40 protein-coding genes, 1 tRNA gene and 3 pseudogenes (1 of these 44 running past the window's edge) are annotated in these 57,671 nt (G+C 70.4%); 19 read left to right on the plus strand and 25 right to left on the minus strand.

Annotated features, from left to right (window positions below; translation table 11 throughout):
* Positions 1 to 295: the end of an LLM class F420-dependent oxidoreductase gene (locus tag OHA98_RS04250; protein WP_266922754.1), read on the plus strand. It extends 551 nt beyond the left edge of the window; 295 of the gene's 846 nt are visible here — the last part of the coding sequence; the start codon falls outside the window, past its left edge; it ends in the stop codon at positions 293 to 295.
* Between the two features lie 215 nt (positions 296 to 510).
* Here OHA98_RS04250 and OHA98_RS04255 read toward each other — a convergent pair whose 3' ends face one another.
* From OHA98_RS04255 to OHA98_RS04265, 3 genes are all read right to left on the minus strand, one after another.
* Complete coding sequence (locus OHA98_RS04255) at positions 511 to 774, minus strand: hypothetical protein (RefSeq protein WP_266922755.1); 264 nt, start codon at positions 772 to 774, stop codon at positions 511 to 513.
* 342 nt (positions 775 to 1,116) lie between these two features.
* Positions 1,117 to 2,313 (minus strand): helix-turn-helix domain-containing protein, encoded by a 1,197-nt coding sequence (locus tag OHA98_RS04260; RefSeq protein WP_266922756.1) that lies wholly within the window; start codon positions 2,311 to 2,313, stop codon positions 1,117 to 1,119.
* 130 nt (positions 2,314 to 2,443) lie between these two features.
* A complete protein-coding gene (locus tag OHA98_RS04265) occupies positions 2,444 to 3,028 on the minus strand; it encodes a TetR family transcriptional regulator (protein ID WP_266922757.1) in 585 nt (194 codons plus the stop codon).
* An 86-nt stretch (positions 3,029 to 3,114) separates the two neighbouring features.
* Here OHA98_RS04265 and OHA98_RS04270 point away from each other — a divergent pair, with 86 nt between their 5' ends.
* Positions 3,115 to 4,347 (plus strand): beta-ketoacyl synthase, encoded by a 1,233-nt coding sequence (locus tag OHA98_RS04270; protein ID WP_266922758.1) that lies wholly within the window; start codon positions 3,115 to 3,117, stop codon positions 4,345 to 4,347.
* An 80-nt stretch (positions 4,348 to 4,427) separates the two neighbouring features.
* Here the strand turns inward: OHA98_RS04270 and OHA98_RS04275 are convergent, their stop codons facing one another.
* Entirely contained in the window at positions 4,428 to 5,552 is a 1,125-nt protein-coding gene (locus OHA98_RS04275; RefSeq protein ID WP_266922759.1) for an Lrp/AsnC family transcriptional regulator, read from the minus strand.
* Positions 5,553 to 5,611: 59 nt separating this feature from the next.
* Here OHA98_RS04275 and OHA98_RS04280 point away from each other — a divergent pair.
* Positions 5,612 to 6,870: pseudogene (locus OHA98_RS04280) on the plus strand (M20 family metallopeptidase).
* A gap of 121 nt (positions 6,871 to 6,991) precedes the next feature.
* Here the strand turns inward: OHA98_RS04280 and OHA98_RS04285 are convergent.
* Entirely contained in the window at positions 6,992 to 7,789 is a 798-nt protein-coding gene (locus tag OHA98_RS04285) for an HAD family hydrolase (RefSeq protein ID WP_266927706.1), read from the minus strand.
* A gap of 173 nt (positions 7,790 to 7,962) precedes the next feature.
* On the opposite strand from OHA98_RS04285, the gene OHA98_RS04290 reads away from it, so the two are divergent.
* From OHA98_RS04290 to OHA98_RS04305, 4 genes are all read left to right on the plus strand, one after another.
* Positions 7,963 to 10,545 carry a bifunctional FO biosynthesis protein CofGH gene (locus OHA98_RS04290; RefSeq protein WP_266922760.1) on the plus strand — a complete coding sequence of 861 codons (2,583 nt, stop codon included), beginning with the start codon at positions 7,963 to 7,965 and terminating at the stop codon, positions 10,543 to 10,545.
* 513 nt (positions 10,546 to 11,058) lie between these two features.
* Positions 11,059 to 11,820 (plus strand): iron-containing redox enzyme family protein, encoded by a 762-nt coding sequence (locus OHA98_RS04295; protein ID WP_266922761.1) that lies wholly within the window; start codon positions 11,059 to 11,061, stop codon positions 11,818 to 11,820.
* A 32-nt stretch (positions 11,821 to 11,852) separates the two neighbouring features.
* Positions 11,853 to 13,133 carry a pyridoxal phosphate-dependent aminotransferase gene (locus tag OHA98_RS04300; protein ID WP_266922762.1) on the plus strand — a complete coding sequence of 427 codons (1,281 nt, stop codon included), beginning with the start codon at positions 11,853 to 11,855 and terminating at the stop codon, positions 13,131 to 13,133.
* A gap of 46 nt (positions 13,134 to 13,179) precedes the next feature.
* The gene (locus tag OHA98_RS04305) at positions 13,180 to 13,956 is read left to right on the plus strand and encodes a YitT family protein (RefSeq protein WP_266922763.1); all 777 of its coding nucleotides are present in this window, start codon (positions 13,180 to 13,182) and stop codon (positions 13,954 to 13,956) included.
* Between the two features lie 24 nt (positions 13,957 to 13,980).
* On the opposite strand, the gene OHA98_RS04310 is transcribed toward OHA98_RS04305, so the two are convergent.
* Positions 13,981 to 14,529: a MerR family transcriptional regulator gene (locus OHA98_RS04310; protein ID WP_266922764.1), complete on the minus strand. Its 549-nt coding sequence runs from the start codon at positions 14,527 to 14,529 to the stop codon at positions 13,981 to 13,983.
* 230 nt (positions 14,530 to 14,759) lie between these two features.
* Between OHA98_RS04310 and OHA98_RS04315 the strand changes: the two genes are divergently transcribed.
* From OHA98_RS04315 to OHA98_RS04325, 3 genes are all read left to right on the plus strand, one after another.
* The gene (locus OHA98_RS04315) at positions 14,760 to 15,989 is read left to right on the plus strand and encodes an MFS transporter (protein ID WP_266922765.1); all 1,230 of its coding nucleotides are present in this window, start codon (positions 14,760 to 14,762) and stop codon (positions 15,987 to 15,989) included.
* Positions 15,990 to 16,170: 181 nt separating this feature from the next.
* The gene (locus tag OHA98_RS04320) at positions 16,171 to 18,585 is read left to right on the plus strand and encodes a tetratricopeptide repeat protein (RefSeq protein WP_266922766.1); all 2,415 of its coding nucleotides are present in this window, start codon (positions 16,171 to 16,173) and stop codon (positions 18,583 to 18,585) included.
* A 267-nt stretch (positions 18,586 to 18,852) separates the two neighbouring features.
* Positions 18,853 to 20,043, plus strand: a complete 1,191-nt coding sequence (locus tag OHA98_RS04325) for an ADP-ribosylglycohydrolase family protein (RefSeq protein ID WP_266922767.1) — start codon at positions 18,853 to 18,855, stop codon at positions 20,041 to 20,043.
* A gap of 170 nt (positions 20,044 to 20,213) precedes the next feature.
* On the opposite strand, the gene OHA98_RS04330 is transcribed toward OHA98_RS04325, so the two are convergent.
* Entirely contained in the window at positions 20,214 to 21,809 is a 1,596-nt protein-coding gene (locus OHA98_RS04330) for a sodium:solute symporter family protein (RefSeq protein ID WP_266922768.1), read from the minus strand.
* 421 nt (positions 21,810 to 22,230) lie between these two features.
* Positions 22,231 to 23,013, minus strand: a complete 783-nt coding sequence (locus OHA98_RS04335; RefSeq protein WP_266922769.1) for an SDR family oxidoreductase — start codon at positions 23,011 to 23,013, stop codon at positions 22,231 to 22,233.
* 84 nt (positions 23,014 to 23,097) lie between these two features.
* On the opposite strand from OHA98_RS04335, the gene OHA98_RS04340 reads away from it, so the two are divergent.
* The gene (locus OHA98_RS04340) at positions 23,098 to 23,937 is read left to right on the plus strand and encodes a hypothetical protein (RefSeq protein ID WP_266922770.1); all 840 of its coding nucleotides are present in this window, start codon (positions 23,098 to 23,100) and stop codon (positions 23,935 to 23,937) included.
* A gap of 116 nt (positions 23,938 to 24,053) precedes the next feature.
* Here the strand turns inward: OHA98_RS04340 and OHA98_RS04345 are convergent, their stop codons facing one another.
* The 3 genes from OHA98_RS04345 to OHA98_RS04355 form a co-directional block, all read right to left on the minus strand.
* Complete coding sequence (locus OHA98_RS04345) at positions 24,054 to 24,260, minus strand: DUF397 domain-containing protein (RefSeq protein ID WP_266922771.1); 207 nt, start codon at positions 24,258 to 24,260, stop codon at positions 24,054 to 24,056.
* A 224-nt stretch (positions 24,261 to 24,484) separates the two neighbouring features.
* Positions 24,485 to 25,342 (minus strand): helix-turn-helix transcriptional regulator, encoded by an 858-nt coding sequence (locus OHA98_RS04350; RefSeq protein WP_266922772.1) that lies wholly within the window; start codon positions 25,340 to 25,342, stop codon positions 24,485 to 24,487.
* A gap of 263 nt (positions 25,343 to 25,605) precedes the next feature.
* Positions 25,606 to 26,325 (minus strand): GPP34 family phosphoprotein, encoded by a 720-nt coding sequence (locus OHA98_RS04355; protein ID WP_073725732.1) that lies wholly within the window; start codon positions 26,323 to 26,325, stop codon positions 25,606 to 25,608.
* A gap of 194 nt (positions 26,326 to 26,519) precedes the next feature.
* Between OHA98_RS04355 and OHA98_RS04360 the strand changes: the two genes are divergently transcribed.
* Together OHA98_RS04360 and OHA98_RS04365 are read left to right on the plus strand one after the other, a co-directional pair.
* Positions 26,520 to 29,033, plus strand: a complete 2,514-nt coding sequence (locus OHA98_RS04360; protein WP_266922773.1) for a hypothetical protein — start codon at positions 26,520 to 26,522, stop codon at positions 29,031 to 29,033.
* 152 nt (positions 29,034 to 29,185) lie between these two features.
* Complete coding sequence (locus OHA98_RS04365) at positions 29,186 to 31,222, plus strand: MFS transporter (RefSeq protein ID WP_266922774.1); 2,037 nt, start codon at positions 29,186 to 29,188, stop codon at positions 31,220 to 31,222.
* A gap of 177 nt (positions 31,223 to 31,399) precedes the next feature.
* On the opposite strand, the gene OHA98_RS04370 is transcribed toward OHA98_RS04365, so the two are convergent.
* Positions 31,400 to 33,067: a chitobiase/beta-hexosaminidase C-terminal domain-containing protein gene (locus tag OHA98_RS04370; protein WP_266922775.1), complete on the minus strand. Its 1,668-nt coding sequence runs from the start codon at positions 33,065 to 33,067 to the stop codon at positions 31,400 to 31,402.
* 420 nt (positions 33,068 to 33,487) lie between these two features.
* On the opposite strand from OHA98_RS04370, the gene OHA98_RS04375 reads away from it, so the two are divergent.
* Positions 33,488 to 34,345, plus strand: a complete 858-nt coding sequence (locus OHA98_RS04375) for an aminoglycoside phosphotransferase family protein (protein ID WP_266922776.1) — start codon at positions 33,488 to 33,490, stop codon at positions 34,343 to 34,345.
* A gap of 31 nt (positions 34,346 to 34,376) precedes the next feature.
* On the opposite strand, the gene OHA98_RS04380 is transcribed toward OHA98_RS04375, so the two are convergent.
* The 5 genes from OHA98_RS04380 to OHA98_RS04400 form a co-directional block, all read right to left on the minus strand.
* On the minus strand, positions 34,377 to 36,530 hold the full coding sequence (locus OHA98_RS04380) for a restriction endonuclease (protein WP_266922777.1): 2,154 nt from the start codon (positions 36,528 to 36,530) through the stop codon (positions 34,377 to 34,379).
* Between the two features lie 284 nt (positions 36,531 to 36,814).
* Positions 36,815 to 38,158 (minus strand): hypothetical protein, encoded by a 1,344-nt coding sequence (locus tag OHA98_RS04385; RefSeq protein WP_266922778.1) that lies wholly within the window; start codon positions 38,156 to 38,158, stop codon positions 36,815 to 36,817.
* A 17-nt stretch (positions 38,159 to 38,175) separates the two neighbouring features.
* On the minus strand, positions 38,176 to 39,081 hold the full coding sequence (locus OHA98_RS04390) for a hypothetical protein (protein ID WP_266922779.1): 906 nt from the start codon (positions 39,079 to 39,081) through the stop codon (positions 38,176 to 38,178).
* Positions 39,078 to 42,854: an AAA domain-containing protein gene (locus tag OHA98_RS04395; protein ID WP_266922780.1), complete on the minus strand. Its 3,777-nt coding sequence runs from the start codon at positions 42,852 to 42,854 to the stop codon at positions 39,078 to 39,080. Before OHA98_RS04395 ends, OHA98_RS04390 begins: the two co-directional genes overlap by 4 nt.
* Positions 42,851 to 43,570: a hypothetical protein gene (locus OHA98_RS04400; RefSeq protein WP_266922781.1), complete on the minus strand. Its 720-nt coding sequence runs from the start codon at positions 43,568 to 43,570 to the stop codon at positions 42,851 to 42,853. The genes OHA98_RS04395 and OHA98_RS04400 overlap by 4 nt, the downstream gene beginning before the upstream one ends.
* A 595-nt stretch (positions 43,571 to 44,165) precedes the next feature.
* Between OHA98_RS04400 and OHA98_RS04405 the strand changes: the two genes are divergently transcribed.
* The 3 genes from OHA98_RS04405 (at position 44,166) to OHA98_RS04415 (ending at position 46,407) form a co-directional block, all read left to right on the plus strand.
* A complete protein-coding gene (locus OHA98_RS04405) occupies positions 44,166 to 44,441 on the plus strand; it encodes a hypothetical protein (protein ID WP_266922782.1) in 276 nt (91 codons plus the stop codon).
* Positions 44,438 to 44,866 (plus strand): type II toxin-antitoxin system VapC family toxin, encoded by a 429-nt coding sequence (locus tag OHA98_RS04410; RefSeq protein ID WP_266922783.1) that lies wholly within the window; start codon positions 44,438 to 44,440, stop codon positions 44,864 to 44,866. Before OHA98_RS04405 ends, OHA98_RS04410 begins: the two co-directional genes overlap by 4 nt.
* A gap of 326 nt (positions 44,867 to 45,192) precedes the next feature.
* Positions 45,193 to 46,407, plus strand: a complete 1,215-nt coding sequence (locus tag OHA98_RS04415) for an IS110 family transposase (protein WP_266922784.1) — start codon at positions 45,193 to 45,195, stop codon at positions 46,405 to 46,407.
* Positions 46,408 to 46,763: 356 nt separating this feature from the next.
* On the opposite strand, the gene OHA98_RS04420 is transcribed toward OHA98_RS04415, so the two are convergent.
* The 4 genes from OHA98_RS04420 to OHA98_RS04435 form a co-directional block, all read right to left on the minus strand.
* A tRNA-Arg gene (locus OHA98_RS04420) sits at positions 46,764 to 46,836 on the minus strand.
* A gap of 177 nt (positions 46,837 to 47,013) precedes the next feature.
* Positions 47,014 to 50,520: an AAA family ATPase gene (locus OHA98_RS04425; protein ID WP_266922785.1), complete on the minus strand. Its 3,507-nt coding sequence runs from the start codon at positions 50,518 to 50,520 to the stop codon at positions 47,014 to 47,016.
* Between the two features lie 146 nt (positions 50,521 to 50,666).
* Positions 50,667 to 52,187: a sialate:H+ symport family MFS transporter gene (locus OHA98_RS04430; protein WP_266922786.1), complete on the minus strand. Its 1,521-nt coding sequence runs from the start codon at positions 52,185 to 52,187 to the stop codon at positions 50,667 to 50,669.
* A gap of 95 nt (positions 52,188 to 52,282) precedes the next feature.
* Positions 52,283 to 52,945 (minus strand): N-acetylmannosamine-6-phosphate 2-epimerase, encoded by a 663-nt coding sequence (locus OHA98_RS04435; RefSeq protein ID WP_266927708.1) that lies wholly within the window; start codon positions 52,943 to 52,945, stop codon positions 52,283 to 52,285.
* Here OHA98_RS04435 and OHA98_RS04440 point away from each other — a divergent pair.
* Entirely contained in the window at positions 52,869 to 53,075 is a 207-nt protein-coding gene (locus OHA98_RS04440; RefSeq protein ID WP_266922787.1) for a hypothetical protein, read from the plus strand. The genes OHA98_RS04435 and OHA98_RS04440 overlap by 77 nt on opposite strands.
* 40 nt (positions 53,076 to 53,115) lie before the next feature.
* Here OHA98_RS04440 and OHA98_RS04445 read toward each other — a convergent pair.
* Positions 53,116 to 54,033 (minus strand): annotated as a pseudogene (locus OHA98_RS04445) (ROK family protein).
* Between the two features lie 58 nt (positions 54,034 to 54,091).
* Complete coding sequence (locus OHA98_RS04450; protein ID WP_266922788.1) at positions 54,092 to 55,051, minus strand: dihydrodipicolinate synthase family protein; 960 nt, start codon at positions 55,049 to 55,051, stop codon at positions 54,092 to 54,094.
* Between the two features lie 153 nt (positions 55,052 to 55,204).
* Between OHA98_RS04450 and OHA98_RS04455 the strand changes: the two genes are divergently transcribed.
* Positions 55,205 to 55,912 carry a FadR/GntR family transcriptional regulator gene (locus OHA98_RS04455; protein ID WP_266922789.1) on the plus strand — a complete coding sequence of 236 codons (708 nt, stop codon included), beginning with the start codon at positions 55,205 to 55,207 and terminating at the stop codon, positions 55,910 to 55,912.
* A gap of 256 nt (positions 55,913 to 56,168) precedes the next feature.
* Here the strand turns inward: OHA98_RS04455 and OHA98_RS04460 are convergent.
* Positions 56,169 to 56,854: pseudogene (locus tag OHA98_RS04460) on the minus strand (NEW3 domain-containing protein); the annotation flags it as partial.
* A gap of 65 nt (positions 56,855 to 56,919) precedes the next feature.
* Entirely contained in the window at positions 56,920 to 57,651 is a 732-nt protein-coding gene (locus tag OHA98_RS04465; RefSeq protein WP_266922790.1) for a FadR/GntR family transcriptional regulator, read from the minus strand.
* Positions 57,652 to 57,671 lie beyond the last annotated feature (20 nt).

The raw sequence follows: 57,671 nt of genomic DNA on the forward strand, positions 1-57,671 counted from the left end.
GATCGGCGGCGCGGCGGGCCCGAAGCTGTTCGCCCAGATCGCGGAGTACGCGGACGGCTGGCTCCCGATCGGCGGGCGCGGCCTGACGGAGTCCGTACCGAAGCTCCGGGAGGCCTGGGACGCCGCGGGCCGCGACCCGAAGCACCTCCAGGTGGTCCCGTACGCGGTCCTGCCGAGCCCGGGCAAGCTGGCCCACTACGCGGAGCTGGGCATCGAGGAGGTCGTCCTCCAACTCCCCCCGGCGGGCGAGCCGGAGGTGCTGCGGGTGCTGGACGCGTACGCGGCGTATCTCTAGGTGCGAGGGGGCCGTCCATGGTGGTGTGGGGCAAGGAGTTCCGGGGTGGGGAATGGATCGCCTCGCTCGCCGTAACCGGCTTCGGGGCAGCGCCCGAGGCTGCGGCGTGCACGTCTGCGGAGTCGGACTTCAATGGTGACGGACTGCGCGACACCGTGATCGGCTCCCGATTTTACTGAAGGGGACGGAACTCCAGTGGTGTAGTACCGCCTCTCCTACGGCATCTGGTCGACCATGTCGTCACAGTCGTCACAGTCGTCGATGCCGTCGGGGTCGTCGTAGACCGGTGTGGGCAGCCGGGCGCCCCGGCTCACCGCGATCCGGTGCACGTTGCCGAGAGCCTCGGTCAACTGGGCGACCAGCAGGTGAAGTTCGCCCGGTGTCCAGGACCGTCCCGCGAGGATCTGATGCGCTTCCCCGGCGAGTTCGTCGGCCAGGCCGAGCTGAGCCGCCTCCACGGTGTCGGCAAGGCGTGACACAGGTCCGGCACCGTCTCCCGCGAGGTAGCAGGGCTTTCCCCCGGTCCCACCCACGGCAGCAGGCGCACCGTATCCGTCAGGTTCACGCCGTCACTCCCGCCCTGTCTGTGGAGAGGGGCGAGTGGTCGGCGCTCCGGAGGCTGCCTGGAACAGGCCTGTGAATCCGTAGCAACGACTCGAAGGGGTGGGCGATACGGTGCGGCATGTTGACGCTCCAATCGGCGTTGGCCACGCCCCCGGACCGTTCGCCCGGTCGCGGGGGTACTGACGGAAGGCCAGCCTGCCGACCGGCAACGCAGGGCAGTTGCACCGGACAGTGCAACTTCGCGGTCTCGCGACGCGCTATATCCCGACCCACTCCGCGTACTGCGCCAGTGAACCGTTCCGTGTCCGTTCGCGTCGCTTGAGTGCCAGCACGGTCTCCCGGACGGTCGGGTGGTAGCGCGTCTGCTGCGGGGCGGTTCGCCGGGCCCGTTGCAGGCAGTCCAGAGCCTGTTCCGAGTGCCCCGTCCAGGCGTGGGCCCGGCCGAGATCCATCCAGTGGTGTCCGGCCCGCGAACGGGTCCAGCCGCGCGGAATCCTTACCTTCTCGGCGAGTTCGACGGCAAGGCCGAACTCGTCCATCTCCGAGGCGATGGCCACGGCGTGGACCCCGACGTTCACCGGCCCCCAGGTCACGCCGAAGTCGGGCAGCTCACCGGTCCTGCGGGCGATGACGCGGGCCTCGGCCAGCCGGGTGTCCGCGTGCTCGCGGTCCTTCATCCGCCCCGCGATCACCGCGACCCGCAGATGCATCACACCGCGCATGGCCTCGATCCCCGCCGGGCGGCGTACGTCCTGGCCGTCGAGATCCCGTAGCGCCCGGTCGATCACTCGTACACCGATGTCGTACCGGCCGGACGACATGGTTGTCTGTGCGCGCAGGTAGGCGTGCATGGCCGCCAGGCCCGGCTCATCAGCACGCGGTGCCGCCCAGGCCAACCGGTCCAGTGCCACCGTGGCGAGGTCGATGTAGCCGAAGTTCCACGCCACGGTGAACACACAGCGGAAGGCGCCGGCCAGACACTCGTACGCCTGCCGTTGTTCTTCCCCAGTGGTTGCGTGAGCGGCCTGTACCGACTCGTCGATCAAGGCGGGAAGGCCGCGCACCATGTCGGTGTACTGGGCCTGGCGCCGCTGCGTGAGGGCCTGCTGGACATCGGCGCGGATGAGAGCGGCCGGACGCGGCGGCGCCTCCCAGTCCAGGGCGACATCCCAGTTCTCCAACCCCTCACGGATCGGCTGTATCAACGCGTCCATCCGGTCACGGCGCAGCTCCTCCGCGTACGGCTGCCCCAGCAGATCGGAGGCGGAGACCCCCAGCGCGCGGGCGCAGGCGGCGACGAGCGCCGGGGAAGCGGGCTTCTGTCCGCACTCGGCCTTCGACAACAGCGACTTGGAGATACTGGCGCGCATGGCCAGGCCCTGCTGTGTCAGGCCGCGCTGCTTGCGGATGCGGGCGATCCGGGCGCCGGTGTGCTCCTCGGTGCTCTGCGGCACGATGAACTCCGTTCTGCGGCAACACTTCAGACGGTACCGCCTGAGGGGAGGCGCCCGATCGGACGAACCGTCGACCCCGGCCGGGCGCTCCGTCGCCCGCCGGGGCGCTGGACCGGACGTCCGGGGCGCGTCACCGAGGCTCCGGCGCGCCGCTCGTCATCCGGCGCGCCAGTTCCACCACATGGGCGCGGGTCGTCGGGGCATCCGCTTCCGGGCCCAGGATCAGGCGGGTGAGCTGGGGGAAGGCGGAGGGGAGCACCGCGATGCCCAGGAGGGCCAGGAAGGTGTGTGCGGTCCGCGGGTCGGCGGGGGCGTTCAGGGTGGTGGCGAGCGTGGTGATCATGTCCCCGTAGCGGGCGCCGCGTTGCTCCTCGGCGGGGAGGGCGCCCGTGCCGTAGTGCAGGGCCTCCCACATCATCAGGCGGAGCATGTGCGGGTGCTGCTGGTGGAGGTCGTAGATCCGGCCCGCGTACTCGGCGGGGTCGCCGGTGGGCGGGCCCAGGAGTGCGGCGTGTTCGGCGAGGGCCTCGGCGACGACCGCCGCGAAGAGCTTCTCCTTGCTGCCGAAGTAACCGTAGATGCGTTCCTTGTTGGCGCCCGCCTGTTCGGCGATCCGGTCGACGCGCGCGCCGCCCATCCCGTGGGCGGCGAATTCTTTCCTGGCCGCGGCCAAAAGGCGGGCGCGGGTTCCTACTGATTCGGCGTGCTGCGACATGGCACAACTCTACATAGCCAACCATCCGGTTGGTTGGCTAGCGTGCCGGTCAAGGATCGGGCCGTCGAACAAGGTGGAGGTGCGCTGTGCCGAGAGGCGACGCGGGGGCATGGGTGACCGGACTCGGGGCGACCACGCCGCTGGGCGGGGACCTCGCCACGACGTGGGCGGCGATGCTGGCCGGGAAGAGCGGGGCAGCGGTCCTGGACGAGGAGTGGGCCGCCGGGCTGCCCGTCCGGCTGGCGGCACCGATGCGGGTGGACCCGGCCGGCGCCATGAGGCGGACCGAGGCCCGGCGGCTGGACCGGTGCGAACAGGCGGCCCTGGTGAGCGCCCGCGAGGCCTGGGCGGACGCGGCGCCGACCGGTGTCGACCCGGAACGGGTGGCCGTCGTCATCGGTACGGGGGTGGGCGGCGTGCTCTCCCTGCTCGGGCAGGACGACATCCTGGAGGCGTCCGGGCCGCGCAAGGTGTCCCCGCACACCGTGCCGATGCTGATGGCCAACGGCCCGGCCGCCTGGGTGAGCATCGACCTGGGCGCCCGGGGCGGCGCCCACACCCCGGTGAGCGCCTGCGCCTCGGGGGCGGAAGCCCTCGCGTACGGGCTCGACCTCATCCGGCTCGGCCGGGCCGACGTGGTCGTGGCCGGAGGGGCCGAGGCGTGTCTGCACGCGCTTCCGCTGGCGGGGTTCGCACAGATGCGGGCGCTGTCGACGGTGAACGGCGACCCGGACCGCGCCTCCCGCCCCTTCGACGCGGACCGCGACGGCTTCGTCCTCGGGGAGGGCGCCGCCGTACTGGTCCTGGAGCGCGCGGAGTTCGCCCGTGCCCGTGGCGCACGGCCCCACGGTGTCCTCGCCGGGGCGGCCGTCACCTCCAGCGCCGGGCACATCACCGCCTCCGACCCGGCCGGGCAGGTACGGGCCATGCGAGGGGCCTGGGAATCGGCGGGCCTGCGACCCACGGACATCGGTCTCGTCCACGCGCATGCCACCTCCACTCCACAGGGCGACCTCGCGGAGGCGGACGCTCTGACCGAGGCCCTGGGGGTACGTGCCCCGGCGGTCACCGCCACCAAGTCGATGACCGGCCATCTCCTCGGCGCCTCGGGCGCGTTGGGTGCCATCGTCACCGTACTCGCACTGCGCGACGGGATCGTGCCCGCCGTCCGGAACCTCGACACGCCCGACCCGGCGATCGGTACGGGCCTCGACCTCGTCACGGGTCCGCCCCGCCGGGGTACCTGGACCGCCGGGCTCGCCAACTCCTTCGGCTTCGGCGGCCACAACGTCTCACTGGCCTTCACCGCCGCACCCTGACCGGGCGGACACGCGCCGAACCCGACCGCGTACCGCCCCGGGACCTGCCGAACCCGACCGCGTACCGCCGGGACCTGCTGTCACCCCCGGCCGCCCCGCAGCCGTTCCAGCAGGTCGTCCTCCGCCCGGTCCGCCACCGGGTCCTCCCAGAACCTCACCGGTACGCCCCTGATGTGGCGGCCCTGCGGGTCCAGGATCCGGCCCGCCAGTTTCAGCGGCCAGAGGGTCACCGCCCGGTCCGCGAACGTGAGTTCGGGGAATCGGGTGCCGAGGCGGGTCTCGAAGGCGGCGATGTCGTGTGCCGAGCGCAGCCAGACCGTGAGCAGCAGGTTGTACGGGCCGGAGAGCGACGCGCACAGGCGGGTCTCGCGCATGCCGATCAGCTGCGAGGCGATCCGGGACGCCTCGCCGGGCGGTGCGATGCCCCACATCGTCACGGAGACCGGCCAGCCGGAGAGGTAGCGGGCCACCTCGCAGCGGTAGACCAGGGCGTCCGTCCGGTGCATACGGTCCAGGCGGCGCCGGACCGTGGTGGCGCTGACCCCCGTACGTTCCGCGAGGCGGGCGGCCGACTGCCGGCAGTCCTCGCTCAGGAGCAGGCAGAGCCGGCTGTCCAGCTCGTCCGGGGACCGCAGGCCGATCCGGGGCGCGGAGTGCGGCCGGTCCCTCGTGAGCGTGTCGCGGCCGTCCGGGTCCAGCCGGTCCAGCCGCCAGCGGCTGCCCTCCGCGTGGACGGCCGTGGCGATCTGTGAACGGGTGGCGGCGACACCGGGCAGGGTGTCGAGGCGGAAGCCGACGTACCGGGCGAGGGCGGACTGGTCGGGGAAGACGGCCGTCAGGACCAGGTCGCGGGAGCCGGTGACATGCTCGACGGTGATCAGGTGCGGGTCGTCCGCGATCTCCACCGCCACGTCGTGCAGCCCGCCCGTCGCACAGTCCACCTCGATGAACGCGATGATCGGCTCCGTCGGGCCCGCCGCCACCGTGTAGCAGCTCAGCCAGGCGTGACCGGCCTCGGTGAGGCGGTGCCAGCGGCGGGCCGCCGTCGAGGCGTCCACCCCGAGCGCCTTGCCGATCTGCGCCCACTCGGCCCTCGGGGAGGTCTGGAGCGCGGTGATCAGGAGATGGTCCAGCTCGTCGAGCGTGGGGGTCCCGGCCGCTCCGGCGGTACCTGCGGCGGCGGATTCGGGCGGCGGCGAGGTCATGTGCGGTGCTTTCCTGCGGACGATCATGGTTGAAGTGGGTCACTCGGCACCATACGGCCATGTCCCTGCTGCACGAGGCCCACGCCCTCGCACCCGAACTCACCGCGCTGCGCCACGCCCTGCACCGCGAACCCGAACTCGGGCTCGACCTGCCGCTCACCCAGGCGAAGGTCCTGGCCGCGCTGGAAGGGCTCGGTCTGGAGATCGGCCTCGGTACGGGGCTCAGCTCCGTCACCGCCGTCCTGCGCGGAGGCCGGCCCGGCCCCGCCGTCCTGCTGCGCGGCGACATGGACGGGCTGCCCGTCCAGGAGGACAGCGGCCTTCCGTACGCCTCCGTCGTCGACGGCCGCATGCACGCCTGCGGGCACGACCTCCACATCGCCGGGCTCGTCGGCGCCGCCCGGCTGCTCGCCGCGCGGAACTGGCCGGGGACATCGTGTTCATGTTCCAGCCGGGCGAGGAAGGTCAGGGCGGCGCCAGGATCATGATCGAGGAGGGAGTGCTCGACGCCGCCGGGGAGCGGGTCGTCGCCGCGTACGCCCTGCACGTCGTGTCCGCCGGAGCCCCCACCGGCCACGCCGCCACCCGGCCGGGCCCCATGCTCGCCGCCTCCGCTTCGGCCCGTGTCACCGTGCGCGGCAGGGGCGGCCACGGCTCCTCGCCGCACTCCGCCGCCGACCCGGTACCCGCGATGTGCGCCATGGTCACGGCGCTCCAGACCCTCGTCACGCGCGAGATCGACATCTTCGACCCGGCCGTCGTCACCGTCGGGCAGCTCCACGCAGGCACCGCGCCCAACGTGATCCCGGAGACGGCGGAGTTCGCCGCCACCGTACGTACCTTCTCCGACGCCGCCCACGCCACCGTCCGTACCGCGTTCGAGCGGACCGTGCACGGGGTCGCGGCCGCCCACGGGGTGACCGCCGAGATCGACTACACCGAGCAGTACCCGCCCACCCTCAACCACGCGGACGAGGCCGCCTTCGCCCTGGAGACCGCCCGCGAACTCCTCGGCGCCGACCGCGTGCTGGAGGCCCCCCAGCCCATGGCCGGGTCCGAGGACTTCTCCTTCGTCCTGCGCGAGGTGCCCGGAGCCTTCGTCGGCCTCGGGGCCTGCCCGCCCGGCACCGACCCGGCCACCGCCCCGATGAACCACTCCGCGCAGGCGGTGTACGACGACGGCGCGCTGCCCTACGCCGCCACCCTGCTCGCCGGGCTGGCCCTGCGCCGGCTCGCCTCTCCGTCCTCGTCACCGTCCCTGCCCCAGTCCCTGCCCCAGTCCCTGCCTCTGTCTCTGTCCTCGTCTCCGTCCCCGTGAGTTCCGGCCCTGTCGGCCGGACGGTGCTGATGCGGGATGCGGGATGCGGGGTGCGGGGTGCGGGGCTGTGCGAGGCGGGGTGCGGGGCTGTGCGAGGCGGGGCCGGTGCGGGCCGGGGGCGCTAGCGGACGGACCGGAGCGTGCGACGGCGTGCGGGCACGCCCGCCGTCTTGTCCGCAGTCCCCGCCCCCGTTCCCGCCCCGGTGTCGGTCCCGGCCTCCGCCGCCCTTCCCGCTCCTGCTCCCGCGCCCGCTCCCGTTTCCGTGCCCGGTCCCGACTTCCTGCCGCTCAGCAGCCCCGGCAGCTCCGTCAGCGCGTTGATCCGGAAGTCCGCCGTCTCCACGACGTCGGGGTGGTCCGCCCACCAGTGCCCGTACGGCCCGCGCCGCAGATGTGCGGCCCGCAGGCCCGAAGACTTGGCGGGGAACAGGTCGTTCGCCGGATGATCACCGACGTACAGCGTCGACCGAGGCTCGGCCTCCGACACCTCCAGCACCCGGGCGAAGAACTCCGGGTCGGGCTTCGACACCGCCCATTCGTCCGAGGTGACGACCAGATCCGCGGGCAGGTCCAGCGCTCGTAGCAACTCCCCGGCCCGCACCGTCCGGTTGCCCGCGACCACCACACGGACGCCGAGCGCGCGGAGCTCGGCCAGGGCGGGCCGTACGTCCGGGTAGAGGTCCGACTCGTCGAGGTGCTCGCCGCGCCCCGCCGCCACCCGCGCGAGGTAGGCCTCGGTGACGTCCATGTCGGGGCGCAGGATGCGCAGCGCGTCGGCACCGTCCCGGCCCTGCATCACGGCGGCGCCCACCAGCGCACTGAGCGTGTGCGGCGGGACGCCGAGCCAGTTGGCCCAGGACGCCCAGTAGCGGTCGTCGCGTACGAGGGTTTCGCCGATGTCGAACACGATCGTTTCCATCACCGTCCCGACCCTACGGGCGCGTCCGCCGCGTGACGGGTCTCATTCGGTGAGTCGGCCCGGACGAGTGAAGGGCCGCCCGCCCGTCCCGCCGCTCGCCCGCCCCGCCGCCCGCCGGGCTGCCCGTAGGAGGCCCTGGTCCGGTACGCGCGCCTCGCTCGTATGCTCGGTTCATGACCGATCCTCAGAGCGGACGCCCCACCACCAACGCCATGCGGCGCGCGCTCAGACGGGCCCGTGACGGTGTCGCCCTCGATGTGACCGAGGCCGCCGTACTGCTCCAGGCGCGCGGCGACGATCTGACGGACCTGACCGCGTCCGCCGCCCGGGTGCGGGACGCCGGCCTCCTGGCCGCGGGCCGGCCGGGCGTCATCACGTACTCGCGCAAGGTCTTCATTCCGCTGACCCGGCTCTGCCGTGACAAGTGCCACTACTGCACCTTCGTCACCGTGCCGGGCAAGCTCCGCCGCGAGGGCCACGGGATGTTCCTCTCGCCCGACGAGGTCCTGGACATCGCCCGCCGAGGGGCGGCCATGGGCTGCAAGGAAGCACTGTTCACGCTCGGCGACCGGCCCGAGGACCGCTGGCCCGAGGCGCGCGAGTGGCTGGAGGCCGAGGGGTACGACGACACCCTCGCGTACGTACGGGCCATGGCGATCCGGGTCCTGGAGGAGACGGGCCTGCTGCCCCACCTCAACCCGGGCGTCATGACCTGGACCGACCTCCAGCGGCTCAAGCCCGTCGCCCCGTCCATGGGCATGATGCTGGAGACGACGGCGACCCGTCTGTGGTCGGAGCCGGGCGGCCCGCACCACGGTTCCCCGGACAAGGAACCGGCCGTACGGCTGCGCGTCCTCGAAGACGCGGGCCGCTCCAACGTGCCCTTCACCACCGGCATCCTCATCGGGATCGGCGAGTCGTACGAGGAGCGCGCGGACTCCCTCTTCGAGCTGCGCAGGACCGCCCGCGCCTACCACGGACTCCAGGAGATCATCGTCCAGAACTTCCGCGCCAAGCCGGACACGGCGATGCGCGGGATGCCTGACGCCGAGCTGGAGGAGCTGGCCGCCGCCATCGCCGTGGCCCGTCACATCCTCGGCCCCTCGGCCCGTATCCAGGCCCCGCCGAATCTGGTGGACGCCGAGTACGCGCTGCTCATCGGCGCGGGGATCGACGACTGGGGCGGCGTCTCACCGCTCACGCCCGACCATGTGAACCCCGAACGCCCCTGGCCGCACATCGACGAACTCACCGCGAGGACGGCCGAGTCGGGCTTCACTCTCCGTGAACGCCTCACCATCTACCCGGAGTTCATCCAGCGCGGCGAACCGTGGCTGGACCCCCGCCTCGTCCCGCACGTGCGAGCCCTGGCCGACCCGGAGACGGGCCTGGCCCGCGAGGGCGCGATCCCCACCGGTCTGCCCTGGCAGGAACCGGACGAGGGCTTCAACGCCTCCGGCCGTACCGACCTGCACCGCACCATCGACACCGAGGGCCGCACCGGCGACCGCCGCGACGACTTCGACGAGGTGTACGGGGACTGGGAGGCGCTCCGCGAGGCCGCCGCCCCCGGGATGGTGCCGTCCCGTATCGACGCCGACGTACGGCAGGCGCTCGGCCAGGCCGCCGACGACCCGACGAAGCTCACCGACGACCAGGCCCTCGCCCTGCTCCACGCGGACGGCCCGGCGCTCGACGAACTGTGCCGGATCGCGGACGCACTGCGCCGGGACGTGGTCGGCGACGACGTCACGTACATCGTCACGCGGAACATCAACTTCACCAACGTCTGCTACACCGGCTGCCGCTTCTGCGCCTTCGCCCAGCGGCGCACCGACGCCGACGCGTACACGCTCTCCCTGGACCAGGTCGCCGACCGGGCGGCCCAGGCGTGGGACGTCGGCGCGGTCGAGGTCTGCATGCAGGGCGGTATCCACCCGGACCTGCCCGGCACGGCGTACTTCGACATCGCGCGCGCGGTACGCGAACGCGTCCCCGGCATCCATGTGCACGCCTTCTCACCCATGGAGGTCGTCAACGGGGCGACCCGCACCGGCATGTCCATCCGCGACTGGCTGATCGCCGCGAAGGAGGCCGGGCTCGGCTCGATCCCCGGCACGGCGGCGGAGATCCTGGACGACGAGGTCCGCTGGATCCTCACCAAGGGCAAGCTGCCCACCTCCACCTGGCTGGAGGTCATCAGGACCGCCCACGAGGTGGGTCTGCGGTCGTCCTCCACGATGATGTACGGCCATGTCGACCAGCCCCGGCACTGGCTCGGGCACCTCAGGACGCTGGCCGGCCTCCAGCAGGAGACGGGCGGTTTCACGGAGTTCGTGACCCTGCCCTTCATCCACACCAACGCCCCGGTCTACCTGGCGGGCATCGCCCGCCCCGGCCCGACCGACCGTGACAACCGGGCGGTCACCGCGATGGCCCGCCTGCTGCTCCACCCGCACATCACCAACATCCAGACCAGCTGGGTGAAGCTGGGCGCGGAGGGGGCGGCGGAGATGCTCCGCTCGGGCGCGAACGACCTGGGCGGCACGCTGATGGAGGAGACCATCTCCCGTATGGCCGGGTCGGGTTACGGCTCGTACCGCTCCGTCCAGGACCTGATCGCGATCGCCGAACTGGCCGGCCGCCCGGCCCGCCCGCGCACGACGCTGTACGGCGAGGTCCCGGCCGAGCGCGTCACCGCCGCCGCCGCGTCGGACGGCCACCTGCCGGAGCTGCTGCCGGTGCTGCCCAGCTGAGGACCCTGCTGTTGACGTGATGCCCCGGGCCCGGTGATGCCCCGGCCTGGTGGTGGCCCTTCCCGGTGGTGCCTCGGCCGGTGGTGCCCCTTCCCGGTGGTGGCCGCGACCGTGTGGCCGCTTGCCACCACCGGGCGTTTCTCCGCGACGTTTCGGTCCGCCTCCGCGTGGTTCGATGCATCGATGCGATTGTGCGGACGATTTCCCGTGCAGGCGCGACTTCGCATCTGGCCGGTTGTGACCTGTTCCCGGTAACGGTCGCTGCGCCACAGTGGTCGCCGTCGGGCCGAAGCGGTCCTCGGTGATTACCGAGGGGAAGTTCCGGCAGCGATCGATCCTGGCTGCCTTCACAGGCGAGCGGCCAAGGCTGCCACCACGACGGCCTTCGACGATGGGCATTGTGCTCATCCGAACGATGGTTCCGGTAAGGCATTCATCCATTGGATCGCGGGTCCGTCCGGGAATCTCGTGGGCTGCGATTCAGAACCTGTGTGCACAGGAGGTAGCCGCGCCATGAAGAACTCCGCCGAAGTGGTAATTCACGACCAGGTCACCGCACTCATCGATGACCTGGACAATCACGACGTCTACGGGAACGACTACTTCGCGTTCCTGGAGAAAGCGCCGTGGACCGCCCGGGACTACGACTTCCACCGCGCCAACTTCTTCCACCGGACCGAGGGCACGGTCAAGGGCATCGCCCATGTGTGCGCGCAGGCGGCGGCCCATGACGACCGCGACACGCTCGTCCTGTTCTCCCACATCCTCAACGAGGAGACCGGGAACGGCGATGCCGCGCACTGCCACGAGCTGCTGATGGAGAACTCCCACAACCTGTACGGCCGGCGCGAGTTCGGCCTGCCGCCGCTGCTCGTGCGGGAGGCGCGCGACAGTGACCTGGTCATCCCCGGGACGGTGGCCTACCGCGAGCGCACCCTGGAGCTGCTGACCAGCAACTATCACCGCATGCTGGGTGTGGCGATGGCCCTGGAGTCGCACGCGGACAAGATGCTGCAGGTCTGCCGTACGGCGTTCCGCAACAGCCGGAAGGAACTGCCCGCCGACGAGTTCGTGAACAGGGTCGAGGTCTACTTCGACGTCCACGTCGGGGACGAGGGCGTTGAGGAACGGCACGCCGCCGACGCGAAGCAGTGCGTCCTGAACAACTGCCGCACCGATGCGGACGTCGCCGAGATCACCTACGGGGCGATGGAGACCCTGAACGTCCAGCTGGACATGTGGAACGCGATGTACAAGGCCGTGGCCACGAATTGAATTCCACCGAGGGAAAGGCGGCCCCTGTCGTCGTGCAGAAGAATCGCGGCATTTCCGATGCCATCCTGCGTATTCCGGAATCGGCGACCCACGGGGCCGCGGCGAAGCTCGCCGCGCTCAATCGTGGGCTCGCGGCCGATGAACAGTTCATCGATCTCAGCATCGGTGCGCTGGACACGCCGACCGATCCCCGGATCGACCGTGGAGTGATCGATTTCATCCAGGCGGACTCCGCCACGATTCACGCGTTCGCGCCGATCAAGGGATTCCCGTTCCTGCTGGAGTCCATAGCCGCACGGGTGGACCGCCTCCACGGAATAACGTACGACCCGGAGAGCGAAATCATGGTCACCCCGGGCGGTGTGAAGGGCTCGATCTCGGTGACCTTCCACGCGCTGCTCAACCCGGGCGACGAGGTCGTCATTCCCGTACCCAACTGGCCGCACTACGCGGATATGGTGCGGCTGCACGAGGCCATTCCGAAAACCGTCCTGGCCACGGCGGAGGACGGGCTGACCCCGTCCGCCCTGGAGGGGGCGATCTCCGGGCGGACCAAGATCGTCGTCCTCGGCGACTGCATCAACCCGACGGGCAAGGTCTACTCGACCGGGGAACTGGACGCGCTGGCCCGGACCGTCGCGCGGCACAACCTGCGGCGCGAGGCCGAGGGGGAGAGCCCGGTCCACGTCCTGTTCGACACCCCCTACGAGGCCCATGTCCTGGGGCCCCGGGCCAGGACGTTCGCCGCCCTCGACGTCCGGATGCCCGACGGCACGACCTGTTCCATGCGGCCGTGGACGGTCTCGGTGACCGGTCCCGGGAAGACGTACGGCATGCACGGCGACCGGATCGGCTATCTCTGCGGTCCGGCGGACATCGTGGACGCCGCCGCACGCGCACAGGTCAACCTCACCTCGTTCGCGTCCTCCTACGGTCAGGTCGCCACGCACATCGCGCTGCGGCCGGAGATGGACGAGGTGGCGACCGCCAGGGCGAAGGCCGCGCGCGCCAACCTCGAAGCGATGCTGGCGGAGCTCGGCGCGATCCCCTCGTTACGGATCAACGAGCCGCAGGGGGGTTACTTCCTCTTCGCCGACCTCTCGGCCTTCGCCGACGCCTACCGGGGGCTGGGCCACAGCACGGCGGAACAGTTCCTGCTGGCCGAGGCGAAGGTCGCCACGATCAGCGGCAACCATTTCGCGGAGGGCGAGCCACTGGACCATTTCGTCCGGATCAACTGCGGCAGGACGGGTACGCTCCCGAGCGAAGTCGGCGGACGGATCAAGCATGCCCTGGGTCGGCTGAAGCCCTGACGTGCGCCGATGCGGGCAGGACGAGATCACACGGTAGGCGACCGGAGTGGAGCAGGAGATCACGGACCGTTACAAGCACAGACTCCGGCGCCGCCAGGAGCAACGCGCCGAGGGGCCGCCGGCGTCCCCGCCCCGCCCGTCCCTGCCACCCCTCACCTACGTACCCCTGGGTGAGCACCCGCTGAGACGGTTTCCCCAACTGCTCCTCGGCCTCGCCCTGTACGGGTTCAGCCTCTCGGCCATGGTCCGCACGTCCCTGGGCGTCAATCCCTGGAGCGTGCTGTACGAAGGGGTCGAGCACCACACGCCCCTGAGCTTCGGCATGATCAGCGCCCTCCTCGGCGTCTTCGTGCTCCTGCTGTGGATTCCCCTCAAGCAGAAGCCGACGTTGGGCACCTTCGCCAACATCGCCGTCGTGGGGGCATCGTCCGACCTCGGCCTTCTGCTCATCCCCGAGAACCTCGGACTGATGACCCGGATCGGCCTGCTCATCGGGTGTGTGGTGCTCAACGGCCTGTCCGTCGCCGTCTACGTCGGCGCGCGCTTCGGCCCCGGCCCCCGGGACGGGCTGATGACGGGTGTGTCCGCCGCGACCGGGCTCTCTCTCCGGCTCGTCCGCACCATGATCGAGCTGACCGTGCTCGGCGTGGGCTGGCTGCTCGGCGGGAGAGCGGGCGTCGGCACGGTGCTGTACGCCGTACTGGTCGGCCCGGTCACTCAGTTCTTCCTGCCCTGGCTCACCTACCGGAAGAGCACCGAGCGCGCCGTGGACGTGGACGAGGCGGGGACGGCGGGTCCGGCGGGTTCTGCGGGGCCGGCCTGAGGAAGGGGTCCGGTGGCGTCGGCGTCAGTGGGCGCCGCCTCCGTCCTGGGTGCCGCTCCTGGTGTGCGCGTCGCTCCCGTCGCCCGTGGCGCGGCGCCCGCTCCGGGTGTCGTCCCCGTCCTGGGTGCCGCCTCCGCCCTCCGGCCAGAAGTCGGTGGTGTGCGGGGTGCCGTCGAGGGCCGCGTCGACCCGGCCCCGGATGTAGCCGCCGGTCATCGGGCAGTCCAGGGCCTTGTCGGTGCGGCAGCCGAGCATATGGGTGAGGACCGTCACAGCGCGGTCGAGCTTCTCGATCCGTTCACGCATCGCGTCCCGCTGGGCGACGATGAGCGAGAGCCGGTCGTCGAGCTGCTCGCTGTCCACGATGGCGCTCGTCTCCGTGAGCGTGAGCATGCCGTCGTCGTGCCAGAGCTGGGCGTACGCGAGCCGGGCGAGGTCCTCGCGCCGGTAGTGGCGGACGCGCCCCCGGCGCTCGCTGTGCTGGACGAGCCCGCGCTCCTCGTAGAAGCGGAGGGTCGCGACGGTCAGCCCGAACGCCTCCGCGACCTCGCTGATCGAGTACAGGTCCTTCACGGGGCACCTCCGCCCGGGGTTGTGCTCAAGTTTACTTGAGCGTGAACGCTGGAGGGGTCGTCCACCTCCGGAAGGTTCCTGTGTCCGTACCCTCTTCCGCCGGGCCGGCGGGCTGGCTCGACCCGTCGCCGTCGCCCTCTTCCCTGCCCCCGTCTTCGTCCCCTTCCCCATCTCCATCTCCATCTCCGTCTCCGTCCTCTTCCTCCTCTTCGCACACGAAGGCCGCAGCCGTGGCACTGGTCCTCGGCTTCGTCCTCCTCAGCCTCAACACACGGGTCGCGTTCGGCCAGTTGGGTCCGCTGGCGCCGGTCGCCGGATTCGGTACCGGGGCGCTCACCGTGCTCGGGCTGCTTCCCCCGCTGTGCATGGGGCTGTTCGCGCCGCTCGCGCCGTGGGTACGGCGTCGGTTCGGCGAGGAGCGCGGCCTGTTCGGGGCGAGCGTTCTCCTGCTCGCCGGGACGATCGTCCGGATGGCCGGCCTGCCTGGTCTGTTCGTCGGCACCGTGCTCGTCAGCGTCGCCACGGCCGTCGTGAACGTGCTGATCCCCGTGTTCGTACGCAGCCGGTTCGCCCCGCGCCGGGTCGGCGTGATGATGGGCGTCTACGCCCTGTCCATGGGCGCCGGTTCAGCCCTCGTCGCGGCCCTGATGGTCCCGGTCTGGCAGGCGTCCGGACACTCCTGGCAGACCGCGATCGGCGTTGCCGTCGTCCCGGCGGCCCTCGCGGCCATCGGCATCGCCCCGCAGGTGCGCGGCTCCGGATCGACCGCCCCGCAGGTACGCGGTCACGGAGCGGCGGGCGGAGTCCCGCAGTCCCCGGACTCCCCCCGGCCCCCGCAGCTCCCGGCTCGGGGACGAAGGGGCTCGGCGGGGCAGCAGGGGCAGCAGGAGCGGCAGGAGCGGCCGGGGCGCGGGCTCGTGTGGAGCCTGACGGCATTCTTCGGCCTCCAGACGCTGCTCTTCTACACCACGCTCGCCTGGCTGCCCGCGATCCTCGTGGACGCCGGGGTCACCGGGGCGACGGCCGGGAACATGCAGTCGGTGTTCATCGTCGGCGTCGCCGTGGGCGGCTTCCTCACCCCGGTCCTGGCCGCCGCGCGAACCGACCAGCGCCCCCACCTGCTCGGCATCGTCCTTGTCTGCGCGGGCGGTTACGCGGGCCTGCTCACGGCCCCGGCCGCCGCCCCCGCGCTCTGGGCGGTCGTCCTCGGTATCGGTCTCGGCGGCGGGCAGGCCGTGGCCGGAGTGCTCTACGTCAAGCGGGGCAAGGACCACGAGCACGTGGCGGCGCTCTCCACGGTGGCGCAGACCGGCGGATACCTCCTCGCCGCGGTCGGACCGGTCACCGCGTCCGTGCTGCACACCGTGACGGGGGCATGGACGGTGCCCCTCGTCGTCTTCGTGGGCGTGCTGCTGCTCAGCGCCGTGGCGAGCTTGCGCGCCGGGCACGACCGCCCATGACGGCCACCGCTCACGCTCCCGGCCGAACCGCCCCGGCCGAACCGCCCCGGCCGAACCGCCCCGGCCGAACCGCCCCGGCCGAACCGCCCCGGCCGAACCGCCCCGGCCGAACCGCCCCGGCGGGGCCGCTCCCGGTGGAACCGCTCCCCGGCGGAACCTCGCCGCTGACAGACTGGGGCGCATGTCCGCAGCCACCCCGCGCCGCCTTTCCCTCCAGCAGATCGTCGAGGAGCAACGCCGTGCCGCCTTCGTCGGGCGGGACGGCGAACTCGGCCTGTTCCGCGGGAACTTCGACGTGCCGCCGGAGGATCCGAGGCACCGTTTCGTGTTCCATGTGCGCGGCAACGCGGGGGTCGGCAAGACGTCCCTCGTACGGGAGTGGCGGCAGACGGCCAGGGGGTGCGGGGCGCTCACCGCGTCGGTCGACGAGAGCGCCGAGTCCGTACCGGAGGTACTGGCCCTGATCGCCGCGCAGTTCGCCGCGCAGGGGCACCCGATGAAGGCGCTGGACCGGCTGCTGGCCACGTACCGGCGCCGGCTGCACGACGCCGTCGCCGAGGCCGGGGCGGAGGGCGAACCGGCGGCGGGCGAGCCGTCCACCGGGGCCGTGGTCGCGGCGCAGGCCGGGCTGATCGCCGCCGGGGCGCTGCCGGTCGTGGGGGCGTTCGTCGGGGGCATCGACCCGGCGGTGGTGGCGCGCGGCGCGGGCGGGCTGCGGGCCGTGTTCGGCGGCCGGTCGCGGCAGCAGGACGACGTCCGGCTGCTGGCGGAGCCGGTACGTGTCCTGACGCCCGTGTTCGTCGCCGAACTGGAACGGGTCGCGGACGCCGTGCCGTGGATCGTGCTCTTCCTCGACACGTACGAGCGCACCGCCCCGCTCCTCGACGGCTGGCTGACCGACCTGCTCACCCCCGGCCGGTACGGGGCCCTCCCGGCGAACCTCGTCCTCACCCTCGCCGGGCAGCGCCGCCTCGACCCCGCCCGCTGGGCCGACCACACCCGTCTGGTCGCGGATGTGCCGCTGGAGCCGTTCACCGAGCGGGAGTCGCGCCAACTCCTCACCGGACGGGGGGTGGTGGAGGAGAGCGTCGTACGGGAAGTGCTCCGGCTCTCCGGCGGGCTGCCGGTCCTCGTCTCCACGCTCGCCGCGAACCCGGGGGCGGTGGGCGACGCGAGCGCGAGCGCGGTCGAGCGCTTCCTGGCCGGGGAGAGCGACCCGGACCGCCGCGCCGCCGCGCTCGCCTGCGCGCTGCCCCGGCGCTTCGACGAGGACCTGGTGGCGGTCGTGGTGCCCCAGGGGGCGCCCGGAGTGTACGCGTGGCTGCACGAGCTGCCGTTCGTCGCCGAACGGCACTCCGGGCGGGCCCGGTACCACGATGTCGTCCGTGCCCCGATGCTCCGCCTCCAGCGCACCGCGTCGCCGCAGAGATGGACCGAGGCCCACGACCGCCTCGCCGGGGCCTTCGCCGCCCGCCGGGACGCGGCGGCGGAGGGGATCGACCCGCGCAGGCTCTGGGCCGAGGAGCCCTGGCGCGACGCGGCACTCGACGCGCTGTACCACCGGCTCTGCGCCCGCCCCCGTACCGCGCTGCCCGATGCCCTGCGCGCCGGGATCGAGGTCTGCGGTCAGCACTCGGGCGCCGCCCGCCACTGGGCCCGGACCCTCGCGGAGGCGGGCGAGGACGCCGACAGCGCCGTACTGCGCGACTGGGGCCGGGACCTGCTGACCGCCCTGACCGACCACGGCCCCCGCCCCACCGCCGCCCTCGGGCTCCTGCTGACCCGCGCCGAGCTGGACGACCGGGCCAGGGCGGCCGCCCTCGTGGCACGGGCCTGGAGCCGCTTCCGGGCCCGGGAGTTCGACGCCGCCCTGTCCGACCACGGGCGGGCCATCGCCGTGAACCCGCGCAGTGAACAGGCCTATCAGGGACGGGCGGTGGTGCTGCGGGCGCTCGGCCGGTACGAGGACGCCCTCGCGGATCTGGACCGGGCCGAGGAGATCGCCCCCACCTGGGCGTGGGTGGTGCGCGAGCGCGGTGAGACGTACCGGCGGATGGGGCGGCTGGAGGAGGCCCTGACCGTCCTGGACCGGGCCCACGCCATGGACCCGACCGACGCCGTGCCGCTCGGCAGCCGCGGCCTGGTCCGCCACCGCCTGGGCCGGCACGAGGAGGCGCTGGAGGACTTCGACCGGGCGATCGCCCGGTGGCCGGAGTACGGCTGGGCGCTGGTGCGGCGGGCCGGTGTCCGTACCATCCTGGGCGACCCGGTCGGCGCCCTCACGGACCTGGACCGGGCCGAGGAGCTGACCCCGGGGCTGGCCGGGACCGAGGGGGAGCGGGGCGAGGTCTACCGGGCGCTCGGGCGCTACGAGGAGGCCGTGGCGAGCTACGGGCGTGCGCTGGAGCTGAACCCCGACTACGCCTGGGCACACGGCAGCAGAGCCCTCGCCCACGAGGCCCTGGGCAGGCCCGCGGAAGCCCTCGCCGACCTGGACCGGGCGCTGGAGATCGACCCGGACTACACCTGGGCACGCACCCAGCGCGAAAGGCTGGAGGCGACGGTCCGGGGGAGCGGGGAGGAACCGGGAAGCTGAGCCTCCGGGGAGCTGGGCGCTGCCGGAAACGGGTACCCGAGACGGTGCCTCGGACGTGGTGCCCCGGGCGGCTTCTCACCGGGTCCACACCGCTTCCCCACAGATCAAAAACGACCTGCGGGACGTCCGTTCACATACCCACGCGTACTCGGATCCGTCCCTCAACCGACCGTTCCCGTTCGATTACAGTGCTGCGCAGTCGCACGGAGCAGCACAGCGTTGGGGACACGGATCGGCCTGCGTGACTGACGTACGGGGAGGGGCGAGGTGAGCACAGGGACCACGGCTGTCTGGGGCCGGGCCGAGCAGCAGGACTTCCGCAGCCGGGTACGCGGCGCGCTGCTCGGCGGGGCCATCGGTGACGCGCTCGGGGCCGCGGTCACGGGGCTCACCCTGGAGGAGATCCGCGAGGCCCACGGCGCCGAAGGGATCACCGATTTCGTCCCGGCGCCGGGAAGCCCCGCGCCGGGAAGCCTTGCCCCCGGAAGCCCCGTGCCCGGTAACCCCGTGCCCGCCGGCTCCCCGCCCGGCAGCCGCGGAGCCGTCACCGCGGTCACCCAGCTCACCCTGTTCACCGTCGACGGGCTGATCCGTGCCCAGGTCCGCCGTGACACCGGCGCCTGGCACCCGCCCACCGATGTGCATCAGGCGCATCTGCGCTGGGCCGCGACCCAGCGCGACTGGGGGCCCGACGAACGCCGCAAGGACAACGGCTGGCTGGCCGCGCAGGAGTGGCTGTACGCCCGCCGCGACCCCACCCGGGAATGCCTCACCGGCTTCGGCGACACCATCATGGGCACCCTCGACCGGCCCAAGAACCCCACCGCCCGGGACGCGGCCGCGCTCACCCGGTCCGCGCCGTTCGGGCTGCTGGTGGGCTGGGAGCCGCAGCTCGTCCTCCAACTGGCCGTCGAGTGCGCCGCCCAGACCCACGGCCACCCGGCGGCCCAGCTCGCCGCCGGGGCCTTCGGCCTCCTGGTGCACGGGCTGGCCCGCGGCGAGACCCTGGACGGCTCCGTCCAGCACGCCCTGGACCTGCTCGCGGAACGCCCCGGTCATGAACCGGTCACCGAGGCACTGCAGCAGGCACTCGGCTCCGTACGCCAGGGAATCCCGGGCCCGGCGCTGATCGAGGCGCTGGGAGACACGGACACCGCGGAGGACGTCCTGGCCGTGGCCGTGTACTGCGCGCTGGTCGGCGAGGACATCCGGCACGGCCTGAAGCTCGCGGTGAACCACGGTGGGCCCTCCCGGGCCACCGGGGCGGTCTGCGGGGCCCTGCTCGGCGCGCTGCACGGCGAGACGGCACTGCCGCCGGCCTGGCTGTCCGAACTGGAGGGGCGCGCCACCCTCCTCGAAATCGCCGACGACTTCGCGATGGAGATGACCCAGGGCCCGGCCCTCCACAGCCCGACCGCGGCCGCCCCCGGCTGGCTGGTCCGCTACCCACGCGGCTGAAGCGGCCGAAGCGGCCGAAGTGGCCGAAGTCGCCGATACAGCGGTAGGGCAGGGGTACGGGTATGAGCACGGGCTACGGGGTACGGGGCGGACGCCGCCCGCGCCCGCCCCGTACCTCTGTACTCCCACCCCCATACCCGTACCTCCGTGCCCTCTCTGGCCCGTAATCCCTAGCCCTTCCTCGGCCCGCCCGGCACCGGTGAGCCGGGAGGACCGCCCTGGGCCGGAATCGCCGCATCAGACGCCGGGGCCGGACCGTCGTCGTCCGGATCTCCGTCGCCCCAGTTGACCTTGTCGATGATCGCGTCGCGCTCCGGGGTGTCCTCGGGTCTGGCGAAGCCGATCACGATGTAGAGCACCAGCGAGATCGCGAGCGGCAGTGCCACCTGGTACTGCAGCGCGACATCCGTCTTCACCGAGCCGTCGACGTTGTAGTTGGTGAAGTAGAACGCGAGCAGACCCGCGGCCCAGCTGGTGAGCGCCGCCGTCGGTCCGGACCTGCGGAACGTACGCAGGAGCCCCAGCATGAACGGGATCGCGATCGGGCCCATCAGGCCGGCCACCCACTTGATGACGACCGAGATGATGTCCTTGAACGTCGGTGAGTTGATCTGTGTCGCCAGTGCCATCGACAGGCCGAGGAAGGCCAGTGTGGACAGCCGGGCCGCCAGCAGACCGCTGCGGTTGCTCCAGGTGCGGGCCGCCTTCGAGAAGACGGGGGCGATGTCGCGGGTGAAGACGGCGGAGATGGCGTTGGCGTCCGAGGAGCACATGGCCATCGTGTGCGAGAAGAAGCCGACGACGACCAGGCCCAGCAGACCGTGCGGCAGCAGTTGTTCGGTCATCAGCGCGTAGCTGTCCGAGGCGTCCGGCTTCCTCGCCTCGACGAGCAGCGGGGCCACCCACATGGGGAAGAACAGGACGACCGGCCAGACCAGCCACAGGACCGCGGAGAGCCGGGCCGAACGGGTCGCGGAGCGCGCGGAGTCCGTGGCCATGTAGCGCTGGGCCTGGTTCCACATGCCGCCGTTGTACTCGAAGGTCTTGATGAACAGGTACGCCAGCAGGAACGTCACGGTGTACGGTCCGGCCGTCGGGTCGGTGTGTCCCTCGGGCAGCCTGTCCCAGACGGTCCACAGCGAACTGAAGCCACCCAGCTTGCTCATGGCGATGACCATCATGGCCAGCCCCGCGAACAACTGGATGATGAACTGCCCCAGTTCGGTGAGCGCGTCGGCCCACAGCCCGCCGACCGTGCAGTAGACGGCGGTGATGGCACCGGTGATGAAGATGCCCTGGGTGAGCGAGATCCCGGTGAAGACGGAGAGCAGGGTGGCGATGGCCGCCCACTTGGCGCCGACGTCCACGATCTTCAGCAGCAGACCGGACCAGGCCAGGGCCTGCTGGGTCGGGATGTTGTAGCGGTCCTTCAGATATTCGAGCGGGGACGCGACACGCAGACGCGAGCGCAGCCGGTTGAGCCGGGGCGCGAAGAGCTTGGCGCCGATCCCGATGCCGATGGCGATCGGCAGCGACCAGGTGACGAAGGACGTGACGCCGTACTGGTACGCGATTCCGGCGTAGCCGGTGAACATCACCGCGCTGTAGCCGGACATGTGGTGCGAGATGCCCGACAGCCACCACGGCATCCTGCCGCCGGCCGTGAAGAAGTCGCTGACGTTGTCCACGCGCTTGTGCGACCAGAGTCCGATCGCGACCATCACACCGAAGTATCCGATGAGCACGGCCCAGTCGAGACTGTTCATGTGCCCCTCCAGGGGTCCGCCTTGTGAACAGGTCACGCACTTCGTCAGTACGGCCGTTCAGCGGGGCCCCGCGCGGGAGTGGGGACTTGGGGGATTGAACCGCCCGTCCGGTCTCCCGGTCAAGGTTTTGCGCGATCAGAGATATGAACATCGATCAGTAAGTCGAACGATTTTGATTGTTCTTGACCCGGTGGGGAGTTGTCGTGAACGCGACCAAACCCACACGATGGGCGGGCACTTCGTCAGGCTGCGCAGAGAAAGGGACGTACGCCAGGAGAGAGCGGAGCGACCGCACGGGATGCGGGTCCCGTGCGGTCGGGGAGGGGGAGTGCGTAGGGGTGCCGGCATGTCAGTGCGCCGGTACGTCGTTGAGTTGGTGCGCCCATGCGCCGGTACGTGAGTACGTCGGTGCGCCAAAACGTCAGCGCATCAGTTCCCCGGCGTTGACCAGCAGCGACTGGCCGGTGATGGACCGCGCCCGGTCCGAGGCCAGGAATGTGGCGGCCTGCGCCACATCCTCGTCCGTGGCCAGTTCGGGCAGCGCCATCCGATCGGTGAGCCGGGCCAGCACCTCGGCCTCCGGTACGCCCTCGGTGTCGGCGGTGAACCGGACGAACGCCTGCACCGGCGGTCCCCACATCCAGCCCGGCACCACGGTGTTCACCCGGATCCGGTGCGGCCCCAGTTCCCGCGCCAGTGAATACATCGCCGAGGTCAGCGCCCCCTTGGACGCCGCGTACGCCGCCTGCCTCACCTGCGACGGGGCGGCCACCGAGGACTGCGTACCGATGACGACCACCGAGCCGCCCCGCTCCTTGAGCGCGGGCAGGCAGGCCCGCGTCATCCGCAGCGTACCGAGCAGGTTGACATCGATGACCGCCTGCCAGGTGGCGAAGTCGGCATCCTCCAGGCCGCCGAAGTAGCTGTCCCAGGCGGCGACATGGACCACCGCGTCGATCCCGCCGAACCGCTCCGACGCCAGTGCGGCCAGCGCCAAGCACTGCCCCTCATCCGTGATGTCGGTCGCCAGACGGGCGGTGTGCCGGCCCTCCGGGTCGATCTCGGCGGCCGACTTGGCGAGATTCGCCGCGGTACGCGCCCCGAGCACCGCGTTGCCCCCGTCCCGGACGACGGCCTCCGCGATCCGGTGCCCCAGCCCGGCCCCGACGCCCGACACGATGACGGTCTTCCCCGCGAGCAACATCGGCGCCTCCCGGCTCTGGCAGTTCGTCTGACGGAGCGTCAGAGTAGGTGCCCGCGACCCAGGACGGAAGGGGAAGGGAACGGTATGAGCGACGAGACACGCAGCGATCAGTACGCGGAACTGGCGGCGGTGGGGCCGTACGGGGTCCACCCGGGGCACGCGCTGATCACCATGGTCGAACCGCATCCCGGCCATGAGCACGCGTACAACCGCTGGTACGAGGACGACCACTACTACGCGGGCGCGATGGCCATGCCCTGGATGGCCGCCGGGCGCCGCTGGGTGGCCACCAAGGAGCTCCAGGAGCTGCGCTACCCGGAGAAGTCCGCGGTCGCCCGGCCCGTCGGGGCCGGCTGCTACCTGTCGACGTACTGGGTGACGGACGGGCGCTACGACGACCACATGAAGTGGACCGTCGGGATCAACAAGCGGCTCAACCGGGACGGCAGGGTCTACCAGGACCGCACCCACGTCTTCACGGCCTTCCAGGACCACGCGGCGACCGTCTACCGCGACGGGGCCGCCGGCCCCCGGGACTTCCACGCCCTGGACCATCCGTACCGGGGTCTGGTCCTTGAGGTCATCGACGCCGAAGACCCGGAGCGTTGCGCGGAGTTGCTGGAGTGGCTGCGCTCCCGGTATCTGCCGAAGCGGCTCCACGGGTCGCCCGCCGCGATGGTCACGGTCTTCCGGCCCACGCCGCTGCCCGGTGACCGGATGACGTATGTGAAGCAGGTCGAGGGCGTCGGGACCCGTCTGACGCTGCTGTGGTTCCTCCAGGAGGACCCGCGTGCCTGCTGGGCGGAACACTTCGCCGGACGCGGGGAGGCCGTCGCGGAATCGGGCCTGGGGCGGGTCGAGTTGGCCGCTCCGTTCATTCCCACGGTGCCGGGGACGGATCGGTACGTCGATCAGCTGAGGTGACCGCGGCGGGTGCCGGGAAATGTGCCGGGAAATGGGCCGAGCCCCCTCGGCCAGGACGGCGAACCAGTCGAGAGGGCTCCAGTCAGATGGTGCGTCGTGACCGGCGGCGCAGGTCGTCAGGCGTTGATGGAGCCTGCGGCGACATCGCGCACGAACGCGTTCCACGCACCGGGGACGAAGGTGATCGAGGGGCCCTCGGGAGCCTTCGAGTCACGCACGGCGATGGACAGAGCGACCGGGGACTTGACCTCGACGCACGCGCCGTTGCCCCCGGAGTACGAAGACTTCGTCCACATTTCCGTAGCACCCTGAAGAATAGCCATGTTCACTCCGGTTCAGAGAGATGGGGGGAGTCGCGCCAACCGGATTCCGATTGGCGTGATCGACGCTACTCGCCAACTCTGTTGCGTGAAGGGGCCGTTCACTCGACCGGATGGCATATTCCATGCGGGTCTTCCGTCGTGAGGTGGCGACGGTGTACTCTGCCGTCGCCTCTCCATCGGCATCATTCCATTTCTCGCAAAACAGACCTTGCGGCTGTCCTGTTTCAGCTGGTGTACCGCTTGGCCATCTCGCTGATGAACTGCCGGGTCTGCTCCACATTCAGTGACTGCGCCCGCAGATGTTCGTACATGACGCTGTAGCGCTGTACGTCGTTCGCCTTCTCCAGATAGAGATCGCTGGTGACGCCCTCGATGTAGACGACGCTGGAGTCCGCGGCGTCCGGGAACTCCAGAATCGCGTACTGCCCGTTGATGCCCGGGTGCGCGCCCATGTCGAACGGCAGCACCTGCACTGTCACATGTGGAAGGAGGGACTGCTCGACGAGGTGTTCCAGCTGCTCGCGCATCACCTGCTTGCCGCCGACCATCCGGCGCAGCGCCGACTCGTCGATCACCGCCCACAGCCGCAGCGGATGCTCGGGCGCGTTGACCCGGTCCTGGCGCCGGGCGCGCACATTGACGCGCTTCTCGATGTCGGACGGCGAGGTCTCCGGCAGCGCGCCGTTGATCAGCGCCTCGGCGTAGGCCCGGGTCTGCAGGAGTCCGGGAACGACCTGGGGTTCGTACACCCGCAGCGACTCCGCGTCGGTCTCCAGTCCGATGTAGACGCTGTACGGGATGTCGCCGAAGGCATGCCACCAGCCCTGCTGGCGGGAGTCCTTGGCCATCTGCATCAGCGAGTCGACGACCCGGACGTCCTCGACCTCGTACACCCCGCACAGATCGCGGACGTCACGCTGGCTGATGGAACGGCGGCCGTTCTCCAGCCGGCTGATCTTCGACTGCGAGACCAGCAGGCGCTCCGCCACTTCCTCGGCGGTCATACCCTTGATCTCGCGAAGGCGGCGCAACTCCTGGCCCAATCGGCGTCGCCTGACAGTGGGATTGACATGGGACGGCACGGAAACGGCACCTCCGGCTATGTAGCTGTGCGTATCTACTGCTCAGCAGATTGCCACCCCCGGCACCGGCCGCGCTGGGAAACGGCAACACGCAAGCGCGCGGGGCAGCCGGTGGATCCGGCTGCCCCGCGCGTGGTGCGGCTCCCGAACCGGGTCTTTGGGGACGTCGGTGCGGCGGTATGCGTATGTCCGTGCTCGTTCCGCTGTCCGTGCTCGTTCCGTACGGCGCGCTGTGCGGTGTCCCGTACAGCGCGCCGTACGGTTCAGTGCGCGGCGGTCTGCGCCATGCTGCCGCGGCGCGACTGCGCTTGCGGTTGCAACGGCACGCCCGCTGCTTGCTGATTGCGGCGTGGCTGTACGGCCACACCGTTCTGGACGTCCATCACGGCATGCGCCACGAGTCCGCCCATCGGGTCGTGTCTGATCAGGTCCCGGAGCCGGGAGCGCGATGAACGCCCCTCGTTCCCGGGGTACAGGTGCTTGCCGAGTCCGACCGCGTGGGCCAGTGCGGCGAGCGCCGCGGTCCGCGGGTCCGGCGGTACACCGGTGCGGATCGCGCTGTCCAGCCGGGCTCTGATGTCCCGGCTGATTGCCGTGTCCGTCGCCTGGTAGCGAGTCGTCGGCAGTACTCCGCACATCTGGCCCGCCACGGCATGCACCATGCCGCACCGCTCCAGATGGGCGAGATAGATCTGGCGCAGCCCCAGCCGGGGTCCGCCGATCCAGTGGACGGCCCGGACCGGGCTGCCGCGACGGCGCAGCAGTTCCAGTGCGGAGTCCAGAGTCGGATCTCCTGTCGGCCGTGGCATCACCACGGCGATACGATCCCCGTCAGGGGCTATCCGTCCTGCCAGAGCCAGCTCTACTAGCTGTGCCCCGGCCAGGCCGAGGTCGAGCGACTGCGGCTGCGCTGTGGTACCCGTGGTCGGGTCCAGAGCGAGCAGCAGAAGCTCCTCCGGAATTGTTCTGCGGCTCCTGCCCATCCATGCCTCCCCGCGTGGATGAATGACAGGGTGACCCCTCTCACATTGGTCTGTCGAGAGCGCCTGACCGCTATATATGGGAACCAGTAGGTATGTCGTTCTCGTCTAGCAGCCCGGCCAGGGGTTCACACAGGACACTGGTAGATGGTTCGGACAGCGCGGGGTTGCCCCCCGCAGCGCATGAGGAGGCATCGGTGGCGGGCGAGTCCCCCGACAAGTCGGAGCAGCAGAAGTCGTCGGGGACGGCTCCGGAGGAACGTGACCCCCGTCTCGCTGTGTTCCGTGAACCGGCCGCGAAGGCGGTCGTGAGCCCGGATGCGGAGGTGGCCGCGGAGGCGGCCGCGGGTACGGATGCGGACGTGGACACGGACGCGGATGCCGGGAGTGCGACGGACCGCGCGACGGACAAGGCGACGGACACGGACAAGGCGACCGCGGTCTTCCGTACCCGGCCCGCTGCGGCGGGCGACGGCGATGGTGATGGCGACGTGACGCCCGATGCGGCCTCCGCGGCCTCTGAAGGGGGCTCCACGCCTCCGGAGGACGCCAAGGGCGCTGTGGCGTCCGACTCGGACGGCGAGGCCTCTGGGGCGGACGAGGCGAACGAGGCGGACAAGGCTGCCGTGGCGGGCGAGCCGGGTGAGGTCACCGAGTCCGGTGAGCCCGGGGCCGGCGAGTCCGATGCTGAGCCCGAGCCGGGTGACGCGCGGCTGCGGGCCGCAGTCGCCGCCTGGGTCGGCGACGGCGACGGCGACGGCGATGCGGACGATGTGGACGACGCGGGCGACACCTCGGATGCGACCGCTTCCGACGACGAACCCGCAGCCGAGAGCGGGACCGCGCCCGAGGCCGAGGCGTCCGGCGGGACGGCCGGCGAGGTCCGGGTGCCGAAGACCCGCGAGGAAGCGGCCGTCCCGGCCTCGAAGTCCGACGCGGCGGCGGAATCCGAAGCCGGTGAGGACGCCGACGCCGACGGCGATTCCGTGTCCGCCGAATCCGTGTCTGCTGAAACCACGTCTGCCGAAACGGCGTCCGACCAGCGAGGAATCGATCAGCCCACCGCTGTCTTCAAGGCGCCCAAGCAGGCGCAGGTCGACCACCCGACGACCGCGCTGAAGATTCCGCCGCGCCAGGCCGCCCCGAAGAGCGGCGAGGGCTCGAAGAGCCGCGAGACCTCGGAGACCCCCGCCGAGCGGACCAGCAAGTTCGTGCCGCTCCGCTCGGACGACGTGCGGCCCGCGCCCCGCAAGCCCGAGCCCGCCGCACCGGCGTCCGGGGCAGCGGCAGCGTCCGGGACGGGTGCAGGTGCCGGTGCTGGTGCAGGGTCCGGGACAGGTGCAGGTGCCGCCTCCGGGGCGAAGCCCACTCCCACCCCCGCCCCTGCCTGGGCCGAGCCCGAGCGGACCCGGCAGCAGCCGTTGCCGCCCAAGCCGCCGCTCGACCTGCTCGCCGAGCTGACGAACACGCCTCCGCCCCAGGAGACCCCTGTCCGCACGGCCGTCCGCCGGGTCAAGATCTGGACCCCGCTGGTCGTGCTCCTGTTGATCGTCTTTGCGATCGTGCAGATGGTTCGCCCGCTGCCGACGCCCACGCTCCAGCTGACGGCGCAGCCGACGTACACCTTCGAGGGCAGCAAGCCCGAGCTGCCGTGGCCGGACCAGGGTCAGGGCTACATGGCGGCGACCGGGCTGGGCAAGGTCGACTCGTTCGGTGAGCAGAAGCCGGTGCCGATCGCGAGTGTGGCCAAGGCGATGACGGCGTACATCGTGCTCAGGGAGCACCCGCTGAAGCGGGGCGAGGACGGCCCGATGATCGAGGTCGACGCCAAGGGCGAGTCCGACGGTCAGCTCTTCACCGAGGGTGAGTCCACCCTGAACACGGTGAAGAAGGGCGACAAGATCAGCGAGAAGGACGCGCTGTCCGCCCTCATGATCCCCTCGGCGAACAACATCGCGCGGCTGCTGGCACGCTGGGACGCGGGTTCGGAGAAGGCGTTCGTCGAGAAGATGAACGACACCGCGAAGCAGCTCGGCATGAAGAACACCACCTACACCGACCCCTCCGGGCTCACCGCCACGACGGTGAGCACGGCCGAGGACCTGGTGAAGCTGGGCGAGAAGCTGGTCGAGATCCCGGCGCTGATGGACATCACCAAGCTGCCGGAGTGGAAGGACCCGTCGGGCAAGGTCTGGCGGAACTACAACACCCTCGTGCCCTTCGACGGAGCGCTGGGGATCAAGACCGGTTCGACCAGCAAGGCGGGCGGCAACCTGCTCTTCGCGGCGCACAAGATGGTCGACGGTACCGACCAGCTGATCGTCGGCGCGGTGCTCGGCCAGTACAGCGACACCTCGATCATCGACGCGGTCAACGCGGCGAGCAAGAAGGTCATGATCGCCACGCAGGACGAGTTGAAGGGCGCGAAGATCGTGAAGAAGGGGCAGGTCGTCGGCACCGTCGACGACGGCCTCGGCGGCACGACGCCGGTCGTCGCGACCAAGGACGTACAGGCGGTCGGCTGGGCCGGTCTCACGGTGAAGCTGGAACTCACCGACGGCGGGAAGGCAGTGCCGCACTCCGCGGCGGCCGGAACCGAGGTCGGCACGCTGACCGTGGGCGAGGGCGCCAGCCAGGTGAAGGTGCCGGTCGCGCTCCAGAGCGAGCTGACCGAGCCGGCCTTCGGGAAGAAGCTGAGCCGGATCGGCTGATCCGGCGAAGCCGCGCGGGTCGCGGCGGAGGGGGGCCGATACCGGCACCCCCCCCGCCCGGCCGCGCACGTGTTAGCGTCCCCGGGCAACTTGGGACGCCGGGACAGCGTCCATGAAAGGTACGGGGCCGGCGGACGACGGGGAGAGCCGTAGTGACCACCGCGGAGCCGAAACCCGGCCGCGAGGCGGACAGCATCACTGACAACGACGCGGGGAGCAGCGGGGACGGCGGGAGCGGCGAGAGCGCATCCGCCCGCGTCCGGCTGCCCGCTCCCCGTGCCTCAAGGGGCGCGGCCGAGGGCGCCACCGAGCCCGTGACCGGCGACGAGTCCGTGAGCGCCATCGAGTCCGTGACCACCACCGAGACCGTTCCCGACGACGACGGCGGCGAATCCGCCCCCGACGACCGCGACGGCGAATCCCCGTCCGGTGACGGCGACGGTGGCGCGTCGGGCGCCGCGCCGAGCCGTAGCCGCTTCCGGCGGACGCTGCGGCATCCCGTCACCATCGCGACGGCGGCCGCGGCCGTCACCCACGTGCTGTGGTTCTTCTTCTTCGCGAACAGCGGCGGCGATATCGCGGCGCAGGACGCCTGGGCCGAGTTCGTCGGCAGGCACCCCGGCACCGCGTACAACCTCGCCTGGTACGGGGGCATGCACCCCGTCTCGTACAGCGTGGTCTCGCCCTATCTGATGTCGGTGCTCGGCGTCCGTACGACGATGATGGTCGTCGGTACGGTGTCGGCGGCGCTGACCGCGATGATCCTGGTCCGGGTCCGAGCCGTCCGCAACCCGCTGGCCTGCTCGCTCGCGGGGGTCTTCGCCTATCTGTGCAACGCGCTGTCCGGGCGCGTGACGTTCGGGCTCGGCATGATGTTCGCGGTCGGTGCCGCCGCCGCCGTGTTCTGCTGGCCGTACAAGTGGCGCTACAAGCGGTGGGCCAAGGCGGCCGTCGCCGCGCCCCTGGCCGCACTCGCGACCGCCGCCAGCCCGGTCGCCGGGCTCTTCCTCGGGGTGGTCGCCGCCGCGCTCTTCCTCAACAAGAGGCGCCCCGGCGCGTACGCCCTGGGCCTCGCCCCGGTCGCTGTGGTGGCGCTGTCCTCGTGGCTGTTCCCGTTCTCCGGTACGCAGCCGATGTCGGTCGGGACGCTGTCGCTGCCGTTCCTGTTCGCGGTGATCGTCTTCTTCCTCGTGCCGCGTGAATGGAAGACGGTCCGTACGGCGGCGGCCGTGTACGGCGTCGGGACGCTGCTGACCTACTTCGTCGACTCGCAGATCGGGTCGAACGTCACGCGCATGGCGATGCTGTTCGCCGGGGTGACGCTGCTCGCCGCCCTGCCGTACACGGCTCCCCGCACCCGCCGCTGGTACGCGCTGGTCATCGCCTTCGCCGGGCTGAACTTCTGGATCGGCTTCAAGGGCGTCGACGACATCGTGCGTACGGCCCCGACCGCGTCCTGGGCCCGTGAGCTGGCTCCGCTCGTCAACCAGCTCCAGGAGGCGGGGGCCGAGCGGGGCCGGGTCGAAGTGGTGCCCGCGAGCAGCCACCGGGAGGCGTCCGCGCTCGCGCCCTACGTGAACCTGGCCCGTGGCTGGAACCGCCAGGCCGACATGAAGCGCAACCCGCTCTTCTACGACGACACCCTGAACGCCATGAACTACCGCGAGTGGCTGGACCGCTGGGCGGTGCACTACGTGGTGCTGCCCACGGGCAAGCCGGACTCCAGCGGTGCGGTGCAGGAGGCGGCGCTCGTCGAGAAGGGCCAGCCGTACCTCAAGGAGATCTGGGGCGACGCGAACTGGAAGCTGTTCCAGGTCCTGGAACCGGTGCCGATGGCCGACCCGCCCGCGACGGTGGAGCGGGCGGGCGCGGACGAGCTGACCATCCGGGTGCGCTCGGCGGGCCGGGTACTGATCCGGATCCCGTACTCGCGCTGGCTCGCCGTGGTCGACGAGGAGGGCAAGGGTCTGGAGCGGCCCCAGGAGACCGAGGAGTCGAAGCGGCGGTCGGAGCAGGGTGACGACGTCCCGAAGACCTTCGACAACGCGAACGGCTGCCTGATCCAGGTGGAGGAGGACTCGCAGGGCGACGAGTGGACCGAGCTGCTCGCCCCGCGGCCGGGTGTGTACCGGCTGGCGGCGCCGTACCAGTTGCAGCCCGGCACCCCGTGCCCGGAGGAGTTGCGCTGAGCCGCTGAAGCCGGGGTTCCCCGCACCGCCCCGCCCCGCCCCGCCCCGCCCCCCTCCCCGCCCCCTCCCCGGCGTCCACGGCCGGGAAGGGAACAGGAAACGGGCGTCAGGGGAACAGGGAACAGGGGACAGGGGAACAGGGGCACAGAGAATCGGGGAACAGGCCCTCCCCTGCGACTACCGGCGGAAGGTCAGCGAGGCGGCCGGGGAGGCGTTCCCGTACGCGTCCACGGCGACGACCCTGGCCACGTACCGGCCGCCCTTCACCGCACCCGGGACCGGGATGTCGAGCGTGTTCGGGCGGGGCGTGAAGTAGAAGTCGGACAGCACCTTGGAGGACACGACCGAGGCGCCGGTGGACGCGTCGGTGATGTCGACGTTGTAGTGGTGCACCATCTGGTCGTCCTTGGCCTGCGCGATCCGCACCGCCGTGCCGCCCTTGGGGGTGTGCACCTCCTGGAGGGGCTTACGGGTGGTGAACTTCGGCGCCACGGTGTTGCGCGCGGCGGCCGTGTACCGGAAGTTGTCCTTGATCTCCTGGTTCGTCGAGCCCTTCAGGCGCACCGTCCAGGTGTCACCGCTGAGGGTGCCCGCGCTCGCGTACGGCGGCTGCCAGTTCGCCGACCACTGGCCGCCGGTGTAGATGTCGTGCTTGTCCGCGGCCATGTTGACCCGGGCTATCTCGGTGCGGTTCTTGTAGACCTCGACGAAGAGCGCCTGTGCGGTCGGCGACTCGAAACGGTTGGCGAGACCCTCGTCCGTCACCATCTGGTAGCCGTGGTCGATCTCGATGTAGCTCATCGAGCCGTCGTTGACGGAGGTGAAGTCGCGCTGGTGGATGGAGCGGTCGTCGTTGATGTTGAGGTGCGAGTGGCCGGAGAAGAGGACGGCCTGCGGGAACGCGCTCAGGTCCTCGGCGAGCCGCGGGTTGGAGGCCTGCTGGCCGTCCATCGTCGTGCCGGTGGTGGGCCGGTGGCCCTGGATGAAGACGGGCTTGCCCGCGTGGGCGGGGTCGGCGGTGATCGCGGCGAGCCGTGCCTTGAGCCAGGTGCGCTGGGCGGCGCTGGAGTCGTACGTCTCCGTGTTGACGGTGAGGACGGGCAGGCCCTTGACCGTGGACTCGTAGTAGCCGCCGCCCGAGTCGGGGAACCATGCCTTGGGGTAACCGGCCCGGATCGCGGCGAGGCTCGCGTCATGGTTGCCGTTGGAGATCAGCACCTGGGTGTCGGTCATGCCCTTGCGGGCGAGGTTGGACTGGAAGACCTCGGAGACGATCTTGTGGTCGGGGCCCTTGCCGTCGCCGTTGTCGTTGATCATGTCGCCGTTGGACAGGATCGCGTCGGGCTTCGGGAAGATCGATCCGATGGTGTCGAAGAAGCTCTCGTACTTCTTGTCCGCCGTCGCGTGGCTGCCGATGTGCACGTCGGACATGACGACGAACTTGGCGATCGGCTTCTCGCGGGTCTTGATCAGGTATCCGTACGACACCGGGACGCTGGCCTTGTTGCCGCGGAACGCGACCGCGGTGACGTTGGTGTCCTTCGTGATCCGCAGCGGCCGGCCGGAATGGAAGGCGCGGCTGTCGCGGGTCGGCGTCGTCCCGTCGAGCGTGTAGCGGACGGTGACTCCGCGCTCGGCCTTGAACTTCAGCGAGACCGCGTGCTCGTAGCGCCCGCCGGGCACGCTGACGCCCGGAGCGGCGGGGGTGCCGTGGCCGGGCTTGTGGGAGTGGGCCTGGACCGGGGCCTGGGCCTGTGCGGGCGTCCGGGCCGGGGTGGCCTGGGCGACGACGGGGGAGACGAGTGCGACGGAGGTCGCGGCGATCACGAGGGGAGCGAATCTCACGGGGGTGCCTGCCTGCTCTCTGGGGCTTCTGGTTCTCGGGGCGATCGGGGCGATCGGGGCGATCGGGGCGATCGGGGCCTATCGGGTCCGTCGGGCGCCCCTGGGGGTCCGGTCCGGTGTTCCCTGCTCACTGGGCGGGGATAACGACCTGGTAACCGGTCTGTACCCGAGGACGCTAGGCATCGCGCACCAGCCCTGGTGGGTGTGCGGCTGACTCCCGAGTGAAGTGCCCGTGAATGTCCGGTACCCGGTGTTGCGTCGGGGGCTCCGCCCCGTTGGGGAGCCGGGCGCGTTCCGAGGGGCGGCCGGCCTTCCGCCAACTGGCTGTCCATACGGCGGAGTACGCGTACACGTGGACGTACGGCTCGGACGCGGAGGAATGCTGTTGCGGCCGGGCGCGGAACCGGCTTCGATCGCGGCATGGTGCCTGATGTCCCGCTCGTACGCCGTCTGATCGCCGCGCAGTTTCCGCAGTGGGCGGACCTTCCGGTGGAGCCGGTCGACTCCCACGGCACGGTCAACGCGATCTTCCGCCTCGGCGCGGACAAGGCCGTACGGCTGCCGTGCGCGCAGGGCGGCGCGCAGGACGTGGAGACCGAGTACCGCTGGCTGCCGTACCTCGCCCCGCGGCTCCCCTTCGCGGTCCCCGCCCCGCTCGCCAAGGGCCAACCGGGCGAGGGCTACCCGTGGCCCTGGTCCGTGTGCGGCTGGCTGGACGGCGAGAACCCGGGCCGTGACAACCCGGTCGACCCCGGCGTCTTCGCCGCGGACCTGGCGGAGTTCGTCGGCGCGCTCCGCCGGACCGACCCCACGGACGGCCCGCCCGCGTACCGCAGCGAACCCCTGGCATCCCGGGACGCCGCGACCCGGGACGCGATCGCGTCCCTGCGCGGACACCTCGACACCACCGCCACGACCGGCGCCTGGGACGACGCCCTGCGTGCGCCCGCCCTGTCCGGCCCGCCCGTCTGGGCCCACGGAGACCTCCAGCCCGGCAACGTCCTGGTCGCGGACGGCCGCCTCGCCGCGGTCATCGACTTCGGCTGCATGGGCCTCGCCGACCCCGCCGTGGACCTGATCGCGGCCTGGTACCTGCTGCCCGCCGGAGCACGGGAGGAATTCCGTACGGCACTGGCGGCCGACGACGCGACCTGGGCCCGGGGCCGCGGCTGGGCGCTGTCCATCGCGCTCATGGAACTCTCGTACTACCGCGAGACGAACCCGTTCATGGCGACGACGGCACGCCATGTGATCGGCGAGCTGCTCGACTCCCGATAGCGACCGGCCCGCCGCCGTACGGGCCGGGAGGCTAGGCCACGTCGATTCCGTATTCCTGGACGAGTTCCTCCAGGCCGTTCCGGTATCCCCTGCCCCCGGTCACGAACTCCCAGTCGCCGTTCGTGCGACGGCGGAAGGATCCCAGGACGAGGGCGGTCTCGCCCGCGCGGCCGTCGGAGACTACCAGCCGGTCGAGTTGGGCGCCCTCGGCGTCCAGCAGCCGGATACCGGCGTCGACGAACCCGGACAGGTCGGCCGCGGGGTTGACGACAGGATCGACCGCAGCGATCACGACGAGCCGGTCGGCACGTGCGGGCAGGCTGTCGAAGGACACGCGGATGGCCGCCTTGTCCGGCACGGCAGGCGTGAGCGCGCGGACCGTGCCGTCGGGCGTCGCGGGGTTGTTGAAGAAGACGAAGTGGCTGTCGTCCAGGACCCTGTTGCCCTGGCAGACGAGTGCGCAGACGTCCAGGGCGACTCCGCCCGACCAGTACATGCCCAAGACGTTGTGGTCATCCGTGCCCGGTCCATCGGATGGTCCGCTGCCCGTTGCCGAGCCTTCGCCGCCTGGGGTCGGGAGCCCGTTGTCCGGCGTTGAAGGTCGGTCGTCCGGTGCCGAGCGTGGTGCCGGTACCGTGCGGTCGCCAGTGCCCAGCCTGCCGCTCAGCCCGTGACGATGCAGCAGGTCGACCAGTTCGGAGCCCGAGACCAGCTCCAGGGGCTTGCCGTTGGCGAAGGTGTGCGAACCGGGGCCGAAACCGGATGTCGTGACCAGCACGCCCTTATTGGCTCCGGCGTCCTGGACCGTGCCGTACAAGTCGCGTACGGCCGTCGGAGGCACCGTATTGCGGTACCGCTTGACCTGGACGACGATCTTGCCGCCACGGATCGGGGCCGGGTCCAGTGCGTCGACGTCCACCCCGCCGTCGTTGGAGCGCTGGGTTGTCACGGCCTGCATGCCCATGGCTCGGAACAGCTCCGCGATCAAGGACTCGAAGTCGATGGGGTCCATTGCGTACAGATCCGGTTCCTCGCCCCCTCCATGCGTGACGACGCCGTTGCCGATGTCCTCGGGAACCCGGCCGGGACGCACCGTCCCTAGCTGGTCGGGGCGCGACGACAACTGGCCCCGGAGCGCGCCCACCAGGCAATCGACGGCGTTCACCTGCTCCAGGCGCAGCTCGGAGAAGACCGAACGCGACGCCATGACCGTGGCCAGGAACATCTGCGCCCGCCTGCCGGTGGCCGGGTCGTGATCATCCACGAAACCGTTCAACGCGACCGATTCCAGTGCGCCGAACTCATCGGCGGCGAACAGGTCGTGCAGAACCAGCAGCAGACACTGCGCGAGCACATCCCGGTACAGCGCGCGGCGCTGTGTCACAGGCCGGGCGGCCTCCTTCTCCTGATCGGCGGAAGGCATGTAGCGCACCGACTTTATCTCCGGTACGACGTCGTACCTGGGCAGCTCCCAGTTCAGCACCAACTGGCGGGCGTGCGGGTCGTAGGCGGCGGACACCTGACGCGGGAGATTCTCCGGCCATGAGCCCGAGGCGTAGAGAGCGGCGCAGAAGTAGTCCACTGCGGCTTCGGCATCACCGCCTCGAAGTCCCGCCTTCATTGCGGCGATTCCGGCGTTGTGCCGACGGATCTCCTCCAACTGGGCATCGGCCCACTGCTGGTATTGGAGTCGGTAGGCGGCCAGCTGTTGCTGCCGCTGTGTTTCCGCAGCCTGAGCGGCCTGCCAGGCGTGCTCGAACCGGGACCGCGCTTCGGCCTGCGCCTGGGCTCGCCGGCCCGCCGTCCAACCGCCCTGCGGCTGGTACTGACTCGGATGCGGCATGGGAACCGGACAGGCGAGCTGTCCTGGAGAGAAGGCCTCGATCCGCTCGGGGCGGCTCAGCGCGCCCGCCCTGAAGGCCGGAGCCCGGCACCCTGCCGCCAGTAACCCCTGCAGTGACTCGACCCGTGCGTCGAGTTCCTCCGTCCGTGTCCGGGCATCCGCTTCGCGTTGCTGTCGGTACGCCGCCCGCTGCTCACGATAGCTGCGCGCCAGATCTCGCTGGTGGGCCCGCTGCTGACGTTCCTGATCCCGTTGGTACCTGGCTTGCGCCTCCAGTTGTCGTTGTTGCTGGCGTTGCGCCTCAGCCCAGATGCCGGCCAACCCATTCGAGCGACGACTCATGCTCTACAGGCCCTCCCCACCAGCGACTTGGCGTGCACACGCCCAGTCCTGGCCCCATAACCATCAGTGATGAAACGACTTTAGTCGGCAACCGCCGGGCCGCCCATCCACCTGCACGGACCTTCCGTACTCAGCGGTGGGCCAGAGGCGAGGAGGGAGACCGGGCTCCCCGAACGACATGCCTGCGGGGGCGGGGCGCGATGACATGCGCCCATGAGCAGAATGGCGCAGATCATCGTGCTGGCGGGTACGAGGGCGAGATGGTGGAGCCCGTGCGGTGCGGATTAATCGTGGAATAGGCGCATGGCCAGTACAGAGCCGTCAGGATGTATGGAGACGGGGCCGTCCCAACGTGAGGCCCAGACGTCGCGAGGCCAAGTGGAGCGGCGTGCGTAGACTTCTCGCCGGTACTTCTCCACCCGTCCTTCCTCAAGGTGACGGAAGAGATCTTCCGCGACTCCGGAGAACGCTTCGACTCGCTTCCGATTGAGCCGGAAGACGTGATCGGTGCCGACGAACTCGACGCCGAAGAAGCGGTGCCGTGCATCCTGGACGCTGCCTGTGGCCGCGTGTGTGAAGCCCGTGAAGTGCCGTTGCCCCTGTCGTTTCGTCAAGTAAGGGGCGGTTGCCCTTGTGTCACCGGCGAACGCCGTAAGCCCGGCTGCGGCAGTGCGGGCAAGCGTGTGCTGAAACCAACCATAGAGGTCGGGGCTCACGTGATAGCCGGGTTCGGGCTCTGCGGTGTTGTCGCTTTGTGCGATTGGCCGGATGCCGGGATATACATTCACGTCCTCCAACTCGTGATCAAGAACGCGTTCCGGAGCATCCAGCCAACCGCCGCTTCCGCCCGCCTCCAGGGCGTGGACCGTCAGCGGGCCGTCGAGTGGGAGCTCCGTGCTGAAAACCAAGCACGGTGTCTCGTCCCAAGCTCCGATGTGGACTGCCTCGGCGTGGGTGGAAGCCGAGGCGAGCTGAGTATGAGAAGCGGAAAGCCCGCTGTGGTTGCCTTTGCACGCGATGGGGAAGACGCGAGATGGCTCGCCGGGCCTCCATACCTCGGCGAAGAACTGTGGTCGGTATCGGTAGCCCGATTTTGGGCCGGAGTCTCTGCTGGTTAGGGCCCACCCCGCGCGCAGAGCAGTGTCAGCCGGCACGATCGAGACGAAGTGGTTCGGGTAGCGCCTGCTCAGGAGCCGTTTAGCGAGCGCCAGCGCGAAACCGGTACCGAGTTCCCCCGACTGAAGTGCCTTGTAGTAGTCCGCGGTCTCTCGGCCCTCGGCGGAGAGACCGATGAAAGAATCTGAGTTCCCGGTCAGAGCCTGGTTGTACTTCAGGCAACTCCAATGCTCGGCGAGACCGCGTCCCGCTCCGCGCCGAGCCAAGGTGATTGCTCGTCCAAATGAGTGCAGCACATCCCAGGTTGTGAGTTGCGCAAGTCGGCAGAGATCTTTTGCCGGTACCGGGCACAGCCCAGGCTTCCGACGAAGCCGATCAAGATCTTTCGCCTTTCTCTGCTTGTCGTCCTCCGCTGCCGCAACGCTCACGTCCCCGGCGAGCTGCAGGGTCGAGTGAACTGCGATGTTCGACGGCTCCACAAGGTCCCTCAACACCTCTGCAGTGTTTTTCATCCTGTTCCCCCTAGTAATTAGGAAGTGCTTGTGCTGGGCGCTGCGGCCCGGCCACTGCGCTGCGGTCCCACGCTTCGGCTCTGTGCGCCGACTTTGGGCAGGCTGGCCGCGAGGTCATTGAGAGAGCCGTTCACGACGTACCAGGAAACGGTGAGCGTGTCGCGGTCGGGAGTATGTTCCTCGCGGAATTCACGTCGTGGGTGGACGAAATTGCGGTACTCACGAAGTGCCTGACTGAAGCGCTCCATGTCGATGTCGATCCAGCCCGCCCTGCGGCAGATATCAATGAGGTCTTTTAGGCCAATGAAATTGGCGTCCTTTTTGCCGAGCAAGGAAGCGTCGCGCTCATGAATCACCGTGAGCAGGACACCTTCGAGGAGGCTGCCCAGCATGATGATTGCCGCGACGTGGGCGCCGTTGGCGTAACAGGTGCGGGCTTCGTCCAGCCGGCGTTGGAGCAGCGCAGCCATACGTGGTTCACGGATGATCTCGGCCATCGTGGCCTTGAGCTCGACCGACGCCCGCTGACCCGGATGCGTCATGGCTGGGTCACAGACGACGATCCTGGGGCGACCACCTGGATTTTCCAAGCGAAAGCCCTCGTGTACGAGGAAGGCGTTGACCGCGTCGACGACCGCCGGGAGTACCTCGGGCTCGCCGAGGTACTCCCGCGCGTCTGCGAGCCTGACCAGCACCTTCTCCAGTTCAGTGGGGTTGTCACGGCGACCTGTGAGGAGCTGGAGCGTCCACTCGCCCCGGTATTCGCCGTCGTACTCGGGCACGTTGAGCCAGCCGGCGTTCTCCAGGAAGTGAGCGATCTCGAAGCCTCTGCGGTAGTAGAGCTGATCGTCGCCGCAGATGACGCGGGCCAACTCTTTCAGTGTGTTGCCATCGAGTGGGCCCAACATGGTTTCCTGTGTCATGCGGCTTCGTCCTCTGCGGTGTCGTCGTCGATGTGGCCGTCGGTCTGGTTGTCCCCGGTGCTGTCATCCGAGGCCAGGTCGAGTGGCTTCCACTCGGTTCGGGGGCCGGCTGTAGTGGAGGGCGTGTAATTGGCGGGCCGGATACCCTGCCGGTCGAGTTCCTCCCACAGGTCGTCGAGCGCGGCATCGGGGTCGAAGCGGAACTCGCTCTCTCGTACGCGCCAGAATTCCCAGCCCACACGCTTCAGCTCGCGGTCCCGCCGCTGGTCGTTCTCGATCTGGTCCCGCGTTGCGTAGTGGAAGGCATCGCCGTCGCACTCGACCGCGATGCGGCCACGGGCCCCGACGATCACCAGGTCGATGCGCTTGCTGCCGGCCGGGAACTGTGGGATCGCGTGGTAGCCCCGCTCTTTGATCTTCAGATACACCTGCTGCTCGAAGAGGGAGTCGAAGGGGGCCCGGCGGACATCCGGCAGCACTGGTCCGATGTCGTCGGCGGCATCCAACGCCGCGGGAGGGTTCTCCATGTACGACAGGAGGTTCAGCCGCAGGTCGTGAGGCTTGAGACGGTCCGGCGGAACCGAGTAGAAGAGCCACATTTGATCCTGGGCTCTACTGGCGGCGACGTTGTAGGCCTGCTGTTCGCTCTTGTGCCCGCCGACTGAGCGCGATGGGTTCGTCACCACCATGGACAGCAGGATGACGTGGCGCTCGTCGCCCTGGAACGACGCCGCGTTGCCGACGCGAATCCGGTGTCGCTCGCGAACGGTGGCCGGAAGCCGCTGCTCGATGAGGGCTTCCAGGAGCTTGATCTGGCCGAAGCCCTGGAGCACGATCACGCCCATGGTCTTGTCCTGGTAGGCGGGGTCCTCGGCCAGGCGGGCGAGGCAGTCGACGATCGCCTCGGCTTCCTTGGGGTTGTGGATACGGCTCTCGCGGCCCGTGACTGCGGCGCCCTCGACGAAGTGGGTGCGCAGCGGGTCCAGCCGTTCGGCGCCGTATTGCCGCAAGGGCAGGAGCTTGTTGTTGTAGAACGTGCTGGACGACCAGTTGATGATCTCCGGCACACAACGGAAGTGCTCTTCGAGGCGAATTACCTGCGGGAAGAAGGTGGACAGCAACTGGTACAGGTTGGTGTGCGGCATGTAGAGCTGGCGCAGCCGACTGGGCATGTCGGGCAGGTGAGCGGCCAGCTTGTCCTGGATAGCCTGGTGACGGCCTTTGCTAGTGAGGGAGGGCGCGCACTGCTTGTCGTCACCGACGACGATCACGCGGGGGGCCAACCACAGGAGGAACAGAGCGTCCATTCCCGCTTGACTGGCCTCGTCCACAATGACGACGTCGAAGGCGTCCCGCCTGACTTGCACCATCTCAGCGACCTGAGGGATGGGCATTACCCACGCTGGTACGGCATCCTGGGCCACCGACATCGCATCGCGTGCTGCGGCTCTGAAAAGGCCCGTGTTCTTCCCCTTGCCCTTTCCGACAGACGCCATGTGCGTCCGGTAGGCTTGGAGCGCAGAGCGCTGTTCCTGGGTCATCCGCTCCAAGCAGTGCAACCGGCCCCAAGTAGCTGCGAGTTCACCAGTCAGTTGCTCGAGACGGTCTTCGTGCTCCCCCAGTTCGCCTTCGAGCTTGCGCTCCAGGCCGGGTGTCCGCTGTTTCTCCAAGAACTGAGAAGCCTTCGCCCACGCCCATGCCCGTTCCAGGGAGCCCAGCCGACTCTCCCAGTCGGGATCGTCGGCGTTGTCCATGAGTTGGCTTGCGAGCCGAGAGTGGCTGGCGCGCAGGCTGACCAGCAGCTCGGCGCACCGACGTGTGCGATGCTCCCGCCCGTGCGCGGCGGCCAGTGCTTCCAGTGCCTCGGTATAAGCCTCCACGTCCTGGTCACGGAGAGCCTGCACCAGAGCCATGGACTCCGTGGCCGGCTGCTTACCGTCAACAGGGGTACGAAGGAGTTCATCCCACGTGGTCAACTGCGCTACCGCGTCGTCGGCGGCCTGTCGACCATGCAGCGCGGCGACACCGGCGTTGAAGTCCTGCCACGCTTGGCAGGAAGCGAGCGTCAGCCGTACACCGTGGTGTACGAGCAGTGCGTCGACGCGGTCTCGGGCTGAGCCAAACGCCTGTACGTGCTCAAGGCGCTCGGCGCGTGCCGTCAGTTCAGCCAACCGCACCTCCACGTCTCCCTGTGGGACCTCAGCATTCACCTGCTGCCACCGAGTGGCCGCGCCGACAAGCGTGGAGTGCGCCCGTAGGTGAGCCAGCACGGCGTCCAAGTCCTCGGTCGTCTGCGGCGAACGGCCGTCGACGGTGCAGGACTCCAGCAATTCACTGGCGTTCCTCTGGGCTTTGACCGGGAACCGGGACCGCAGAGTCTTGCCCGAGGACAGGTACTCCCGGAGCGCGATGCCAGTGGCAGTCAGTTGGCCGGCTTCTTCGGCAGTCAGGTCTTGGGGCACGTGTACCAAGCGCAGGCCCAGCGCATTCACGTCCCGCGAGACCTTGCTGATGTCGTCCGTGACGGCTACCACCCGCTGCCACAACCCGAGACCGGATCGGGAGAGCCGGTCTGTCAGTGCCCGGGTGACCCAGGCGCCGGAATCCCAGAGTGTGGCGTCGGCGGGCATCCCGAGGTGATGCAGCGCGGTCTCGCCAGCATCGAGCAGCGCGGACAGCTCGGAGGTTACGGATGCGTTGAGCTGGGCGACCGCGTTCCGGATCCTGACGGCCTCTACGGAGAGCCCGTCATCGCTCAGGCGGCTGGCGCTGAAGACGTCCGCGATCTGCCGGGGCGAGGGGAGCTTGTCAGGGGCGGGGAGCGCACCTCCCGGACGGGGCATACCCACGCCGTCGCGCAGCAGGACGAGCAGCTCATGAGCCTGCTCGGAGGTTAGCGGAGGAGCACCCTCTGAGGTCTCGGGAAGACGTCCGATCCATCCGAACTTGTCGGTTCCGGAGTTGATTCGCTCCACGATCTCCGCGAGCGTTCCTGCGTATCCCGGTGCCACACTCCGATGCCGGTACTCCGTCTCCCGAAGCGAGATCACTTGTTCTGTGAGTACACCGATCCGCCCTCGTACCTCGTCCCGTTCACCAGTAAGGCGGCGGATCTCGGCGTGTAGTTCGTCGGGACTGCTGGTGGCGACCTGGTCGGTGAGCGCGTTGATGGTGCGCTCCAACTCGTCCTCGCCCTCGTAGCGAGTGGAGCTGAGTAGCAGTACGCACAGGTCCCTTACAGATGACGGCAGTTTGTCCCGCAGTACGGTGAGCGGCTGATCACGAGCGCTGGTGACGAGTACGCGCTGGCCCTGCGCGAGTAACGCGGAGACCAGGTTGGCGATCGTGTGAGTCTTGCCCGTCCCAGGCGGTCCCTGGACCACCACGCCCGTGTCGTGCTCCAGGCGCCCCAGCACACTGCGCTGCTGAGCGTTCGTCTTGCCCGGGAAGAGAGGGTCGTCACCGAAGAGGGGCCCCCTCTGGGCGCCATCCCAGTTGGCGCGGTCGGCGGTCTCGATCGTCATCGCCATCTGGGCCAGGCCGAGCGGCGCCCGGCCCTCCGAGGCCACCGCTTCTGAGATCTGGTCGTAGAACCGCAGAAGGGAGTTGAGGTTGCGTGGGCGCATGACCAGGGCGGGCGCGTAGGTGAGACGTGCCCCCTGTTCAGGCGCGCGGGGTGGTTCCCACGCTGCGCTGAAGCCCATGGGACGCGTGGTGGCCCGCTCCTGCCACTGTGCGAGTTGCTCAAGCGCCTCCGGGCCGAGCGGATTCATTCCGCGGGCTGTGATTTCCTCCGAGAGAGCGGCCCCCCCCGCTCGCGCACCCACCCGTCTTCACTGTCCAGGAAGTCCTGGTCTTCAAGGCGCAGGGCGCTCTCCGACGAGAGGCGTACCGTCAGCCTCGCCGTGCGGCGATCAACTGATGTCTCCACACGATGGGTGAAAAGATGGCGGTGTACTGCAGCACCATCTGAGTCCTCCCAGGTCAAAAGGCCCACTCCCAGGACAAGCTCCGTCTGGTCGTCCTCCCGGGCCAGCCTCTGGTGCCACGCGTACATCCGGTCGTACAGCTCGCGGAGTGGGCGTTCCTCGCGCTCTCTCGCAGCCCACCGACGCCAGCGATCCAGCCATGTCCCGTAGGCCCGTAGCACGTCACCGGCCTCTTCGCGGCGCCGGGTTTCCTCCGGCGGTGGCCCCCACTCGTCTGCGACGGGCACCAGCCCGACTGTCGGCCCCTCTTCTGCAAGAGGCGGATCACCCTCGTCGGGGTCCAGGCAGAACGTTGGCTCGACCCAGCCGTCGAGCGAGTCTGGAAGTTCCGGCGGTGCACTTTGGGGTACGTGGTCGAGTGACAGCAGAACTCCGTCAGGGCGTTGCGTGGGCTTACGGATGCTCTCCGGCAACGTGGCCAGCCACATGCGCTCACGGCTGCGGTCGTCGCGCTGCCGCCGGTGACTGCTGTGGACCATGTCTCGCAGAAAGTTGATCAATCCTGCTGTCTGCCCGATGGCATCAGGATCGTGTGCGTGACGTCGCGGAACGTTCACCGTTCTCCTTCTTGGCCGCTGACGAACGCTCCAGAATGAGGGTCCCTTGAGGTCGGAGCAACGGACTCTGGGCATGATGGCCGGATCCGCGCCGTGGCCCCGGTGCTACCGTCAACGGCGCCTGAGAGGTTGGTCGCGCCGGTGTCGATTGGCCCGGCGAATCTCGCGTGAAGGGACTCTCTGAGGGCGCTCTTGCGCAGGTGGGAGAGGGTGCCGGGAGAACCCCGATCGCTGGTATCCGTGGGCCGGGAGATCTCGAGTGCACCGCATCGGCCACACCGCCCGACTGCTACTTTCGGCGACTGATCGGTTACTAATTGTGGCGCGATTCGAGTGTCAGGACGGACGTCGGGCGCACTCCACAACAATTGCCGATGCCGATGCCGATGCCGATGCCGATGCCGATGCCGATGCCGTTGGGCGGGGCAGGCGGACGGACGCGCCCTGCTCTCGTCGCAAAGCTGTGAGCGTGCAGGTGGGAACCCGTAGCCTGATACCAGCAGTCAGACGACGGCCTGATCAAGCGGAGGCGATGCCGATGACCACAGCCCCCAACGGTGCACCTCACTCGCCACCGCCCCCGTCGTCGCACCCGCTGCGGACCATCCGTGACATCCGGGAGTCCCTGCCGGAGGATCAACGACGGCACTTCGACGCCGAACTCGCCGACACGGAGATCGAGGCGCTGCCCGAGATGCTGTTGCGCTGGGTGACGCTGAGCAACGATGGTTTTGAGGAATTCCTGCTTTCCCGGCCCTTCGAGGGGCTGGAGTTCGGTGCCCGCTCCTATGATGATCCGACGGGCGCCGAATGATCTACCTGTTCGACACCAATGTCGTTGCCGAGCTCACGACCCGGGCGAAGCCCGACCCGCGCGCGATGGCCTGGTTTCGGTCCACGGCCAGGCCCAACCGTTTCCTGAGCGTGATCACTGTGGCCGAGATCGAGGCGGGGGTGGCCGCCGCCCCGGATCTCGTACGACAGGCCCGTTACGCCCAAGCCCTAGCTGCGGTACGGCACGAATTCCATGAGCGCATCGCGCCGATCGGCGAACCGGAAGCGGCCGCCTATCTCGGCATTCACAAGACGCTCAAGGCCGCCGGTACCAGCATTGATCCGCCGGACGCGCTGATCGCTGCTACGGCCCTGGCCAACGGCTGGACGGTAGCCACCCGCAACATCAAGCACATGGCCCGAACCGGGGCTCTGGTGGTCAACCCGTGGGAGCAGCACATGTAGGTGGCGGCAGCGCCTGGGGCGACACAGGACGTGTCTTCACCCGCGAGAACGGATAACTGCTCCCCCGTTATGTTTTTCGCGGTCCTGCAATGGGGCCGCTGGCCTCCGGGCCCGGTATGACTGTGTCCCCTCTGTCGAACGGATGACCTGGGGGGTGGTGTCGCCGGGCCTGGGGGTGCCGTCGGAGACGCTGATGAGAGACCCGGCCACCGCCCGGTCCGGCGCAATGCCGGGCAGAGACGTGGGCGGCAGGTCTGCATAACGTGGATGCGCGAGCACGGTGCCACTGCCGAGGCCGGCACGGTCAACGACCTGGAGAGGGTGCGATGTTCGACACCGAAGGCGTGGGCGTCTTCCTCGGGATGGACGTCGGCAAGACCGCCCATCACGGTCACGGGCTCACCCCAGCCGGGAAGAAGGTCTTCGACAAGCCGATGCCCAACAGCGAACCCAAGCTGCGGGCCGTCTTCGACAAGCTCAAAGCCAAGTTCGGCACTGTGCTGGTGATCGTGGACCAGCCCGCGTCCATCGGTGCCCTGCCGCTGACCGTCGCCCGCGACGCGGGCTGCGAGGTCGCTTACCTGCCCGGACTCGCGATGCGCCGAATCGCTGATCTGTATCCGGGCGAGGCGAAAACGGACGCGAAGGACGCGGCGGTGATCGCGGACGCGGCCCGGACGATGCCTCACACCCTGCGTTCGCTTGAGCTGACCGACGAGATCACCGCCGAGCTCACGGTCCTGACCGGTTTCGACCAGGACCTCGCAGCCGAGGCCACCCGGACCTCCAACCGGATACGCGGCCTGCTCACCCAGTTCCACCCCAGCCTCGAGCGCGTGCTGGGGCCCCGGTTGGACCACCGGGCCGTCACCTGGCTGCTGGAACGCCACGGATCTCCGGCCGCCCTGCGGAAAGCAGGCCGCCGCAGACTCGTCGAGCTGATCCGGCCCAAGGCCCCGCGGATGGCGCAGAGGCTGATCGACGAGGTCTTCGACGCTCTCGACGAGCAGACCGTCGTTGTTCCCGGCACGGGCACCCTCGACATCGTGATCCCGTCGCTGGCCGCCTCGCTCGCCGCGGTCCATGACCAGCGCCGGGCACTGGAAGCCCAGATCAGCACCCTGCTGGAGGCCCACCCTCTTCATCCGGTCCTGACCTCGATGCCCGGAGTCGGAGTCAGGACCGCCGCCGTCCTTCTGGTCACCGTCGGCGACGGCACCGGCTTCCCCAGCGCCGCCCACCTCGCCTCTTACGCCGGCCTCGCCCCGACGACAAAATCGTCGGGGACCTCGATCCACGGCGAACACGCACCCAGAGGCGGAAACCGGCAGCTCAAACGCGCCATGTTCCTCTCCGCATTCGCCTGCATGAACGCCGACCCGGCCTCGCGCACCTACTACGACCGGCAACGCGCCCGCGGCAAAACCCACACCCAAGCCCTCCTCCGCCTCGCCCGTCAACGCATCAGTGTCCTCTTCGCCATGCTCCGGGACGGCACCTTCTACGAGTCTCGAACCCCCACCGTCACCCTCGCCGCATAACCATCCCAAACAGCCTCATACCCGGCGCCACATCCTTGACGAACGACATAGAGACACCCCCCGCCAACGCCCATACGGCGGTTCATCGGGCTGTGAGAGGAAGCCGGCCTCCCGCTGATTCGCCTCCACGACCCTCGTCACGGTGCCGCGATCCAGATCGCGCGGTCGAGGTCGGCCTGAAGGATGCTCAGGAGATGCTCGGCCATTCCTCGATGCCGGAGGATGCTGATCCGGTGGGCGAGATTTGGGAGATCAACTCCCCGCCCGCTCACGCAAACGGCCCCGGACGACGAGTCCGAGGCCGAATAGAACCCCTCCCTGGGGGAGAAACCCCAGGTCGGAGAGGTAACGCGTTGTGCCCCCGGCAGGATTCGAACCTGCGACACCCGCTTTAGGAGAGCGGTGCTCTATCCCCTGAGCTACGAAGGCGGGGCGGAGCCGTGCGTGGAACGTGGTGGAAGGCCTCGGTGCGAGTCTGCCTGGTTCCGGCAAGGTCCTGGGCCACCTTTGACAGCGGCCCTGGCCAGCTTAGCGGATGAGAGGGCGGGGCGGTGTTGGGGTTTGGGGGGCGGGGTGCGGGGGTGCTGTCGGGTACTGCGGGGGTGTTCACGCCCCCGATGGGTCCCAGGCCGCTTCTGCGTCCTGGCCGCCCCAGCCGTCGGGGGTTCGCCACAGGACCCGGACGTTGAAGATGTCGCGGACCGTGTCGGCCGACCAGTCCTCGGCGGGCTGTTCGCAGAGGACCAGGTAGAGGGTGGTGGCCGGGGTGGGGAGGGTGTGGTTGATCTCCAGGAGGCGGGTCGCTCCGGAGCGGAGGTCCTGGTAGGTGGAGCGGCCGGCGCCCAGGACCTCGTAGACGGACAGGCCCTGGTCAGTGACGCAGCTGACGTCGACGATCTCGGAGTCGGAGGGCTGGATGTCGGACCAGAGCAGGGCCGACTTCAGGGCGTGGCGCACCGCTTCGTGCTTCCTGCACGTGCGGTCGGTGGCCGCCGCGGTCTCCAGTGCGCGCAGGAAGCCCGCCCTTGTGGCGGTGGGCGGTGAGGTGGGGGCTTCTGCGGCGGTGGTCACGGGGGTGGTTTCCTTCGGCTCGGGCTGCTGCGTCGGGGTGGCGGGGGCCGGGGCGGTGGCGGGGGTGGACTCGGGGGGCGGTGGTGGGGTGGTGAGCCTCGTCCGGAGCGTCTGCTGTGCCGCGTGCAGGGCCTGGGCCCAGCCGGAGTCGGCCAGCTCGTGACGGAGCCGGCCGATGTCCGGTGTGCCGTCCTTGAGCGCGCGGTTGGCGCCTGCCGCGAGGTCGCGGAGCACGCCCAGCCGGTGCCGGTCGGGGGAGCCGAGTACGCGTCGTACGTCCACCCAGTCCGCCTGGTCCCGGCGCAGGACGCGGTTGGCCATGCCCTGGAGCTCGGACAGACGGCCGCGGGCGTCCGGGGGGATGTCCGCGTCAGGGGTGAGCAGTTCGTCGAGGACGGTGAGCGCCGCCACGTACCGTTCCGCCATCCTGGGCGAGATGGGCAGGCGGCCGCGCTGGTCGGCGGTGAGCACGCTCTGGTTGGTCTCGTTGGCGAAGACCCAGCAGTCCAGTTCATCGCCCGGACGCGGGGGAGCCGAGCCGTGCCGGACGGTGAGGAACAGGGGGCGGGTGGCGGCGGTGGACAGTGCCTTGACCTTGTAGCGGCCGCCCGGCCCGGGGCCCAGGACCCGCACCCGGATGTCGGTTCCGATCTCGGGGACGTCGCCCGGTGCCGTACCGGACTCCGGTTCCGCCGAGGACGGTTCCCCGGTGCCGTCGGTGTTCGTGAGGATCTCCGGGAGCGGTGAGGTGTGCAGCACGGTCAGGCTCTGCGTGCTGCGCGTGAGGGCGATGTAGAGCCGGCGCGGTCCCGCCGGGCCGGTATCGGCGATGTCGGCGGGCTCGACGACCAGGACATGGTCGTACTCCATGCCCTTGGCCTGGGCGGCGGCCAGGACGGACACCGCGTTGCGGCTCCGGTCCGTGAGGCCGGGGTGCTCGTCGAGCCGGCCGCTGATCGCGTCGAGCCACGGCGAGCCGTCGGGGACGATGACGGCCACGGACCGCGGGTTCTGCCCGTCGCTGGTGCCCACCAGGTGGATCACCCGGGCGACGGTGTCGTCGAGGAGCTGTTCCGGTTCGGTCGCCAGGGTACGTACGGCGTCCTCGCCGGCCTCCCGTACAGCCCTCGGATACGGCAGCCCCGGCGCGACCGCACGGGCGAGCGGCGCGACGAACTCCATGATCTCCGCGGGCACCCGGTAGCTGGTGTTCAGCTCGGCGACGCGCCAGTCCCCGTGGTCGGACAGGACGGTGCCCAGGCCGTCCCAACTGGTGTGGGTGTGGGGGCCGGTGGCCTGGGCGAGGTCGCCGAGGACCGTCATGGAGCCGTTGACCGCACAGCGGCGGCGCAGCGCGCGGGCCTGCATGGGCGTGAGGTCCTGGGCCTCGTCCACGACGATGTGCCCGTAGCGCAGCGGTGTCTCACCGGCGATGAGATGGCGGAGCTCCTCCAGGCAGACATGGTCGTCCACGGTCCAGGGATCGGCGTCGGCGGAGGCGGCCCGGGGGCGGTGCAGGGCGGCCTGTTCCTCGTCGTCGAGGATGCCTTCGGCGCAGGTACGGAGAAGTCCGGGCGAGTCGTAGAGGCCGCGCAACGCCTCCCGGGCGCCCGGCGACGGCCAGATGCGGTCGACGAGCCGTTCGACCCGTCGATTGCGTTCCAGGTCGCGGCGGATCGTGCCGCCCTGTCCGCGCCGGGGGGCGATGGCGGCGAGTTCCTGGAGGAGGCGGTCGACGAACAGGCTCCGGAAGCGTTCGCGGCGCTCCCGGTAGGCGCCGTCGCCGCCGCGGGCGTCGTCGAGGAGCCCGATCACCTCGGACCGCGGTACGCGCAGTGTCGTACTTCCGGCGTTGACGACGATCGCGGGTTCGTCGCCTTCGAAGGAGGGGGCGGTGGTGAGGTCGTCGAGGACCTCGGGGCGGCAGTCGCCCTCGACCCGGCGCCGCAGGACGGCCGCCATCCGCTCGTCGGACTTCACCTCACGGGCCCGTGGGGTGTCGGTGCCGAGGATCTCGCCCACCCAGAGCCGGTCCAGCTGGACGGCGTTGACGTCGCGCGTGCCGAGCGTGGGCAGAACCTGGCCGACATAGTCCAGGAACCGCTGGTGCGGTCCGATGACCAGGATGTCCTGGGCCTTGAAGTGCTCGTTGTTGACGAGCCAGGTGACCCGGTGCAGACCGACCGCGGACTTGCCGGTGCCCGGCCCGCCCTGCACGACCAGGATGTCGGCGGGCGAGCCCGTGACCAGGTCCATCTGGTCACGGCGGATGGTCTCGACGATGTCCCGCATACGGCCGCCGCGCGAGCGCTGGAGCTCCCGCAGCAGGAAGTCGTCCGGCTGGAGCGGCTTACGGCGCTGGACGCGGGCGACATCCCCGGGCGTGCTGGGGGACGGCGGGGCGGCGGACCCGGGGGCGGCGACGGCGGCCCGGGGGAGCGCGGTCCCGTCTGCCGCGCCGTCGCCGTCCGCAGGGGAGTCGTCCGCAGGCGAGTCGTCCGCGAGCGGGGAGCCGTCCGGGGGCGTGTCCTCCGCCGCCCGCCTCGGCTCCGGGACGGTCGTGGGGCGAGGGGCCGTACGAGGAGTGGTGGGCGCGGGAGCCGCCGGTGCGATGTCGTCGAAGTAGTCCTCCACGATGCGCCGCACGCACCGCAACTGCCGCCGCAGGACCACCTCCCCGGGCGCCTTGGGCCTCGCCTCGGACCACTTCTTCGCCAACGGGCTGGTCCACAGCAGGACCACCGGGTCGTTCGCGGCGTCGCGCACGCCCCGCCGCCCGATGTACCAGGGGCGCGGTTCGCCGCCGGGCTCCTCCGGGGCGTCGACACGGGAGAAGACCAGCGCCTCGTCGCCCAGTCCGCCGTACGCCTCGGCGCGCGCCTCCGCGTCCTGCCGGATGGCCACGCTGTCCTTGCCGCTCGCCGACGCCGTGGCGGCCGATGCCCCCGTCATCTCGGACAGCCGCGTGGCGTAGCAGTCGTACGCGTGGTCCACCGCCTTCTGCTCGACGGCGATGACCTCGTCGCGTGTGGTGGTGCTCATGTACATCCTCCCCTGCGGCGCCCGCGAGGCGCCGCTGCGGGACTGCGCCCGTCCCCGCGGAAACAACTATCAGAAACCGGCCGGTGACGAACAGTCAGTGGGCCGGTTCCCGGTCAGGGCCCCGTCGGATGCGTGGTCCTCGTCCGTCAGACCGTTCGCGGCGCCGCTTCCGCCGAAGGGTGGTCCGCCGAAGGGTGGTCCGCCGAAGGGTGGTCCGCCGAAGGGTGGTCCGCCGCGAGGTGGTCCTCCGTGGCGTCGGGGTCCGTCAGCCGGTTCAGCCGGGCCGGTACGTCGAAGCCGACCAGGAGCGCCACGATCACCGTGCCCGCGAACGTCAGTACCGCCAGCGCCTGCCCCAGGTCCATCCCCGAGGCCAGATGCGCGCCGAGGACCGGGGCGACGGCTCCGCCCAGTGCCCCCACGTTGTACGTGAAGCCGAGTGCCGCGCCCCTGCTCTCCGGCGGGAAGTGGCCGCCGATGTAGCGCGGCAGCAGACCGGAGATGCCGAAGCCGGTGGCCTGGAGCACGAAGAGCAGGATGCCGAGCAGCAGCAGGTTGTCCCGTACGGCGAAGACCGGGAACACGAAGGCGAGGGAGGCCACGAGCGTCAGCGCGTACGCCTTCCCTGCGCCGATCCGGTCACCGAGGAATCCCGCCGCCCAGCAGCCGGCCATGGTGCCGAATCCCGCGAAGTAGAGGACATCGGTGACCTGGTCGGTGGTGTAGCCCAGGTCGTCCTTGAGGTACGTGGGCAGCAGCGCCTGGATCGGCCAGGAGTACAGGAACGCGAAGAACAGCGTCGTGATCATCGACACGTACAGCAGCCACCCGCGTCTGCCGCCCAGCTGGACCGCGAAGGCGGCGAGCGCGAGCCCGGCGGTCACGGAGAGCACGGGCACCAGCCCCGTGCCGCCCGGGGTGAAGATCAGGAAGAGTGAGGCGCTCGCGGCGACACCGAGGACCGTGTTGAGCGTGGCCCGGCCGCGTGTCGCGAAGAGCGGCCGGAACGGGTTGGGCCTGGCACCCTTCGCCCCGACCGACTCCGCCCACTCCGCCGCCTCCGGCAGTGCCCGCCGCATCCACAGCGCGACGGCGATGGGCAGCAGGCCCAGATAGAACATCCAGCGCCAGCCGAGCGAGGGCACCACCCACTCGTAGACCTGCGCCGCGAGCACCGACCCCACGGAGAAGCCCGAGATCAGGAAGCCGCTGGCCCGGCTGCGAACCCTGGCGGGCCAGCTTTCCATGACGTACGTGGCGCTGGCGCTGTACTCCCCGGCCATCCCCATGCCGATGGCGAGCCGGGCGGCGAAGAGGCTGTGGTAGTTCCAGGCGAACCCGCAGGCGAAGGTGCCGAGCGAGTAGAGCAGGATGCTCAGCACCATGGAGAGCTTGCGGCCGTACCGGTCGCCGAGGGCGCCGAGCACCGCGCCGCCCAGCCAGCGGGTGATGAACGCGCCGGAGACCAGGCCGGCCGCCTGCACCGTACTCAGCCCGAACTCGTCGCTGATCTCGGTCAGTACGAGGGTGATCAGCACGAAGTCGAAACCGTCGAGGACGTAGCCGATCCAGGCGGCGAAGAAGGACTTCCACTGGGTGCGGCTCACCTCGCGGTACCAGGGGAGCGTGGGGAGCGCCGGGGAAGTCGGCGGTGTCGGGGTCTGCACGATGACTCCAGGATGCGGGAGGGCCGTTCGCCTGTGAACGGCCGTCCCACGTGTGGGGCGGGCCGGGGCCGGGCCGGGGCCGGGCCGGGGGTGGGTCAGGGGCGGAGGCCCGCCACGAAGCGGGCGGTCAGCGCGGTCGGCGCGGTGATGGCGGTGCCCACGACGACACTGTGGGCGCCGCGGGTCAGGGCCTCGGCGGCTTCCTCCGGGGTGCTGATACGGCCTTCGGCGACGACGGGCACCTCGATCGCGGCGGCGAGCGCGGCCACCAGGTCCAGGTCGGGGCCGGTCTGCCTCGGGGGGCCGGGAACGTAGCCCGAGAGCGTCGTGGAGACGAAGTCCGCCCCCTGGGCGGCCGCGGTGATGCCCTCGGCCAGGGTGGAGACATCGGCCATGACCAGGGCCCCGGCAGCGTGGACGGCCGCGACCAGTTCGGCGAAGGCCGATCCGTCGGGGCGCGGCCGGTCGGTGGCGTCGGCGGCGACCACCGCGGCACCGGCCTCCACCATCGCGAGCGCGTGGCGGACGGTCGGCGTGATGTAGACGCCGGTGTCGCCGTCCTTCCACAGACCGATGACCGGGAGGCCGACGGCCGCCACGATCGCGGCGACGACCTCCGGCTCATTGGCACGGATCGCCGATCCCCCACCGGCGACGGTCGCCCGTGCCAGCCGCACCAGCGTGGCGGTCTCCCGCATCGGATCGCCGGGCGGTGCCTGGCAGGACACGATCAGCCTGCCCCGGAGCGCGTCGGCCAGCCGGGCGGCGGGAGAAGCGGCGGAGGAAGGGGCAGGGGAAGGGGCGGCGGGCGAGACCGTGGCGGAGGCGGGGGCGGAGACCGTGGCGGAGGCGGAGGCGGAGGAGGTGTCGTCGGCCGCGGAGGCGTAGGCGGCCTACCCGCCGGCTGCCGGTCGTTCGTGCGGCGTGCTCATCGGAGGGCTCCCGGGGGGTGGAGGGGAAGTGTGGTGGTGAGAGCGGCGGCGCCGAGCACAGCCGCGTCGTGGCCGAACAGCGGGGCCGCCGGGGTCAGCCCGCGCAGCGGGGGCATCAGTTCGGCGGTGAAGGCGGCGGCCAGGGCGTCGCCGTACAGCGGGCCGATCCGGGGGACGCCGCCGCCGACGACGACCCGGTCCGGGCCGAGCGCGTTGGCGAGCCCGCCGAGCACCTGGCCGACAGCGGCGGCGCCGGTGGTGATCGCGCGTACGGCGTCGGCGTCACCCCGCGCGGCCCTGGCGGCGACGGTCTCCAGCCGGTCCACGGACGTACCGGCGAGCCGCTCGTAGCGGGCGGTGATGCCGGGTCCCGAGGCGATGACCTCCAGATGCCCGGTGGAACCGCAGGTGCAGGGCAGTCCGGCCGCCTCCGGACTCGGCAGGTGGCCGAGGTGCCCGGCCATCCCGGAGGCGCCGTGGAGCATCCGCCCGTCGACGGCGACGGCGCCGCCCACTCCCGTACCGACGGCCGCGAACAGCAGCGATCAGTGCTCCCCGTCCAGCGCGGCGAGTTCGGGTCCGGCCGTGGCGCGTACGTCGTTGTCGCAGGCCACCGGCAGCCCCGTACGGTCGGCGAGCCCGGCCCCCAGCGCGGTGCCCGCCCAGCCGCGGATGGAGTCGGTGGCGCTGGTGACCATGCCGGTACGGGGGTCGACGACCCCGGCCGCGGCGATTCCGAGCGCCGTGGCCGACCCGTCCGGGTCCACGCTCGCGACGGCCGCCGCCAGCGCGTCGAGCACGGCGGCGGAACCGTCCCGGGCCGGGGTGGGGCGGGTGTGCCGGGCCAGTACGGTGCCGTCGCGTCCGAGGAGCGCGGCGGCGATCTTCGTACCGCCGAGATCGAGGCCGATCACGGCGGTGCCGGTGCCGTGCCGACGCGGGCGGAGGCGGAGGCGGGCAGGGTTCCGGTGCTCATCGGACCTGCGGCAGGCCTGCGGCGCGCAGCCGGCGCGCGACCAGGACGACCGACTCGGCGGACAGCTGGATCTGCGGGAACGCGGTGTCGCCGCACTCGATGACGCCGAGCAGCCGCAGCGCGGCCTTGAACGAACCGAGCGCGGAGGAGCTGCGGCCCATGTCGGCCTCCGGGCCCACATCGACCATGGCGAACAGCTCGACGAGCCGCTCCTGTTCCTTCGCGGCCAGCGCCCAGTCGCCGGCCCGCGCCGCCTCGTACAGCCGTACATAGCCGGCCGGGTCCACATTGCCGATTCCCGGTACGACTCCGTCGGCCCCGGCCAGCAGGGCCGCGTCCACGGTGAGTTCGGACCCGGTCAGCACGCTGAACCGGGGTGCCGGGCCCTCCTCGCGGCCGCCCCGCCCGCCCAGTTCGACGATCAGCCGGCGCAGCCCGCCCTCGTCCCCGCTGCTGTCCTTCAGCCCCGCGAGCGTGCCGTCCTCGGCCAGTTCGCGCACGAGCGCGCCGGAGAGCTTGGAGTGCACGGCGACCGGGATGTCGTACGCGAACAGCGGCAGGTCGACCGTGGCGCGCAGCCGCCGGAAGTGCCCGGCGATCTCCTTGCCGTGGGTGCGGGTGTAGAACGGCGCGGTCGCCACGAGCGCGTCCGCGCCCAGGCTCTCGGCGGACTTCGCGTGTGCGGTGACCCGTGCGGTCGTGGTGTCGATGACCCCCGCCAGCACCGGAACCCGGCCGTCGGCCACATTGACCACGGTCTCCAGCACCGTGGCGCGCTGCTCGTCGGTGAGGTAGGCGACCTCGCTCGTCGAACCGAGGGCGAACAGTCCGTGCACGCCCCCGTCGATCAGGTGCTCCACGAGCCGTCCGAGGGACGCGGTGTCGATTTCCCCGCGGGAGTCGAGCGGAGTGCAGACCGGCGGGACGATGCCGCGCAACGGTGCGGTCAGAGACATGGTGAGGGACTCCAGCTTGGTCGATGCACCGGTCCGTGGCGCCGGGGCGGCCGTCGGACCGAGACACAAGACGTAAGATGTCCTATGTCCGGCTTACCTTAAACAGATGCTCCTGCGACCGGTCAAGGGGCAATCGCACCTCAGGAGTACGTTGTGGCCCGCCCCACCACGGCCAAGCACATCGAGCGTCGGATCAAGGAGCTGATCCTGGAGCGCAGGCTCGCCCCCGGCGACGCGCTGCCCACCGAGAGCGAGTTGATGGACCTCTTCGAGGTCGGCCGGGTCTCGGTGCGCGAGGCTCTCAAGTCGCTCCAGGCCATGAATGTGGTCGAGATCCGGCGCGGCTTCGGCACCTTCGTCGGCTCGCTCTCCCTGGAGCCGTTCGTCGAGGGGCTCGCCTTCCGCGCCGCCGTCCGGTACCGGCAGGGGCAGCCCGGTCTGCTGGAACTGATGAAGGTGCGGGAGGCACTTGAGGCGGGGCTGGTCGGTGCGGTCACCGCAGGTATCCCCGATGAGGACCTCGACGTGCTGCGCGGCCTGGTCGCCGAGATGGAGACCGAGGCCCTCAGCGGCCGGGTGGCGCGTTCCACCGACCGCGCCTTCCACCTCGCGCTCTACGCGTCGCTGGACAACCACCTGCTCAGCGAGGTGCTCGACGCGTTCTGGGCGGCCATGGACCGGGTGCGCGAAGACCTCGACGACAGCCACCAGGACCCCGCCGTCACCTGTGCCCAGCACCGGGAGATCGTCGAGGCGGTCGCGGCGGCAGACGGTGAACGCGCCGTACGGGCCATGCGCACCCACTTCGACGGCATCCGCACCCGCCTGGAACCGGCCGGTCCGCAGACTGCCGGACGCTGACCGGGCGTTCCGTGAGCCGCCGGAATCCGACGGGCGTTCCGTGAGCCGCCGGACGCTGACCGGGCGTTGCGCGAGCCGCCGGACGCTGACCGGGCGTTGCGCGAGCCGCCGGACGCTGACCGGGCGTTGCGCGAGCCGCCGGAGTCCGACCGGTCAGAGCCCGCGGGCAGCCGGACTCGAACCCGTCGAGTCCGGCTGCCCGGCCCGCCCCTGCCGCCCCGGGGTGAAGGTGACCGCCCTCCCGGGGCGCGGCGCCCTACGGGGTGACGGTCACTGTCGCGCTGCCCGAGGCCTGCTTGCCGTTCGCCCGGTACGTCGCGGTGAGCTTGACGCCGCCCGACGCGCCCGCCGCGACGGTGACGGGAACCTTGATGTTGGCGCCCTGGCCCGGGTTGAGCGCCGGGATGGCGGCCCGGCTCGTCGTCCAGCCGCCGGGCACCGTGAGATCGATGGTGCCCGCGTCGCGGCGTACGTCCATCCGGTTGACCACCCGGACGACCACTTCCGCGCCGCTGCCCGCCTTCAGGGTGGCGGGCGGGGTGATGGTGATGTCGGCACAGGTGCCGCCGAGCCACTTCAGGTCGAACGACGAGTAGGTGATGTGCTGGTAGTCGGCGCGCTCGTAGAGCAGTCCGACGCGTCCGCCGGGCAGCTGATCCTGCCGTCGGAGAGCTCGACGGTCTTGTTCTCGTCGCCGCCGGGCCCGACCAGGTTGCCCATTCTCCAAGTCTCGCCGTGGTCGTCGCTGTAGGCGCTGACCGCGTAGTTGGCACCGTTGTTCCGGATGGCGTACTGCTGGAGCAGCCGGCCCTCGTACGCGCCCGCGCGGAGCTGGATGCGCTCGCCGACGGACGCGAACATGCCTGCCCAGGCAGGGTACTTGTTCTGCTGGGTGATACGGCGGTGGGTCCACGTCACACCGTCGTCGTCCGAGTAGCTGTATCCGTCAAGGGTTCCGGCAGAGGCTGCCGGGCCGGCTGTGGAGTGACTGCCGGGCCGGCAGCGGGTCAGCTCTGGTGGTCCTCGCGGGCGCGGGCCTCGGAGATCCGGCACCTGACCGGGGCGTAGTGCTCGCTCAGCGAGGTGATGAACGCGGGAATGTCCCCGGCCCGTGCCGCGTCCACGATGTTCTGATGGGCGGCGACCGTCGCCGTCTCGTCGGCGTGCGTGAATCCGTTCAGGTGCGGCGCGACGATCGCGTACACGTCCCAGAAGGCCATCGAGAGCTGGCCGATCAGATTGTTGCCGAGCGGCGCGACGAGCAGCGCGTGGAAGGCCCGGTCGGCCTCCACGAAGCCGGTCCCGTCCCGGGCGTCGGTCTCACGCATGGTGGCGACCAGGCCGTCCAGCGCGTCGAGCTGCTCCGGGGCGAGCAGGGACACGATCCGGTCGGCCATCCCGCGCTCGAAGAGTTCGCGTACGTCGACGAGGTCGGCCAGGACCTGGACATCGTCGTCCGGGGAGAGCAGCCCGCGAAAGGTCAGGCTCTCCACCAGCGCGGACAGGCTCAGCCTGCCGACGTAGGTGCCGTGTCCGTGGCGCACCTCGACGATGTCCAGGGCGTTGAGGATCTTGACCGCCTCGCGGACGCTGGAGCGGCTGGCGCCGAGCGCCTCGCACAGGGCGGGCTCGGTGGGCAGCGAGTCTCCGGGGCGCAGCTTCTCCTCAAGGATGTAGCGCTTGATGCCGTCGACGACTTCCTGCCGGAGCAGCTGTCTGCCGGGCCTCGTACCGGACATATGTGAACTCCCCACCTCTT

The sequence above is a fragment of the Streptomyces sp. NBC_00654 genome (assembly GCF_026341775.1).
GTDB lineage: Bacteria > Actinomycetota > Actinomycetes > Streptomycetales > Streptomycetaceae > Streptomyces.

What these genes read in the sequence shown, in the direction of transcription:
- OHA98_RS04375 (WP_266922776.1), top strand. Translation starts at nt 33,488, where the DNA reads ATGGTGCCTGATGTCCCGCTCGTACGCCGTCTGATCGCCGCGCAGTTT.
- OHA98_RS04345 (WP_266922771.1), bottom strand. Translation starts at nt 24,260, where the DNA reads ATGGCTATTCTTCAGGGTGCTACGGAAATGTGGACGAAGTCTTCGTAC.
- OHA98_RS04275 (WP_266922759.1), bottom strand. Translation starts at nt 5,552, where the DNA reads ATGACCTCGCCGCCGCCCGAATCCGCCGCCGCAGGTACCGCCGGAGCG.
- OHA98_RS04290 (WP_266922760.1), top strand. Translation starts at nt 7,963, where the DNA reads ATGACCGATCCTCAGAGCGGACGCCCCACCACCAACGCCATGCGGCGC.
- OHA98_RS04385 (WP_266922778.1), bottom strand. Translation starts at nt 38,158, where the DNA reads ATGAAAAACACTGCAGAGGTGTTGAGGGACCTTGTGGAGCCGTCGAAC.
- OHA98_RS04425 (WP_266922785.1), bottom strand. Translation starts at nt 50,520, where the DNA reads ATGAGCACCACCACACGCGACGAGGTCATCGCCGTCGAGCAGAAGGCG.
- OHA98_RS04285 (WP_266927706.1), bottom strand. Translation starts at nt 7,789, where the DNA reads ATGGAAACGATCGTGTTCGACATCGGCGAAACCCTCGTACGCGACGAC.
- OHA98_RS04340 (WP_266922770.1), top strand. Translation starts at nt 23,098, where the DNA reads ATGAGCGACGAGACACGCAGCGATCAGTACGCGGAACTGGCGGCGGTG.
- OHA98_RS04320 (WP_266922766.1), top strand. Translation starts at nt 16,171, where the DNA reads ATGTCCGCAGCCACCCCGCGCCGCCTTTCCCTCCAGCAGATCGTCGAG.
- OHA98_RS04380 (WP_266922777.1), bottom strand. Translation starts at nt 36,530, where the DNA reads ATGAGTCGTCGCTCGAATGGGTTGGCCGGCATCTGGGCTGAGGCGCAA.
- OHA98_RS04335 (WP_266922769.1), bottom strand. Translation starts at nt 23,013, where the DNA reads ATGTTGCTCGCGGGGAAGACCGTCATCGTGTCGGGCGTCGGGGCCGGG.
- OHA98_RS04395 (WP_266922780.1), bottom strand. Translation starts at nt 42,854, where the DNA reads ATGAATCCGCTCGGCCCGGAGGCGCTTGAGCAACTCGCACAGTGGCAG.
- OHA98_RS04265 (WP_266922757.1), bottom strand. Translation starts at nt 3,028, where the DNA reads ATGTCGCAGCACGCCGAATCAGTAGGAACCCGCGCCCGCCTTTTGGCC.
- OHA98_RS04355 (WP_073725732.1), bottom strand. Translation starts at nt 26,325, where the DNA reads ATGGGCAGGAGCCGCAGAACAATTCCGGAGGAGCTTCTGCTGCTCGCT.
- OHA98_RS04465 (WP_266922790.1), bottom strand. Translation starts at nt 57,651, where the DNA reads ATGTCCGGTACGAGGCCCGGCAGACAGCTGCTCCGGCAGGAAGTCGTC.
- OHA98_RS04415 (WP_266922784.1), top strand. Translation starts at nt 45,193, where the DNA reads ATGTTCGACACCGAAGGCGTGGGCGTCTTCCTCGGGATGGACGTCGGC.
- OHA98_RS04390 (WP_266922779.1), bottom strand. Translation starts at nt 39,081, where the DNA reads ATGACACAGGAAACCATGTTGGGCCCACTCGATGGCAACACACTGAAA.
- OHA98_RS04405 (WP_266922782.1), top strand. Translation starts at nt 44,166, where the DNA reads ATGACCACAGCCCCCAACGGTGCACCTCACTCGCCACCGCCCCCGTCG.
- OHA98_RS04450 (WP_266922788.1), bottom strand. Translation starts at nt 55,051, where the DNA reads ATGTCTCTGACCGCACCGTTGCGCGGCATCGTCCCGCCGGTCTGCACT.
- OHA98_RS04330 (WP_266922768.1), bottom strand. Translation starts at nt 21,809, where the DNA reads ATGAACAGTCTCGACTGGGCCGTGCTCATCGGATACTTCGGTGTGATG.
- OHA98_RS04410 (WP_266922783.1), top strand. Translation starts at nt 44,438, where the DNA reads ATGATCTACCTGTTCGACACCAATGTCGTTGCCGAGCTCACGACCCGG.
- OHA98_RS04295 (WP_266922761.1), top strand. Translation starts at nt 11,059, where the DNA reads ATGAAGAACTCCGCCGAAGTGGTAATTCACGACCAGGTCACCGCACTC.